Annotated in this window: 46 protein-coding genes and 2 tRNA genes (1 of these 48 running past the window's edge); 23 read left to right on the top strand and 25 right to left on the bottom strand. The window is 68.9% G+C overall.

Translation table 11 applies throughout. From position 1 onward, the window contains the following. Positions 1 to 48 precede the first annotated feature (48 nt). The 3 genes from ACTJJ4_RS16430 to ACTJJ4_RS16420 form a co-directional block, all read right to left on the bottom strand. Positions 49 to 4,932, bottom strand: coding sequence for a lamin tail domain-containing protein (locus ACTJJ4_RS16430; RefSeq protein ID WP_440944297.1), 4,884 nt, complete (start codon positions 4,930 to 4,932; stop codon positions 49 to 51). Positions 4,933 to 5,076: 144 nt separating this feature from the next. Continuing rightward, positions 5,077 to 5,613 (bottom strand): AAA family ATPase, encoded by a 537-nt coding sequence (locus ACTJJ4_RS16425; RefSeq protein ID WP_440944296.1) that lies wholly within the window; start codon positions 5,611 to 5,613, stop codon positions 5,077 to 5,079. Positions 5,614 to 5,644: 31 nt separating this feature from the next. Further along, positions 5,645 to 5,941, bottom strand: a complete 297-nt coding sequence (locus ACTJJ4_RS16420) for a hypothetical protein (protein ID WP_440944295.1) — start codon at positions 5,939 to 5,941, stop codon at positions 5,645 to 5,647. A 49-nt stretch (positions 5,942 to 5,990) separates the two neighbouring features. Here ACTJJ4_RS16420 and ACTJJ4_RS16415 point away from each other — a divergent pair, with 49 nt between their 5' ends. Continuing rightward, positions 5,991 to 7,766: an alkaline phosphatase family protein gene (locus tag ACTJJ4_RS16415; RefSeq protein ID WP_440944294.1), complete on the top strand. Its 1,776-nt coding sequence runs from the start codon at positions 5,991 to 5,993 to the stop codon at positions 7,764 to 7,766. Positions 7,767 to 7,892: 126 nt separating this feature from the next. Here the strand turns inward: ACTJJ4_RS16415 and ACTJJ4_RS16410 are convergent, their stop codons facing one another. From ACTJJ4_RS16410 to ACTJJ4_RS16400, 3 genes are all read right to left on the bottom strand, one after another. After that, complete coding sequence (locus tag ACTJJ4_RS16410; protein ID WP_440944293.1) at positions 7,893 to 8,951, bottom strand: LLM class flavin-dependent oxidoreductase; 1,059 nt, start codon at positions 8,949 to 8,951, stop codon at positions 7,893 to 7,895. A 45-nt stretch (positions 8,952 to 8,996) separates the two neighbouring features. After that, a complete protein-coding gene (locus tag ACTJJ4_RS16405; RefSeq protein WP_440944292.1) occupies positions 8,997 to 9,587 on the bottom strand; it encodes a hypothetical protein in 591 nt (196 codons plus the stop codon). A gap of 110 nt (positions 9,588 to 9,697) precedes the next feature. Next, positions 9,698 to 11,224, bottom strand: coding sequence for a class I SAM-dependent methyltransferase (locus tag ACTJJ4_RS16400; protein WP_440944291.1), 1,527 nt, complete (start codon positions 11,222 to 11,224; stop codon positions 9,698 to 9,700). Between the two features lie 88 nt (positions 11,225 to 11,312). Between ACTJJ4_RS16400 and ACTJJ4_RS16395 the strand changes: the two genes are divergently transcribed. The 4 genes from ACTJJ4_RS16395 to trxA all read left to right on the top strand — a co-directional run bounded on the left by ACTJJ4_RS16395 (position 11,313) and on the right by trxA (position 16,552). Next, complete coding sequence (locus ACTJJ4_RS16395; protein ID WP_440944290.1) at positions 11,313 to 13,445, top strand: DUF6049 family protein; 2,133 nt, start codon at positions 11,313 to 11,315, stop codon at positions 13,443 to 13,445. Next, positions 13,442 to 15,064, top strand: coding sequence for a murein biosynthesis integral membrane protein MurJ (gene murJ, locus ACTJJ4_RS16390; RefSeq protein ID WP_440944289.1), 1,623 nt, complete (start codon positions 13,442 to 13,444; stop codon positions 15,062 to 15,064). The genes ACTJJ4_RS16395 and murJ overlap by 4 nt, the downstream gene beginning before the upstream one ends. 127 nt (positions 15,065 to 15,191) lie before the next feature. After that, positions 15,192 to 16,148, top strand: a complete 957-nt coding sequence (gene trxB, locus ACTJJ4_RS16385; RefSeq protein ID WP_440944288.1) for a thioredoxin-disulfide reductase — start codon at positions 15,192 to 15,194, stop codon at positions 16,146 to 16,148. A gap of 80 nt (positions 16,149 to 16,228) precedes the next feature. Continuing rightward, positions 16,229 to 16,552, top strand: a complete 324-nt coding sequence (gene trxA / locus ACTJJ4_RS16380) for a thioredoxin (RefSeq protein ID WP_285630841.1) — start codon at positions 16,229 to 16,231, stop codon at positions 16,550 to 16,552. A gap of 42 nt (positions 16,553 to 16,594) precedes the next feature. Here the strand turns inward: trxA and ACTJJ4_RS16375 are convergent, their stop codons facing one another. The 12 genes from ACTJJ4_RS16375 to rpmH form a co-directional block, all read right to left on the bottom strand. Further along, on the bottom strand, positions 16,595 to 17,149 hold the full coding sequence (locus ACTJJ4_RS16375) for a GrpB family protein (RefSeq protein WP_440944287.1): 555 nt from the start codon (positions 17,147 to 17,149) through the stop codon (positions 16,595 to 16,597). Positions 17,150 to 17,209: 60 nt separating this feature from the next. Further along, positions 17,210 to 17,542 carry a tryptophan synthase subunit alpha gene (locus ACTJJ4_RS16370; RefSeq protein ID WP_292697289.1) on the bottom strand — a complete coding sequence of 111 codons (333 nt, stop codon included), beginning with the start codon at positions 17,540 to 17,542 and terminating at the stop codon, positions 17,210 to 17,212. 69 nt (positions 17,543 to 17,611) lie between these two features. Further along, entirely contained in the window at positions 17,612 to 18,688 is a 1,077-nt protein-coding gene (locus ACTJJ4_RS16365) for a ParB/Srx family N-terminal domain-containing protein (RefSeq protein ID WP_440944286.1), read from the bottom strand. Between the two features lie 265 nt (positions 18,689 to 18,953). Then, on the bottom strand, positions 18,954 to 19,922 hold the full coding sequence (locus ACTJJ4_RS16360; protein WP_440944285.1) for a ParB/RepB/Spo0J family partition protein: 969 nt from the start codon (positions 19,920 to 19,922) through the stop codon (positions 18,954 to 18,956). Then, positions 19,922 to 20,803, bottom strand: a complete 882-nt coding sequence (locus ACTJJ4_RS16355) for a ParA family protein (protein WP_440944284.1) — start codon at positions 20,801 to 20,803, stop codon at positions 19,922 to 19,924. The genes ACTJJ4_RS16360 and ACTJJ4_RS16355 overlap by 1 nt, the downstream gene beginning before the upstream one ends. A 212-nt stretch (positions 20,804 to 21,015) precedes the next feature. Next, positions 21,016 to 21,318 carry a GIY-YIG nuclease family protein gene (locus ACTJJ4_RS16350; protein WP_440944283.1) on the bottom strand — a complete coding sequence of 101 codons (303 nt, stop codon included), beginning with the start codon at positions 21,316 to 21,318 and terminating at the stop codon, positions 21,016 to 21,018. Between the two features lie 270 nt (positions 21,319 to 21,588). Continuing rightward, entirely contained in the window at positions 21,589 to 22,212 is a 624-nt protein-coding gene (gene rsmG, locus ACTJJ4_RS16345; protein ID WP_440944282.1) for a 16S rRNA (guanine(527)-N(7))-methyltransferase RsmG, read from the bottom strand. Between the two features lie 157 nt (positions 22,213 to 22,369). Next, complete coding sequence (locus ACTJJ4_RS16340) at positions 22,370 to 22,864, bottom strand: Jag family protein (protein WP_292697295.1); 495 nt, start codon at positions 22,862 to 22,864, stop codon at positions 22,370 to 22,372. Then, positions 22,864 to 23,940, bottom strand: coding sequence for a membrane protein insertase YidC (gene yidC / locus ACTJJ4_RS16335; protein WP_440944281.1), 1,077 nt, complete (start codon positions 23,938 to 23,940; stop codon positions 22,864 to 22,866). Before yidC ends, ACTJJ4_RS16340 begins: the two co-directional genes overlap by 1 nt. A gap of 3 nt (positions 23,941 to 23,943) precedes the next feature. Further along, positions 23,944 to 24,294, bottom strand: a complete 351-nt coding sequence (yidD, locus tag ACTJJ4_RS16330) for a membrane protein insertion efficiency factor YidD (protein WP_285630866.1) — start codon at positions 24,292 to 24,294, stop codon at positions 23,944 to 23,946. Next, complete coding sequence (gene rnpA, locus ACTJJ4_RS16325) at positions 24,291 to 24,641, bottom strand: ribonuclease P protein component (RefSeq protein WP_440944280.1); 351 nt, start codon at positions 24,639 to 24,641, stop codon at positions 24,291 to 24,293. Before rnpA ends, yidD begins: the two co-directional genes overlap by 4 nt. Before the next feature lie 21 nt (positions 24,642 to 24,662). After that, a complete protein-coding gene (rpmH, locus tag ACTJJ4_RS16320) occupies positions 24,663 to 24,800 on the bottom strand; it encodes a 50S ribosomal protein L34 (protein ID WP_045250217.1) in 138 nt (45 codons plus the stop codon). A gap of 318 nt (positions 24,801 to 25,118) precedes the next feature. Here rpmH and dnaA point away from each other — a divergent pair, with 318 nt between their 5' ends. The 10 genes from dnaA (at position 25,119) to ACTJJ4_RS16270 (ending at position 38,996) form a co-directional block, all read left to right on the top strand. After that, positions 25,119 to 26,510 carry a chromosomal replication initiator protein DnaA gene (dnaA, locus tag ACTJJ4_RS16315; RefSeq protein WP_292697309.1) on the top strand — a complete coding sequence of 464 codons (1,392 nt, stop codon included), beginning with the start codon at positions 25,119 to 25,121 and terminating at the stop codon, positions 26,508 to 26,510. Between the two features lie 419 nt (positions 26,511 to 26,929). Then, entirely contained in the window at positions 26,930 to 28,072 is a 1,143-nt protein-coding gene (dnaN, locus tag ACTJJ4_RS16310; RefSeq protein ID WP_285630888.1) for a DNA polymerase III subunit beta, read from the top strand. Beyond that, a complete protein-coding gene (locus tag ACTJJ4_RS16305) occupies positions 28,069 to 28,518 on the top strand; it encodes a GNAT family N-acetyltransferase (RefSeq protein ID WP_440944279.1) in 450 nt (149 codons plus the stop codon). Before dnaN ends, ACTJJ4_RS16305 begins: the two co-directional genes overlap by 4 nt. Positions 28,519 to 28,587: 69 nt before the next feature. Continuing rightward, positions 28,588 to 29,796 (top strand): DNA replication/repair protein RecF, encoded by a 1,209-nt coding sequence (recF, locus tag ACTJJ4_RS16300; protein WP_440944278.1) that lies wholly within the window; start codon positions 28,588 to 28,590, stop codon positions 29,794 to 29,796. Then, entirely contained in the window at positions 29,777 to 30,259 is a 483-nt protein-coding gene (locus tag ACTJJ4_RS16295) for a DUF721 domain-containing protein (protein WP_425561628.1), read from the top strand. Before recF ends, ACTJJ4_RS16295 begins: the two co-directional genes overlap by 20 nt. Before the next feature lie 117 nt (positions 30,260 to 30,376). Further along, complete coding sequence (gene gyrB, locus ACTJJ4_RS16290; RefSeq protein WP_440944277.1) at positions 30,377 to 32,440, top strand: DNA topoisomerase (ATP-hydrolyzing) subunit B; 2,064 nt, start codon at positions 30,377 to 30,379, stop codon at positions 32,438 to 32,440. 181 nt (positions 32,441 to 32,621) lie between these two features. Then, positions 32,622 to 35,198 (top strand): DNA gyrase subunit A, encoded by a 2,577-nt coding sequence (gene gyrA / locus ACTJJ4_RS16285; RefSeq protein ID WP_440944276.1) that lies wholly within the window; start codon positions 32,622 to 32,624, stop codon positions 35,196 to 35,198. An 18-nt stretch (positions 35,199 to 35,216) separates the two neighbouring features. Further along, a complete protein-coding gene (locus ACTJJ4_RS16280; RefSeq protein WP_285630905.1) occupies positions 35,217 to 35,621 on the top strand; it encodes a DUF3566 domain-containing protein in 405 nt (134 codons plus the stop codon). A gap of 278 nt (positions 35,622 to 35,899) precedes the next feature. Next, positions 35,900 to 38,353 carry a PEP/pyruvate-binding domain-containing protein gene (locus ACTJJ4_RS16275; protein WP_440944275.1) on the top strand — a complete coding sequence of 818 codons (2,454 nt, stop codon included), beginning with the start codon at positions 35,900 to 35,902 and terminating at the stop codon, positions 38,351 to 38,353. After that, positions 38,346 to 38,996: a TetR/AcrR family transcriptional regulator gene (locus ACTJJ4_RS16270; protein ID WP_440944274.1), complete on the top strand. Its 651-nt coding sequence runs from the start codon at positions 38,346 to 38,348 to the stop codon at positions 38,994 to 38,996. Before ACTJJ4_RS16275 ends, ACTJJ4_RS16270 begins: the two co-directional genes overlap by 8 nt. 49 nt (positions 38,997 to 39,045) lie before the next feature. On the opposite strand, the gene ACTJJ4_RS16265 is transcribed toward ACTJJ4_RS16270, so the two are convergent. Further along, on the bottom strand, positions 39,046 to 39,759 hold the full coding sequence (locus ACTJJ4_RS16265) for a VIT1/CCC1 transporter family protein (protein WP_440944273.1): 714 nt from the start codon (positions 39,757 to 39,759) through the stop codon (positions 39,046 to 39,048). Between the two features lie 83 nt (positions 39,760 to 39,842). On the opposite strand from ACTJJ4_RS16265, the gene ACTJJ4_RS16260 reads away from it, so the two are divergent. From ACTJJ4_RS16260 to ACTJJ4_RS16240, 5 genes are all read left to right on the top strand, one after another. After that, positions 39,843 to 41,237: a histidine kinase gene (locus ACTJJ4_RS16260; protein WP_440944272.1), complete on the top strand. Its 1,395-nt coding sequence runs from the start codon at positions 39,843 to 39,845 to the stop codon at positions 41,235 to 41,237. A 52-nt stretch (positions 41,238 to 41,289) separates the two neighbouring features. Continuing rightward, positions 41,290 to 41,991: a response regulator transcription factor gene (locus ACTJJ4_RS16255; protein WP_440944326.1), complete on the top strand. Its 702-nt coding sequence runs from the start codon at positions 41,290 to 41,292 to the stop codon at positions 41,989 to 41,991. Then, entirely contained in the window at positions 41,988 to 42,800 is an 813-nt protein-coding gene (locus tag ACTJJ4_RS16250) for a hypothetical protein (protein ID WP_440944271.1), read from the top strand. The genes ACTJJ4_RS16255 and ACTJJ4_RS16250 overlap by 4 nt, the downstream gene beginning before the upstream one ends. Before the next feature lie 81 nt (positions 42,801 to 42,881). Continuing rightward, positions 42,882 to 42,955: transfer RNA gene (locus ACTJJ4_RS16245), tRNA-Ile, on the top strand. A 26-nt stretch (positions 42,956 to 42,981) separates the two neighbouring features. Further along, positions 42,982 to 43,054: transfer RNA gene (locus ACTJJ4_RS16240), tRNA-Ala, on the top strand. A 47-nt stretch (positions 43,055 to 43,101) separates the two neighbouring features. Here the strand turns inward: ACTJJ4_RS16240 and ACTJJ4_RS16235 are convergent. After that, positions 43,102 to 44,040, bottom strand: coding sequence for an EamA family transporter (locus tag ACTJJ4_RS16235; protein WP_440944270.1), 939 nt, complete (start codon positions 44,038 to 44,040; stop codon positions 43,102 to 43,104). A 68-nt stretch (positions 44,041 to 44,108) separates the two neighbouring features. On the opposite strand from ACTJJ4_RS16235, the gene ACTJJ4_RS16230 reads away from it, so the two are divergent. Beyond that, entirely contained in the window at positions 44,109 to 44,963 is an 855-nt protein-coding gene (locus ACTJJ4_RS16230; protein WP_440944269.1) for a LysR family transcriptional regulator, read from the top strand. 5 nt (positions 44,964 to 44,968) lie between these two features. Here the strand turns inward: ACTJJ4_RS16230 and ACTJJ4_RS16225 are convergent, their stop codons facing one another. The 3 genes from ACTJJ4_RS16225 to ACTJJ4_RS16215 are packed head-to-tail and all read right to left on the bottom strand — an operon-like array spanning position 44,969 to position 46,320. Further along, positions 44,969 to 45,526, bottom strand: coding sequence for an NUDIX hydrolase (locus tag ACTJJ4_RS16225; RefSeq protein ID WP_440944268.1), 558 nt, complete (start codon positions 45,524 to 45,526; stop codon positions 44,969 to 44,971). 18 nt (positions 45,527 to 45,544) lie between these two features. Further along, entirely contained in the window at positions 45,545 to 45,742 is a 198-nt protein-coding gene (locus tag ACTJJ4_RS16220; RefSeq protein ID WP_440944267.1) for a DUF6186 family protein, read from the bottom strand. Next, positions 45,739 to 46,320 carry a hypothetical protein gene (locus ACTJJ4_RS16215; protein ID WP_440944266.1) on the bottom strand — a complete coding sequence of 194 codons (582 nt, stop codon included), beginning with the start codon at positions 46,318 to 46,320 and terminating at the stop codon, positions 45,739 to 45,741. Before ACTJJ4_RS16215 ends, ACTJJ4_RS16220 begins: the two co-directional genes overlap by 4 nt. A gap of 123 nt (positions 46,321 to 46,443) precedes the next feature. Between ACTJJ4_RS16215 and ACTJJ4_RS16210 the strand changes: the two genes are divergently transcribed. After that, positions 46,444 to 47,574, top strand: coding sequence for an aminotransferase class V-fold PLP-dependent enzyme (locus tag ACTJJ4_RS16210; RefSeq protein WP_440944265.1), 1,131 nt, complete (start codon positions 46,444 to 46,446; stop codon positions 47,572 to 47,574). An 81-nt stretch (positions 47,575 to 47,655) separates the two neighbouring features. Then, positions 47,656 to 48,501, top strand: a complete 846-nt coding sequence (locus tag ACTJJ4_RS16205; protein WP_440944264.1) for a universal stress protein — start codon at positions 47,656 to 47,658, stop codon at positions 48,499 to 48,501. Between the two features lie 59 nt (positions 48,502 to 48,560). On the opposite strand, the gene ACTJJ4_RS16200 is transcribed toward ACTJJ4_RS16205, so the two are convergent. Together ACTJJ4_RS16200 and ACTJJ4_RS16195 are read right to left on the bottom strand one after the other, a co-directional pair. Further along, entirely contained in the window at positions 48,561 to 49,682 is a 1,122-nt protein-coding gene (locus ACTJJ4_RS16200; protein ID WP_440944263.1) for a M24 family metallopeptidase, read from the bottom strand. Positions 49,683 to 49,722: 40 nt separating this feature from the next. Next, positions 49,723 to 50,170 carry the 3' portion of a hypothetical protein gene (locus ACTJJ4_RS16195; protein WP_440944262.1) on the bottom strand. Its footprint extends 8 nt past the window's final position, so the window shows 448 of its 456 coding nt (coding positions 9-456); its start codon lies beyond the right edge, outside the window; its stop codon occupies positions 49,723 to 49,725.

Below are 50,170 nucleotides of genomic sequence, written 5' to 3'. Positions count from 1 at the left end.
GGGGTGGTTTTTGCGGATCGGCTCGCAGCACCCGCCCCGGTCAACGGATCAGGCGTCTCGGCGGCCGCGGCGGAGCAGGATGCCGCCGACGGTCACCGCCAGCAGGGCGCCGGCCGCGAGCCCGATCGGCCACAGTGCGGAGCCGCCGGTGGTCGCCAGGTCGCCCGGGCGGGTGGCACCGGGACGGCCGTTGCCCTGCCCGCCGCCGCCTCCGGCGTTGCCGCCCTGACCGGGTCCGGTGCCGCCGTTCCCGCCACCGGGGGTGTTCCCGCCCTCACCCGGATCGGTCGGGCCGGTCGAGGCTCCGGTCGCCGTGAAGGTGCGCACCTCGGTGTACTCCACGCCGCCGTACGGACCCGTCGTGCGCACGTACCAGCCGCGCTTCGCCGGCGCCGCGGCAGCCAGCCGCGCCCGAGCGGATGCCTGCGCAGGCGCTGCGCCCGAGGTCAGCTCCTTCCAGGTGACCGAGGTCTTCTCGCCGCTCACGACATCCTGCACGCAGCCGATCCGGTTCGCGGTGAGCACGTCGGCGCGGAACGAGTCGGTCGACAGGGTCTTCTGCACCGGCCTGATGCCCCCGGCGGCGTAGGGGATCTCGAACTCCTGCATCCCCGCTGGGCTGTTCAGCGACGCCTCGTCGGAGTCGAAGTCGTCCAGCGAGGGCGAGTAGGTGCGCACGATGATGCGACCGTTCAGGTTGTCGAAGTGCAGCAGGCGCAGGTAGCCCTGTCCGCCCTCCGGCAGCGCCTGGTAGTCGAACAGCATCGAGGTCACGGTGCGGTCGGCGACGCCGTCGCCGTCGTCGTCGAACTCGTCCAGTCGCGTGTAGGCGTCGTGGTAGTGGCCGGATCCGACGGCGATGACGTTGGAGTTGGGTGCCACGACCTCGTCGTAGATCCGCTGCGGGAACGGCCCGAGACCGCCGGTGGTGAGCATGAACTCGTGCAGGTTGATCATCACCTTGCGCTCCGGGTACTGCCGGATCACCGAGTTCATCCAGGCGATGTCCTCGGAGTTCGACGCGGTGTCGTTGGGGTCGGGCCAGCCCATGTACAGCATGAGCAGGTCGACGCCCTCGGCGCTCACCAGGTCGAAGTGACCGCGGTTGTCCTTGTACGAGCCGCCGTACCAGGGGTTCCGCGCGAAGCGGTTCTCACCGAAGTACGAGCTGTACGGGCCGTAGTTCCCCTCGAAGTGACCGACGTCGTGGTTGCCTGCCAGCACGCCGTACGGCACGCCCGCCTCATCCAGCATCCGGTACGCGTCGTCGGCGTTGCGCCACTGGTAGTCCTGATCCTGGTTGTCGACGATGTCGCCGGTGTGGACCACGTACTGCAGGTTCAGCTCGTCGCGACGGTCGATCAGGAACCGGTTGATGTTCACCTGGTGCCGGTACCAGGCATCCGTCCCGCCGGTCCCGGCGCGCTTGCCCTCGTTGCTGTTGTAGTACTGCGTGTCCGACTCCCAGGCCAGCGTGAAGTCGTACTGGTCGCGCGGCGTGGCGCCGGGGCTGTACGGCGTCGTCTGCGAATCGCGCCCGCTGCGGCCGGTCGCCGCCCAGCCCTCGGAGTGCTGCACGAGGAAGGTGACCTTCCCGTCCTTGGCATTGCCGGTGACGGGGACCTGCGCATCGAGCGTGAACGACGTGGGGGCGCCGGCGGTGGTGACGTACCGGTCGACCTCGTTCCAGTCGCCCTTCGCGGTCTGCACGTACAGCAGCACCTTGGCTTCGGCGTTCGCGGAACCCTCCCAGGCCACGCGCACGTCGGAGCCGTCCTTCGCGTTCGCCGGGACCTCGACCGTGAACAGCTGGTACGGCAGCGCCGTCCCCGAGGTCTCAGCGACCTCGATGCCGTCCATCCGCGTGATCCGGGCCAGTTCGTCGGCGCTCAGGGCCCTGGCGTCGCCGCGGTCGGTGGACCGGCTGTCGGTCGTGGTGCCGGAGGCGACGTGCACCTGGGCATCCGTCGGCACGAAGCGGTACCCCTCTGCGAAGCAGAGCTCCAGCCGATCGTCGACGTTCGAGCCGGGGCTCGCGACGAGCTCCACCTGGTCGGCGTCGATCTTCGCGCCGTCGTCCGGGCTGATCAGCGTGGTGTGCGGCTTCTCGTCGGCCGTCGAGAACGCGACGGTGCTGGTGGAGATGTTGCCGACCCGGTCGCTCGCCGTGATGACCGCGGTGTGGTCGCCGGGGGTCAGCGTGAGCGAGGACGTCTGCAGCGGGAGGGTGATGTCCTGCTCGTCCAGCGTCGCGCTGACGCTCTTGAAGCCCGACCCCTCATCGGTGACGGAGGCGTCGATCGTGAAGTCGCCGCGGTACTGGCTGCCGTCGGTGACGGTGCTCTCGATGCGGGGGGCGGTGTTGTCGACGATCACGGTGCGCGTCGCCGTGCGATCGCCCTCGGATGCCGTGATCACGTGCTCGCCGTCGGCGACCGCCGTGGTGTCCCAGGTGGTGGACACCGAGTCGAACGCATCGTCCGGGAGTGTGAAGGTGAAGAGGATGTAGACGAGGTTGGCGTCGCTGAGGGCGATCCGCTCCGCGGCATCCGCCGGGCAGGCCCGCTCGACGAGCTCCTTGCCCTCACCCGCACCCGCGCACGTGGTCGGGCGCAGCACGCGGCCGTCCGGCAGTGCCAGGCGCGGGTTCATCATCGTGAAGTCGTCGTTGTTCTCGTCGAGGTTCGGCTCGGGCCAGGCCTTGGTGCCGGCGTACACGCCGAGCGTGAGCTTCTCCCCGCGCACGACCTCCTCGACCGGGACATCGGCGTCGACCGTCACGATGCGGTCGTAGTAGCCCTCGTCGAAGATCTTCAGCACGTTGTCGCCGAGCTTGATCCCGTTGCGGAAGAAGGAGTCCGTGCCGGTCGCGTCGATCGCGAACTTCGGCGCCCTCTCCAGGGACGGGACCGTCTCGCCTACGGGCTCTCCGTCGATGCCGACCCGCAGCGCGCCGGGGTCGCCGTCGGTGGTGCCGACGAGCGGGGTCTGCGCGTTGACGAACTGACCGTCGGCGACGTTGAGGCGAACGGGGTCGACGGGCGAGTCGTCCAGTGCGATGCGCACGGGGCCGAGGGTGGTGAGTTGGCTGCCGTCGCCCGCGGTGACCGTGTACTCGATCCAGCGCTTTCCGTAGACGTCGACCGCGGGGATCGCGTACTGGTACCGGTCGCCGGATCCGAAGGTCAGGTCGCGCACATCGGTCGCACCCAGGCTGTCCTTCAGGGTGAGAGTCACCCGACGCACGAGGACGTCGTCGGTGATGTCGAAGCCGAGCTCGACGTTCCCGGAGTCGGGCAGCTCGGATCCGCCGGTCAGGTCGACGATCTTCGGTGCGGAGCCGGGCGCCGGGTAGGCGACGGATGTCGGGGCGACCTGCGCCTCGGTGACCGTGCCGGGTGTGGGCGCGGCCAGGCCGAGCATGGTCTGCGTGACGCCGGACGGGTCGGCGGGCTTCCACGCGGCGGCGGGGTCGCCAGGGTTCCAGGCGTACTGGATGGCCGTGCTGGACGTGGTCTGGGCGTCATCGAAGTAGAAGGCGCGGGAGATCACGTGCCCCGACTTCGTCATCAGCTGCAGGCCGCGGGATCCGCCGTTGGCCATGCCTCCGGACTGGATCGTCAGGATGCTCTCGCCGAGCGTCAGGTCGCTGCCGAGCGCGGTGTTGAAGTCGGCGACGGTGAGACCGGCCGACACGACCGCCGGGTTCTGGATCCACAGCACCAGCGTCGCGCCGGGTTCGATCGTCGGCTCACCGGGACCGGCGGGCCACAGGGTGGACGAGAGCGCCTTCGGGTCCGTGAGGTCGTTGTCGGTGCTGAGATAGCTCAGCACGTAATCGCCGAAGTCGATCGGCGCATCGGAGGCGTTGTAGAGCTCGATGTACTCGTAGGCGTCGGATCCGGCCACGTTCGCGGTGTCGGGGGCGACCTCGGTGATCTGCAGCAGCGGCCCTACGGATGAGGGGTCGGTCGGCTTGATCAGCCGGCTGGTCACCTGCTCGGTCGTGATGACGCCGGGGGTGGGCGCCGCGGTCGCCCCGGTCACGTCGTGCGCGAGGATGCGGGCATCGACGCTGTCGGTCCGGTCCGGAACGCCGAACTGGGCGTTCCACGGCGTGGAGCCGTCGCCGTCGTCGGCGGGCACCCAGGCCCGCATGAGCGTCGCACCACCGGCATCCGTGATGCTGAAGCCGCGGTTGCCGCTGTTGGCGAAGCCGCCCTGCGGGCCGAAGCGGATGATCGGCACGTCGGGGTCCTGCATGCCGTAGAAGGCGCGGAACTGGTCCTTGGTCAGGCTGCGGCGCGCGTCTCCCTCGGCGTAGTTCATCCAGAGCACGGCCACGCCGCCGGCGGGGATGATGGCCGGCGCGTCGTCCTCGCCGTCGAGGTGGATGAGCGGCTGCACGGTGCCGGTGTTCCACTGCGACGTGTGGTACCGGAAGCCCATCCCGGCGGCGTCGAGGTCGATGGGCTGATCGGTGGTGTTGACGACCTCGAGGAACTCGTAGGTGTCGGCGCCGTCGTTGTCGCCGTTGATCTCGGAGATCGCGAGCGGCCAGTGCGCACCGGCGTTGCCGGAGGTGCCGGCGATCCGGGCGATCGCGGCATCGGGATCCGGCGTCTCCTGCGGCGTCTGCTCGGGGGCCGGCGTCTCGGCCGGCGACGTCTCCCCGGGCGTGGGAATGCCGGTGGGGGCGGGCTCCGGGTCCTGTGTCGGCTGCGGCGTCGGGGCATCCGGCGTCTCGGTGGGAGTCGGCGTCTCGGTGGGCGCCGGGGTCTCCGTCACGCCCGGCGTCGGGGCCGGCGTCGAGACGGCGTCCTGGGCGAACGCGGGCGAGGCTGCGAGCGGCAGTGCGGACGTGCACAGCACTGCGGTGATCACCGCGGCGACCGCGCCCGCGCCGATCCTTCTCAGGGGCGTATGGGGCATGACGGGAGAACCTGTTCCGTTGGGGGATGACGGCAGAGGAGCCGTCCCCTTTATAGGGATCTCAGGTGGCTCACAGGTTGCGGGATGAGGACCAACGCTCGTCCCAGGTGAACGTCTGCGGAAGACGGGGAGACGTGCGGCGTGTCACCGGATCGAGTGCTCGAGGAGCGCGAGCCGGGTGCGCGGATCTCCGGTGATCTCGATCGCCTCGACGTCCGCCCCGACGAGGTCGGGATCGTCGAGCAGCTCCAGCAGGACGTCGTTCATCGCATCGCGCAGTTCGGGATGCTCCTCCGCGCCGATGCGGATACCGTCGCCGGCGCTCAGCGGCAGCACCACGAGCAAGTCGACCCGCCTCATGGCATCCGCGGACATCGCGTAGGCGCGCTCGATCAGACGCTCATCAGCTGCAGTGCCCGACAGCTCGGCGAGCGCGAGGACGTACGCCAGGAAGTCGATCGGCCCGCGCTCCGCGATCAGATCGGCCGCGGTCTCCTCGCGCAGCCGTTCCGCGGTGATCCGCAGCTGCGCGATGAACATGGCCGCCCCGGGCGAATCGGATGCCTCGTCCAGGGAGTCGAACGGGTCGGCGAGCACGGTGTATCCCGGATGCCTCAGCGCGAAGTCCGAGATCAGCGTGCTCTTGCCACTGGCATGGGTGCCGCTGACGACGATGCGCATGCGGCGAGTGTATCCGCGCGTCGCGGGCGGCTCACCAGATCGAACCGGCCTCGCCGCGCGCCTGCGCGAGCGCCTGCTGCCTGGCCTTGATCATGCGCATCAGCAGGCCGGTCAGCACCATGCCGCTCAGCACGGCGATGCCGAGCAGGATGAGGACGCCGATCTCGACGTCGACGAGCTTCAGCACGAAGATCGCGATCACCGCAATGGCGAGCACGGCGGCTTCGGTGATCGCGAAGCGCGTGAACAGGCGCGCCTGACGCTTCTGGAAGTCGGTGTTCACCCGGGCCTCCCGGCCCGTGATCGAGGTGTCGTTGTCAGCATCCATGCCCAGAAGCATCCCATGGGGCCGGACGGGTGGAGCCTAAGCTCGCAGCATGGATGACTCCGAACAGGCCGGCGTCGGCGGATCCGCCAACAGGCCGGAGGATGCGCCCTCGAAGCGGACCACGCGTCGCGGGTTCCTGAAGTTGGGCGGCGCGACGCTCGCCGGGGCGGCCGTCGGCGGCACCGCAGGAGCCGCGATCACCGCTTCCGTGATGAGCCGAGACGAACGCTTCGAGACCGACCCGGAGTACGCCGCCCTCGCGCCGCGGCACGCACCCGGGTTCGATCACATCGTGGTGCTGATGGGCGAGAACCGATCCTTCGACAACCTGCTCGGCTACCTGTACACGAAGGACGATCTCCCGGCCGGTGAGACCTTCGCGGGCCTCGCCTTCGGCGAGCACGCCAACACCGCGCCGGACGGCACGCGCATCCCGGCGCACGTGTACACCGGTGAGACCGACCGGATCATGAGCTTTCCCGACCCCGACCCGGGCGAGGAGTACCCGCACGTCAACACGCAGCTGTTCGGCCGCTTCGACCCTCCCGAGAACGCCCGCCTGCAGGCATCCACGATGAGACCGCCGTTCAATGCCCCCGAGCCGGGCGCCGAGCCCACCATGGACGGATTCGTCGCCGACTACGCCGCGCACGTCGGCAAGCTCGCGGGCGACAGGCAGGTCTCGTCCGAGGAAGTCGCCCGGATCATGGGGTCGTTCTCTCCGGACATGCTTCCTGTGGTCTCCACACTCGCCCGCGAGTTCGCGGTGTTCGACCACTGGTTCGCGGGTGTGCCCTCCCAGACCTTCTGCAATCGCTCCTTCTTCCACGCGTCGACCTCGCACGGGTTCGTCACGAACCACTTCACGGGCGGGTTCGAGAAGTGGTTGAACGCCGATCCGAGCCCGACGATCTTCAACCGTCTGGAGGATGCCGGGAAGTCGTGGCGCATCTACTTCGACAAGCTGCAGCTGGTGTCGTTCACGGGTTTCCTGCATGCGCCGGTGCTGGAGAAGTTCTGGAGGACGAACCGCTTCGGCACGATGGAGGACTTCTACGCCGATGCCGCGGCAGGCAGGCTCCCGGCGTACGCGTTCATCGAACCGCGGATGATCTACAACCACAACGACTTCCATCCGCCGTTCGGTGCGCTGAGCGAGAGCACCGTGGACGGCACCAGCTTCGTCGACAGCGCGCAGTCCGATGTGCGCGCGGGAGACGCTCTCGTGCACGACGTGTATACGGCGATCCGCCGCAGTGCGTCGCCGAAGGGGTCGAATGCGGTCAACACCCTGCTGCTGATCACCTTCGACGAGCACGGCGGATGTTACGACCACATCCCCCCGCCTGCGGCAACGCCGCCCGACGGCACGGAAGCGGGCGAGATGGGGTTCGGCTTCGACCGGCTCGGATGCCGGGTGCCGGCGATCGCAGTGTCGGCGTACACCGCCCGGAACACGATCGTCCACGAGGAGATGCATCACGGCTCGGTGATCGCCACCCTCAACCGGCTGCACGGCCTCGAGCCACTGACGGACCGCGACGCCGGAGCGAACGACCTGCTGTCAGTCGTGAACCTCCGCAAGCCACGGCATCCGGCGGACTGGCCGGACACCACCCCGGCGTTCACCCCGCCGAATCCGGAGGCGACGCCCGTGCACCCCGCGCACGCCAACAGGGACAAGCCGCTCACTCCCCCGGCGCGGGGCGTACTCGGGCTGTTGCTGGCCAAGTCCGGGCTGCCGCCCGAGCGCATGCCGAAGACCTTCGCCGACGCCTACGAGCTGCTCGATGAGAAGGGCAAGGGGCTCTTCGGGCCGCCGTGAGCGACGCCCCGCCGCCCCGCTTCTGAAGGACCTTCGACGTTCTGAAGGATGCTGACGGCCGCAGCATCCTTCAGAAGCGGATTCGTCCTTCAGAGACGTGGGTCGCTGCGCGCTCCGGAGCGATGCTCAGGCGATCGGATCGCCCTGCACGGGTCCCTCGGTGTTCGGCTTCCAGCCCAGGGCGGGCGCGACGTGCTCGGCGAAGGCCTGCAGCACGTGCAGGTTGTACTCCGGGCCGAGCTGGTTCGGGATGGTGAGCATGAGCGTGTCCGCGGCCATCACCGCCTCGTCGGCCTTGAGCTGCTCGATCAGCACGTCCGGCTCGGCCGCGTAGGTCTTGCCGAACGTGGAGCGCATGCCGTCGATGATGCCGATCTGGTCGTCCGACTCCTCCGACCGCAGCCCGAAGTAGGCGCGGTCCCTGTCGCTGACCAGCGGGAAGACGCTGCGGCTGACCGAGACGCGGGGGCTGCCGGTGTGCCCGGCCTCCTTGTATGCAGCGCGGAAGAGGTCGATCTGCTCGCGCTGCAGCTCGTGGAACGGCTGGCCGGTCGCCTCGGTGAGCAGCGTGGAGCTCATCATGTTCAGTCCCATGCGTCCGGTGGTCTCGGCCGTCGCGCGGGAACCGGCGCCCCACCAGATGTGGTCGCGCAGGGTGGGCGAATGAGGCTCGATCGCCAGGTAGTGGCCGGCACCGACCATGCGCGGGTCGCCGGGGGCGATCAGCTCGCCGTCGATCGCGCGCAGGAACAGCTCGAACTTCTCGCGGGCCATCACACTGCCGCGCTCCGGGTCCTCCGGGTCGTGGAACCCGAACACCTCGTATCCGCGCATGGCGGTCTCGGGTGACCCGCGGCTCACGCCGAGTGCGATGCGGCCGTCGGCGATGTAGTCGAGCGCCGCAGCCTCCTCGGCGAACTGGAACGGGTTCTCGTACCGCATGTCGATCACGCCCGTGCCGACCTCGATGCGCTTGGTGCGCGCGGCCATGGCGGTGAGCAGGGGGATCGGGGATGCCGCCTGCCGGGCCCAGTGGTGCACGCGCACGTATGCGCCGTTCACACCGATCTCGTCGGCGCCCTCGGCGATCTCGATGGTCTGCTTGAGCATGTCGCCCGCGGTGCGCGTGACGGAGCCGGGCACGTCTGCGTAGTGCCCGAAGGAGAGGAACCCGAAAGCCTTCATGCTGCATGCAACCGCATATATCCTGCGGCTATTCCGTGTGCCGGGTCATCGTCGGTACATCGGGACGCTGTCGATGTACTGCGTGTCCTGCTGATGATTGGGCAGGATGATGAGCCGCTCTTTCTTCATGTCATGGGCGACCACCGTGTCGGCACGGCACGAGGTGAAGCCGCTCAGCCTGCCCTCCTCGGCGAACCTGGCGCAGTCCCACTTCAGGCCCTCGGGGAAGTACCTCAGGAACATCGACGCCGCCATGGTGCAGGTGTCCGCGCTCAGGTCAGGGGAGAGGCAGATCGAGAAGTCCGTCGCCCCCTTCACCGTGTAGGACGGGTCCGCCGACTGCAGGAAGGCCTGCGGATGCTCCGCGAGCAGCTCGCTCGCGCTGAAGCACACGCTGCCGTCGTCGGCGCACCACTTCCCCTGCAGTTCGTCGGGGAATCCGTCCACCACGGGCGCTGTCGAGGTCGGGGCGGCGCTCGGCGCCGGCGAGGTCCGGGACGGCGCCGCGGTTCCGGTGCTCTCGGATGCCGGTGCGCCCGGCGTGCACGCGGTGCCGCCCAGCATGATCATCGCGGCGACGACACCGGCGACGATCGGACGCCACTTCCCGCCGCGGCGAACGGAATTCAGCTTCATGACGCCCCCTGTCACGCGTGCGAGAACTCGCGAGCATCCAGAATATCGGCCGGAAGTCGCCGATCACAGGGCGAACCGGACGTGGTGCCCGTGATTCCCGGGGGCACGGGTCAGGAGGCTTCGGGCGCGGGCAGCAGCAGTCCGTCCTCGACCAGGCGGCGGATGCGGGGTTCGAGGTCGGCCCAGAGATCTGCGAGGGGCACTTCGAAGATGTCGGCCAGCGCCTGCACGATCTGCATCACGGTGAGATCGCCGTCGCAGGCGCCGACGAAGCCCGCGAGCGCCGGGTCGACGCTGATCGTGCGGGCGAATCCGCCGCCCTGCCGCAGCTCGATCACACTCGGATCGTCGTTGCCCGGCATGTGGTGGCGAGCCTCGGTGACGTCGGATGCCACGACCAGGCGATCCGGGATGCCGTCGGCGAGCACGTCATGCGCGGCGAGACCCGCGCCCAGAGCCCGGCCCAGGTTCGAGACCGGTTGCGTGACGGTCTCGAAGCGGCGGAGCGGCACGGCATCCGCACCCGCAGGACGCCGCACCAGGATGTAGCCGAATCCGATGGCGGTCACGCCGCGGGCCGCGAAGTCGTCGAGCCAGGCGGTGAGGAGCGGGGTGAACCCGGAATCGCGCGGCAGCGTCCCGCCGTCGCGGATCCACAGCTCGGCGTACGAGAGCGGGCTGAGCTGCTCGCGCTGGATCACCCAGGCATCCAGCTCCTCGCCGATCCAGGAGCGCACCCGGTCCAGGCCGTCCACGCCGTCGCGCGACTCCCAGTTGCCGAGCAGCTGCGCCACGCCACCCGGAGTGACGTGAGCGGGCGCGGTCTGCAGGAACTGCTGGACGAGCGCATCGCCGACCAGTCCGCCGTCGCGGTACTCGTACTCCGGCACCCCGGAGACGCGCGGGGTGATCACGAACGGCGGGTTGGAGACGATCAGGTCGAACGCCTCGCCCGCCACCGGCTCGAACATGCTGCCCAGGCGCAGCTCCACGTTGCGCACGCCGTTCAGCTGCGCGTTCAGCTCCGCATACGCCAGCGCTCGCGCCGAGATGTCGGTCGCGACCACGTGCTGCGCACGCCGCGACACCAGCAGCGCCTGGATGCCGCATCCGGTGCCCAGATCCAGCGCGCGCTCCACCGGCGCGGGAATGACGAGCTCAGCCAGCGTGCGGGATGCCCCGCCCACACCGAGCACATGGTCGGCGGGAAGCGAGGTGCCCAGGGCGATCTCGTCGAGGTCGCTCGCGATCCACCATTCACCGACCCCGTCGGCATCCACGAACGACTGCGGGCGGATGATCGCGAGCGGCCGCACATCGGCACCCTCGGCCACCGCCAGCCCCAGCGCCTCGAGGCCGTCGACGCCCACGCGCGGCACGGCCCATTCGACGGCGGCGTGAGGCTGCGGCATGCCGAGCACCCACAGCCTGCCCAGCGTCGCCAGCGGATCGTCGCGGCCTGCGATGGCGCGCAGGATCGGCTCGCGCAGTCCGCGCGCCAGCGCGTCATCCGCCTCCTCGCCCCACAGCGCTCGCAGGGGTTCGGAGCGGAAGTCGGCGGCGTCCAGATCGGCGGCGAGCGCCTGCGCGAGAACGAGGTCGGGGCGGGGGTGGGCACGATCCGGCACGGCCGTCACTCTACGCGCCTTCAGGGTTCACCGCGGCGCGCTGGCTAGAATCGGGGCGTCGCCTGCGCCGGTCTTCCGGCCCCGTCGACCCGACACCATGACCGCGAATTCCCCCCGCAACGGCTCCCGCCCGCGCGCGCGTAGGCTGCTGAGCCGACTCGCCGCGGTGCTCGTCGTCGCCGGGATCGCCTTGGGTGGCACCGCACCGGCATCCGCTGCCACCGGCGAGCCCAAGGCATCCGCCGATGACGTGGTCGAGCTGGGCGTCTCCACCGGCTCCGGGGCCCGGATGGAGCCGAACGGTCCCATGGTGAGCACGATCACGATCGCCAACAGCACCGACGACGCGCTGAGCGCCGGCTCTGTCGACCTCGAGGTCAACCCGACTCCCCTCGGAGACGCCGCGGCTCTGGACTCCTGGCTGGACGACGGCAGCGCCGCGGGCGACTTCCGCGCCGTGGCCACTGAGCCGTCGCCGCCCGTCGCGGCCGGCGAGAGCATCGACGTCAGCAGCGTCGCGGATGCCGCGGAGCTGGGCGCCCTGGCTCCCGGCGTCTACGCGGTGCGGGCGCGCCTCACCGGCGCGACCACGAACGATCCCGAGACCACGGCGTGGAACCTGACCGCGACGTCGGTGCTCGTCGTGGCCCCGGCGAGCACGCAGAGCGTCGGGATCATCGTGCCGATCACCGCCACGCCCGGCGACGACGTCCTGCTGAGCGCCGATGAGCTGGCGGCGCTCACCGCACCGAACGGGATGCTGACCGGTCAGCTGGACGCGGTCACCGACACCCCGGCGATCCTGGCCGTCGATCCCGCGATCCCGGCGGCGATCCGGATGCTGGGCACCAGCGCCCCGGCCTCCGCGACCGCCTGGCTGCAGCGGCTCGAGCGTCTCCCGAATGACAGGTTCGCGCTGCAGCTCGGCGACGCCGATCCCGCCACTCAGGCGCACGCCGGTCAGAAGTCGCTGCTCACGGCTCCGGACCTCGCACCGCTCCTGCAGACCACGGACTTCCCGGTCAGCACCCCAGCGCCGACCGCGCCGAGCACGGCCACCCCGACCCCGGTACTGCCCGACAACGATGCCCTGACGGCCGTCATGGGCTCGCAGTCCGGCATCCTGTGGCCACGAGGCGACCTCACCTCGACCGACCTCGCGACCTTCGACGGGTACCTGGGCGGCCCGGGGACCACGATCGTCCCGTCCTCCTCGTTCGAGGGGAACCCGGGCGCGCACGCGGCGGTGGACGGCCACAGCGTGCTGGTGACGGATGCTGCGGCCTCCGCCCGCCTGTCCACCGCCGTGACGAGCACCGACCCCATCGCGACGGACCGCGAGATCGCCGCCGCCGCCGGGCACCTCTTCTTCACGTCCCGCACCTCCCCGACCGTGCTCGTGGGCCTGGACCGCTCGCAGAAGCGCTCCCCCGTCGCACTGCGCGACGTGCTGAGCGCATTCGCGTCGCCCGGAGTGCGCCTCGCCGCGCTGCGCACCTCACCCCCGGCATCCGCCACTCTCCGGACGACGGCCGGAACCGTCCGCGCCGGCGCGCTCACCGCGATGCTGGCCGACGAGCAGCGGCTGCAGGCGTTCTCGTCGATCCTCGACGTGCCGGCGCTGATGCTGGTCCCCGAGCGGATCCGGATGCTCAGGACCATCGCGGTCGGCCTCTCCGACGCGGCATTCACGACCGCGACGACGGATCGCGCGAAGCACGTGCAGGACCTCCTGGGCGCGGTGAGCATCCAGCGCCCCAAGCCCGTGCAGCTGATCGCCGCATCCGCACCGCTGCCGGTGTGGGTGCGCAACGATCTGCCCTGGAACGTGAACGTCTCACTGCACAGCACGCCCTCCGATCCACGCCTGGACATCCAGGAGACCACCGAGATCGTGGCCGGTCGTGCCAGCAGCACGCGAGTGGACGTGCCCATCTCGGCCCGCGTCGCCAGCGGCGAGGTGCAGGTCGATTTCCGGCTCACCAGCCCCACGGGCGTCGCGATCGGTCCGGCCGAGACCGCCGACGTCACTCTGCGGGCCGACTGGGAGGCCATCGGGCTCGGCATCCTCGGCGGCGTCATCGGCCTGCTGCTCGTGTTCGGCCTGATCCGCACCGTGCGTCGCCGCCGGGCTCGGGCGAGCATCGACGGGACGGGCTCGGAAGAGCATCCGGCGGACGACGCCCGTGCCGACGAGGCACCCACCTCGCCGACGAAGGAGAACGAATGAGCAGTCTCGGCCGCGCCAGCGCGATCCTGGGGGCCGGCACGCTGATCTCGCGCGTCACCGGCCTGGTGCGCACGATCGTGCTGCTCGCCGCGATCGGCTCCGTCGGTCGCGCCAGCGACGCCTTCAGCACCGCGAACCAGCTGCCCAACAACGTCTTCACGATCATCCAGACCGGCATCCTGACCGCGGTCATCATCCCGCAGATCGTGAAGTCCGCCAGCCACAAGGACGGCGGACAGGCGTTCATCTCCAAGCTGTTCACGCTCGGTACCGTGGTCTTCCTCGCCGCGACCGGTGTGGCCATGGTGCTCGCGCCGTGGCTGGTGTTCATGTACTCGAGCCAGTTCACCCCCGACCAGCTGGCCCTCGGCACGGCGTTCGCGTACTGGTGCCTGCCGCAGATCTTCTTCTACGGTCTCTACGCGCTCATCGGCGAGACGCTCAACGCCAAGCGCGTGTTCGGCCCGTACACCTGGGCCCCGATCGCGAACAACGTCATCTCGATCATCGGCTTCATCGTCTTCATGATGCTGTTCGGCGACAACCGCAATCACGTCGAGATGTGGGATCCGACGATGATCGCCGTCATGGGCGGCACCGCCACCCTCGGCATCGCCGTGCAGGCGGCTCTGCTGCTTCTCGCCTGGCGCCGCACCGGGCTGCACCTGCGACCCGACTTCCGCTGGAAGGGCGTCGGACTCGGCGAGGTCGGCAAGCTCGCGAGCTGGACCTTCATGATGGTCATCGCCGGTCAGCTCGCCGGCCTGGCGCAGTCGAACATCGTCTCCCGGGCGTCGGGCGAGCACCCCGCGGGGACGATCATGATGGCCGCCTGGCTCGTGTTCATGCTCCCCTACTCGATCTTCGCGGTCTCGATCGGAACGCCCTACTTCACGCAGATCGCCGAGCACACGGCCGAGGACCGGCACGACCAGGTGCGCGGCGACGTCGCCCGCAGCATCCGCGCGATCAGCCTGTTCATCGTCATCTCCTCGGTGGCCCTGGCCGTGGCATCCGTGCCCGCGACGCGCATCTTCACCGAGAACGGCGCACAGGCCGAGCAGGCGGCGCCCGTGCTGATCTGCTACCTCGTCGGACTGCTCCCGCTGTCGCTGCTGTTCATCGTGCAGCGCACCTTCTACGCCTACGGCGACACCCGCACTCCGTTCTGGTTCACGATCATCCAGTGCTCGCTGATCGTCGTCTCGGCGCTGGTGGCTCCGCTGCTCGTCCCGCTCAGTCAGCTCGCCGCCGCGGTGGCGCTCGGCCAGTCCCTGGCAGGGCTCGTGCAGACGATCATCGCCGTGGTGCTGCTGCGCCGCCGTCTCGGCGGCCTGGAGCTCCCCCGCGTCGCGCTGTCGCTGGGCCGCTTCGTGCTGGCCGCCGCCCCTGCCGGCTTCGCCGGGTGGGGCGTCTACCTGCTGATCGGCGGTGCCGACGGATGGGCCGTGTCCGCGACCGGTATGACCGGCCGCTTGCTGGGGGCGATCGGCACCGGTGTCGTCGGCGGTGTGGCGTTCGCGGTCTACCTCGTCGTTCTCTTCGTGCTGCGCGCCCCGGAGCTCAGCGTGGTCTCCGGGCTGCTCAAGCGCTTCCTGCCGGCGCGCGCCTCGCGCTGATCGCCACGGCGCCTCCGCCGCTCCTGCCGCGCTCAGCGATGGGGAATGTCGCGCGGTTACCATGGGTTGAAGAGATCGTGGCGGTTTTCCCGCGTGTCACCGCGCGCCCGCCGACAGAGGAGAGCACATGCGTCAGGTCATCATCATCGGCTCGGGTCCGGCCGGGTTCAGCGCCGCCATCTACGCGGCGCGCGCCAACCTGGAGCCGCTGCTGATCGCCAGCTCCGTCGAGGTGGGCGGCGAACTGACCAAGACCACCGACGTCGAGAACTTCCCGGGCTTCCCGGAGGGCATCCAGGGCCCCGACCTCATGGTCAAGCTGCAGGAGCAGGCGGAGAAGTTCGGCACCGAGGTGCTCTACGACGACGTCGTCTCGCTCGAGCTCGACGGCCCGGTCAAGAAGGTCACCCTGGGCACGGGCGCCGTGCACGAGGCATCCGCCGTCATCTATGCGACCGGATCCGCCTACCGCAAGCTCGGCATCGAGGGCGAGGAGCGCCTCTCCGGTCACGGTGTGTCCTGGTGCGCCACGTGCGACGGATTCTTCTTCCGCGAGAAGGCGATCGCCGTCGTCGGCGGCGGCGACTCCGCCATGGAAGAGGCCACCTTCCTGACGCGCTTCGCGTCGAAGGTGTACGTCATCCACCGCAAGGACACGCTGCGCGCCTCGAAGATCATGCAGGAGCGCGCGTTCGCGAACGACAAGATCGAGTTCATCTGGAACAGCGAGGTCGCCGAGATCCTCGGCGAGTTCGAGACGACCGGCGTGCGCCTGCGCTCCACCGTCGACGGGACGCTCAGCGAGCTGGACCTGCAGGGCGTGTTCGTCGCGATCGGCAACGACCCGCGCACCCACCTCGTCCACGACAAGCTCGAGCTCACTCCGGAGGGCACCATCTGGGTCGACGGCCGCTCGTCGCGCACCTCGGTGCCCGGAGTGTTCGCGGCGGGAGACGTGATCGACCCCACCTACCGTCAGGCCGCGACCGCCGCCGGTTCGGGTGTCGTGGCCGCTCTGGACGTGGAGCACTTCCTCGCCGGCCTCGAAGACGCCTCTGTTCCGGCCGAAGCCGTCGCCGGCTGAGCATCCGGAACACTTTTCCCGCATCCGGTGTTGCATCGGGTGACATCCAAAATCATCGCCATCCAACTGCAGGGAGAATCATGACTGCCAAGGCAACCACCGAGGCGACCTGGGAGCAGGACGTGCTCCAGGCCGATGGCCCGGTCCTCGTCGACTTCTGGGCCGCGTGGTGCGGTCCGTGTCGCATGGTCGCGCCGGTGCTCGACGAGATCCAGGCCGAGCACCCCGAGAAGATCACCATCCTCAAGCTCAACGTCGACGAGAACCCCAACCTCGCGATGCAGTACCAGATCACCTCGATCCCCGCGATGAAGGTGTTCCAGGGCGGCGAGGTCAAGACCACGATCATCGGCGCCAAGCCGAAGTTCGCCCTCGAGCAGGATCTCGCCGCGTTCATCGGCTGATGCTTCCACCGGCTCAGCAGCCCATCTGCTGAAGTGAGCCCGTCACCCTTCGGGGTGGCGGGCTTCTTCGTGTCCGGATGTCTGCGTCCACTTGTCGTGGACGTTCACCGCGGGCAGACCACGGGCAGACCGCGCGCGGTCCATGATCTCCTGGATCACTGCGGTCTTCGCGTCGTTGTAGCTGCGTCGACTCGTGGCCCAGCGAGCAGCATCCTGTTTCGCCTGCTGATATCGGGCCGCGTCATCCGGGTGTATCCGGAGCCAGTCGCGCAGCACGCGCTGATGCGCGTTCTGCCACTGCTCCGACGTGAAGAAGTGGGCGATGCGGATGCGCACTCCGCCCTGTTCGAAGAGCATCACGCGGTGCGTCCGCACCCGGCTGCCCACACGCCAGCCGCCGCGCTCCAGCCCAGGACGGTGACGGTCGAAGTCGCCCTGATCCACGAGACGGACGGCGATGTCGATGACGGGCTTCGCCATCATCCCCGGGACGGCAGTCGACCCGATGTGCTCGATCGTCCACGTCGGGTCGCCCGCAGCACGCAACTCCGCAGCCGCGTCATCGAACTGACGCGACCAATCCGGGTCGTAGTCCACCAGCATTCAGCCTCCGGACACAGCGTAACCGGGGCCTGAGCGAGCACGAGCCTGCCGGTATCAGGAGGCGTCGGCGACCGTGGGGTCCCAGCGGCGGTGGCGCCGCTCCCCCAGCATCCCCCACACCGTCTTCGTCAGTTCCGGATACTCGAGTGCGATCTGGCGGAGCACCCGGTAATGACGCGCGGAGTTCGGCCGCACGCCGTCGTTCGCCTTGATGTTCTCGGCGCGCAGCAGGAAGACGACCAGCTCGTCGATGCTGGGCAGATCCTCCATGAACTCCCAGGGGTCCTCTCCCCCGCGCAGTCGCTCCTGGATGAGCACCGCGAGCTCATCCGATGCTTCGGCGCGCAGCACCTCGAGGCTCGCGCGGCGCGGGATGGACTCGGTCATGACTTCCAGCCTACGCACGAGAACGCGGCCGGAGGGCATCCGGCCGCGTTCTCGTGGACGCCGCGTGTGTCAGCGTGCGCCGACCGTCTCCGCACTCGTGATGCCGTGCAGCTGCTTGAACTCCAGCGCGTAGGCGAGCTTGCCGGGCTTGGCGTCCTCATAGGGCTTGGAGAGCTTGCCGAACTCTCCGCCCGTGGGCTTCTTGCCGTCGTTCCACTCCGTCAGGGCACCCAGCTCGGATGCGGTGAGGCCGTTCGCGACCACGGCATCCGGCGCGAGGGCGGTCTGCGCGCGAGTGAGGCGCTCCACCGTGTTCAGATAGCTGGCACGGTCGTCGCGGTTCCAGCCCGCGAGGTCGACCGCGCCGGAGGTGCGCACCCAGTCCGCCCAGTAGAACTCCTGGAACGGCACGGATCCGGCTGCGTAGCCGATGTCGCGACCGAAGTAGAGCAGGCTGCGCAGTTCGTCGTCCTCGAAGTTGTCGAGGCCGACCGAGGTCGGCAGCTGCTTGGGCGTGATCGCGACACCCTCAGCATCCTTCAGGTACGTCCAGCCGTTCTTCTGCATCGTGTCCCAGAACTGCTTCTGGCCCAGACCGGTGAGGTTGCCGAGCACGCGCAGACGCACATGCAGGTTCGGACCGCCGTCCGCCAGCTCGTAGAAGGACGTCAGAGTGTGGTGACCATCGGTGAGGTACAGCTTGCCGCCGGGCCCGATGACCACTGTCTTCATCGGTGCGATGCTCTCAGCGGTCTCCTGACCCACGGGGATCGTGCAGGTGAAGCTGGTGGGGTCGTCCAGGCGCGCGCTCGCGTCAGCGACCGCGGTCTCGCCCTGTCCGTTCGCCTCGCACCAGTCGTCGAACTTCTTGTTGATCTTGTCCTTGCCCAGCGTGTACCGGCCGAGCTTGTAGTAGACCTCGTCGTAGCCGAGGGAGGGCTGGGTGGGCAGGACGTCGCCGATGCGGACATCGAGCAGGTCACCAGGCTGCGCGCACATGTTGATCGCGGGGGTTCCCTTGGCGGGAGTCGGGCACTTCGGAGCTGCCTGCGCCGCAGGCGCAGCGAGCAGCGTCGCCGCGGTGAGCGTGACGATGGCTGCGACTCCAGCGGCGCGGCGCGTGGTCTTTCGGGAGTTGTCGGTCATGCGCCCACAGTGGCGGATCCCGGTGAACCCGCTGTGAACAAGGGGTGATCGACCTGCGATGTTTCACGTGAAACGGCGGGGCGGACGTTTCGTCCCGCTCCGCTCGCCGGACTCCCCGGTCATTGAGCGAGGAGCGCAGCGACGAGACGAAATGCCCACGCGCCGAGGCGGACGTTTCGTCTCGCTCCGCTCGCTCAACGACCGAGGCAACAAGAAGGGGCCCGCATTGTTTCACGTGAAACATTGCGGGCCCCTGGGACGGGTATCAGCGTGAGCCGTACTCCTGCTCGCCGAGCTCGCCGAGAATGCGATTCAGGTCCTGAATGGATGCGAATTCGATCTTGACCTGGCCCTTACGCGCTCCCAGCGCGATCTGGACACGGGTGTTCAACCGGTCTCCGAGCTTCGCGGAGACCTCGTCCAGGTAGGCGCGGCGCGCTCCCGCCTGCGGCTTCGACTTGCTGCCCGGCGCCGCGGGAAGGGCCTTCGCGGCCGCCTCCGTGGCGCGCACGGACAGGTCCTCGTTCACCACCTTGTCGGCCAGGCGCTGCATCCGCTCGGGGTCCTCCACCGAGAGGATCGCGCGCGCGTGACCAGCCGACAGCACACCGGCCGCGACGCGCTGCTGCACCGGAACCGGCAGGCGCAACAGACGGATCGTGTTGCTGATCTGCGGGCGGGAGCGACCGATCCGGGTGGCCAGTTCTTCCTGTGTGATGCCGAAGTCCTCGAGCAGCTGCTGGTAGGCGGATGCCTCTTCCAGGGGGTTCAGCTCTGACCTGTGCAGGTTCTCGAGCAGCGCGTCGCGCAGCAGGTCCTCGTCGGCGGTCTCGCGAACGATCGCGGGGATCTCGGTGAGGCCGGCCTCGCGCGCCGCGCGGGTACGGCGCTCCCCCATGATCAGTTCGTATTCGCCGTCGGCGTTCTTGCGCACGACGACAGGCTGCAGCACGCCGAACTCGCGCACGCTGTGCACGAGCTCCGCGAGGTGATCCTCGTCGAAGTGCGTGCGCGGCTGACGCGGGTTGGGCACGATGCTGTTGGGGTCCACCTGGATGAGGCGGATGCCGGGGATCTCCGGAAGGTCGGCCTCCGCCGCTGCGGGGGCCGGTTCAGCATCCGTCTTCGGCTTGGGAGCCCCGGGGAAGAACACGTCCACGGGGCGCTCGGCCTGATCCGCGGTGGGAATGAGGGCTCCGATCCCCCGACCGAGTCCGGTGCGCTTGGCGGCCATCAGTGCTCCTTGTTCTGCGAGGATCGTTCGCCTCGCTGTGCGATCTCGACTGCTGCTTCCCGGTAGGCGACGGCGCCGGCCGACGTCCCGTCATACGCGATCACGGTCTGACCGAAGCTCGGTGCCTCGGAGACGCGGACCGACCGTGGGATGACGGCGTCGAGGACCTGCTGCGGGAAGTGGTTGCGGACCTCGTCGGCGACCTGCTGCGACAGGCGCGTGCGCGCGTCGAACATCGTGAGCAGGATCGTGGAGAGGTGGAGTTCGGGGTTGAGGTGCTTCTGGATCATCTGGATGTTGCCGAGCAACTGACTCAGACCTTCCAGCGCGTAGTACTCGGCCTGAATCGGGATCAGAACCTCCGTCGCGGCCGTGAAGGCGTTGATCGTGAGCAGTCCCAGCGACGGCGGGCAGTCGATGATCACGACGTCCATGTGATTGTCGTCGAGATAGGTCTTCAGCGCGCGGCGCAGCCGGAACTCTCGTGCGACCTGCGAGACGAGTTCGATCTCGGCGCCGGCCAGGTGGATCGTACTGGGCGCGCAGAAGAGGTTCTCGGACTCCGGACTCGGCTGCACGATCTCCGCGAACGGCAGATCGTTGATCAGCACGTCGTAGATGCTCGAGGTGTCCGCCGTGTGCGGGATGCTGAGCGCCGTGGATGCGTTGCCCTGCGGATCGAGATCGATCACGAGGACCTTCGCTCCGAGTTCGGCGAGAGCGGATGCCAGGTTCACCGCCGACGTCGTCTTGCCGACGCCGCCCTTCTGGTTGGAGACCGTGAAGATGCGGGTCTCACCCGAGAAGGTGACATTGACCTCGCGCAGAGCCTTGCGGCGGCTGGACAGATCGGCGAGTTCCCGAGCGAGCGGGGTATCCATCCCGAAATCGTGGCTCGGCGATGCGTTGTCGGATGGTTTCACGTGAAACATCGACTCCTTTCGGGACCGTCTACCACTCTAATCGACGCCGCACACTCCACCCTTGCCGGTCGGCGTTTCGACTCGCTTCGCTCGCTCAACGACCGACGTATCTCCCCTGGTCATTGAGCGAGGAGCGCAGCGACGAGTCGAAATGCCCGTACCCTGCGCGCTCAACCCCTGGCCTTTCGTAGGGCACGCTCGCGCGTACTCCAGCCTTTGATCGCATCGAAGCCGCCCTCGATGAACGCCTGTCGCTTAGTGTGACTCCACCCTTGGATGCGCTTCTCCAACCCGAAAGCCTCATCGATTCGCTCGAACTCCGCGAACCAGACCAGATCCACGGGGAGTCTGGAGGACGTGTAGTCACTCCCCATTCCCTGCGCATGGGTCTCGAGACGGGTATCCAGATCGACAGTGCTGCCCGCATGGAACGTGCCGTCGGCGCATCTCAAGATGTAGGTGTATCCGGTCATTCGGCGACGGTAGCGCGTGCCCTCGACAGCGAAGAGTCTTGTCCCGGCGCCTGTGGATGTTTCACGTGAAACGTGCACGTGTGGAGAGCCGTGCGTTTCGACCGACCGCCTCCGGTCATTGAGCGAGGAGCGCTAGCGACGAGACGAAATGACGGACCGGAAAGGCGCGTTTCGACTCGCTGCGCTCGCTCAACGACCGGAGGCTGGCGTCAGCGTTTCACGTGAAACATCACGCGTCGTCCCGCTCGCTCGACGCCCGGGGAATCCCTCTCAGCGCACGCGCGCGCGGAAGACGCGCGTCGTCTCGGCGAGAACACCTTCGCCGAGCACCTCGACCGAGACGTCCGTCACCCTGTGCTTCTTCAGCACCTTCTGCGCAGCCGTGATCTCAGCATCCACGTTGTGTCCCTTGAGGAAGATCAGTTCGCCGGCATCCTTCGCCAGCGGAGCTGTGATCGGGATCAGCGTTCGCAACGCGCTGACCGCACGGGCAGTCACCACGTCGAACTCGAGACCGACGTCTTCAGCGCGGGCGCGCATGACCCGCACGTTCGACAGCTCGAGCGACTCCACCTGCTCATTGAGCCAGGTGACCCGGCGCTCCATCGGCTCGATGAGGGTCCACTCCACATCAGGGCGCGCGATGGCGAGGACCAGGCCCGGCAGGCCGGCACCGGAACCGACATCCGCGACCGACCCATGGAACAGCGGGGCAGCGATCGCCGAGTTCAGTACGTGCCTCGTCCAGAGTCGGGGCAGTTCCAGCGGACCGATCAGTCCGCGCAGCTCCCCCTCAGCGGCCAGCGATGCCGTGAACCGACGTGCGAGATCGATGCGATCGCCGAAGATCTTCGCTGCGGCTGCGGGCTCGGATTCGAGGTTCGACTCAGTCACGCTGTGGCTCCTTCGAGGGGATGGTGCATTTCGTCTCGCTTCGCTCGCTCAATGACCGGTGCCTGAACCCACGTTTCACGTGAAACGCGCATCTCGAACCGCTCGCTCGATGACCGCGTGCCCAGTGATGTTTCACGTGAAACATCACGAGGAGAGGTCAGCCGCGGGAGATCACCGTGTGGCGGTCAGCGCCCTCGCCGTACGACTCCGAGACCAGTCCACGCTCGGACACGATGTCGTGCACGAGCTTGCGCTCGTAGGAGGACATCGCGGGAAGGGATGCCTGCGACGCACCGTCGTCGAGCTTGGCGACCGCGGCGTTCACGAGCCCCTCGAGCTGCCGGCGACGCGTGTCTCGCGATCCGCCGATGTCGAGGATCATGCGTGAGAACGATCCGGTCTTGCTCTGCACGGCGAGTCGAGTGAGCTCCTGCAGGGCCTGCACGGTCTCGGGTGCCGACAGCAGCGACAGGGCATCGCCCTCCGCCTCGACCGACACATAGGCGCGGCCCTGACGCACATCGAGGTTCAGGTCGCCGTCGATGTCGGCGATGTCGAGCAGCTCCTCGAGGAAGTCGGCCGCGATGTCGCCTTCCTGCTCGAGCTCTTCGATCGTCGACTCGGCCGAGGACTTCAGTTCATCCGTCGTCATCAGTTCGACCCCTTCTTCTTCGCACGCTTCTTGCTCATGGGCTGCTCCCGCTTCGGAGCCTGCTCCTTGGCGCGCTCGGCCTCCTCGAGCAGACGCTGCTGCTCTGCCTCGTACACCGCGATCGGAACGATCTTGCCCTCTGCGTTGATCGCCTTGCCACGACGGGCCAGACGCTCCTCACGAGCACGGGCGGCATCCGAGCCGGGCGTCGGCATCTCACGGATGACCAGGAACTGCTGGCCCATGGTCCACAGGTTGGAGACGAACCAGTAGAGCACCACACCGAGCGGGAAGAAGACACCCGAGAAGATGAAGCCCAGCGGCAGCACGTAGAGCATGATCTTCTGCATCTGGTACGCCTGGCCGGTCTTGGCCTCGGGCGACAGGTTCTTCGAGATGATCTGCAGCTGCGTGTAGAACTGCGAGACGATCATGAGGATCACGAGCACCACGAGGATCGTGACCGTGACCTCCCAGCCGGCGGGCTTGGTCTCGAGCGCAGTACGGAGATCGATGTGCAGCGGGGCGACACCGAACAGCGTCGCGTCGTAGAACTGCTTGGTGAGGTCGGCGTGCAGCAGACCGACACCACCGATGCCGTGCTTGGCGTGGTCGCCGACATCGCGCAGCGTGTAGAACATGCCGAGCAGGAAGGGCATCTGCACGAGCATCGGAAGACACGACGACACCGGCGTAGTGCCGTGCTTCTTGTACAGCGCCATGGTCTCGCGGCTCATCGCCTCACGCGAGAGCTGATCGCGCTTGCCCTTGTACTTCTCCTGCACCTTCTTCAGCTGCGGAGCGATCTCCATCATCTTGCGCTGGCTCTTGATCTGCTTCACGAACAGCGGGAAGACCGCCGCACGGATCACGATCACGAGACCGACGATGGACAAGACCCAGGTCAGTCCAGCATTCGGAGCCATCCCGAATGCGGTGAAGAGCCAGTGCCAGGCGACCAGGATCGCCTCGACGATCCACTTGAACGGCCACAGCAGGAGGCTGAACAGATCGAAACCACCCCCGTTGCCGGCGGCCGGGCTGGGGGTGCTTGCGAGCAGAAGGTCAAGACCCACTGTTCAGTCCTTTCGAGCGGGTACGACGAATCCGTGCGGAGTCAGTTCGTAGTGGAAATGAGCATGAGGGCGCACGTCGTCGACGCCGCCCTTGCTCCACGGATTGCAGCGCAGGATGCGCCAGGCCGACAGGATCGTCCCCCACACCGCGCCGTGCTGCTGCACCGCACCTACAGCGTAAGCGGAACAGGACGGGTAGTACCTGCACACATCCCCGTACAGCGGTGAGATCACCGCTCGGTAGACGACGAGGAACGCGAGCACCGCGTTCCTCGGCAGGACGAGGATCCCGCGGATCAGATCGGATGCCCGGAACCGCGCCGTTCCGAAAGCGTAGGACGGAAGCGCGCTCATGCCCGCACCGGCCCGGCCAGGAGCCGATTGAGACAGCGCGCCACGTCGGTCCGCAGGTCGGCGAAGTCGGCGGATGCGGATGCGGGAAGGGCACGGATGACGACATCCGTGCCCTCGGGAACCGTGTCGAGGAACTCGGCGCACACCGCTTTCAGGCGGCGGCGAACGGTGTTCCGAACCACAGCGGTTCCTACCTGCTTGCTGATGATGAACCCGAACCGGGGTGCACGGTCATCGGACGCCGGCAGAACCGAGGTCACCAGACGCGGCCCACCGCATCGCGTGCCGCGGCGGACCACCTGTCGGTAGTCGACGCCACGCGTCAGGCGATTCGGCCGGGCGAGCACGGCAGGTCCGGGTGAGCGGGCTTACGCCGAGAGCTCAGCACGGCCCTTCGAGCGACGTGCCGAAAGGATGGCGCGGCCGGCGCGGGTGCGCATGCGGGCACGGAAGCCGTGCTTCTTGGCGCGACGGCGGTTGTTGGGCTGGAAGGTGCGCTTGCTCATGGAATCACTCCGGGAATGGTGTCACCGGGCTTTTTCATCCGGAGACAGGGGGTACTGCCAAAAGGCATAAGTCAACCGATTAAGGGTACGACCTGCCGCCGCGCAGGGCAAATCCACCGCCGGATGCCTCGATGCCGCCCGTCAGTTGCGCACACCCATTATCCACAACTGTGGAGACCGGGCCGGATCGCGACACACCCGCGTGTTTCCGCGGGCGGCTTGATGTTCTGGCGGGTGATGACTACCGTGGCATCCGACGTTATCCACAGGGGGAGACCACGCTTCGAGCGACCTTTCCACAACCTCGCCCGGAGCACCATGACCACTGCAGCCCACCCCGACGTGCCGATCTGGTCGACTCTGCGCGATCGTCTCGCCGAGGATGAGCGGGTGTCGCCGCAGCTGCACGGCTTCCTCAGCCTGGTGGTTCCGGCTGGCGTCATGGGCGGGGTGCTGTACCTGGACGTCCCGAACGATCTGACCGCCGCGCAGATCAACAAGAGACTGCGCATCCCGCTGATGGAGGCTCTGTCCCAGATCGGCGACGAGGTCACCTCGTATCGCACGGTGGTGAACCACGAGCTCGCCGACCAGCCGACGGCGCCCATCTCGGTCCCCGACTTCACGACTCCCGAGCCGGTGCGCAGCGAGCCCGCGGCGGAGACGCCCCAGGCTCTGCGCCACGAATCGCGCCTCAACCCGAAGTACACCTTCGACAACTTCGTGATCGGTCAGTCCAACCGCTTCGCGCATGCGGCCGCGGTCGCCGTGGCTGAGGCGCCGGCGAAGGCGTACAACCCGTTGTTCATCTACGGCGACTCCGGACTGGGCAAGACCCACCTCCTGCACGCGATCGGCGACTACGCGCAGTCGCTGTACGCCGGGGTTAAGGTTCGCTACGTCTCGAGCGAGGAGTTCACGAACGACTTCATCAACTCGATCGCGAACAACCGCGGCGCCGCCTTCCAGAGCCGGTACCGCGAGGTCGACATCCTGATGATCGACGACATCCAGTTCCTGCAGGGTCGCGCCGAGACGCAGGAGGCGTTCTTCCACACCTTCAACCAGCTGCACGACCACAACAAGCAGGTCGTGATCACCAGCGATGTGGCGCCGAAGCTGCTCACCGGCTTCGAGGACCGGATGCGCAGCCGCTTCGAGTGGGGCCTGATCACGGACGTGCAGGCGCCCGACCTGGAGACCCGCATCGCGATCCTGCGCAAGAAGGCGCAGAGCGAGTCGCTCCACATCCCCGATGAGGTGCTCGAGTACATCGCGACGGTGGTCTCCTCGAACATCCGCGAGCTGGAGGGGGCGCTGATCCGGGTCTCCGCGTTCGCGAGCCTCAACCGCTCGGCGCTCGACATCTCGCTTGCCCAGACCGTGCTGCGGGACATCGTCGACACCACCGAGGACAACGTCATCTCGCCGACGGACATCATCACGTCGACGGCCGCGTACTTCAAGCTCACGGTCGACGACCTGTACGGATCGAGCCGTTCGCAGCAGATCGCGATCGCCCGGCAGATCGCCATGTACCTGTGCCGCGAGCGCACGAACCTGTCGCTGCCGAAGATCGGTCAGCTGTTCGGAAACCGCGATCACACCACCGTGATGTACGCCTGCAAGAAGATCAGCGAGCTCATGAAGGAGCGCCGCTCGGTCTACAACCAGGTCACCGAGATCACCACCCAGATCAGCCGTCGCTGACGCCCCCGACACGCCTGAAGTCACGCGGAATCGGGACGGTTGTCCGCAGGGGTTGTGGATAACTTGTGGAAACTTCGGCTTCCGGATGCTGTCGAGCAGACCCACCTGTGGATAACGGGAACCGCCGTCTCGGGGTCGGAACCCTCCGAAAGCCCCGGAATCCTCAGGGTCTCCACAACTGACAAGCGTGTAGTTTCCTACTCTCCGCTGCTATCCACCGACTTATCCACAGAATCCACAGTTGTTAACACCGTTAAGAGATCAATCTCAGTGAAGGGTTCCCCGATCACCAGACGGATGTGGACGGACAGGCCGCCACAGCCCCATTCGGGGTAGCGGGGGCTTCGCCCGGTGCGACTAGCATGGGATCGCCTGCAGTGGGCCCACTGCGAAAGGTGAAGTACAACGAGGGAGCGCCCGTGAGGTTCCAGGTCAACCGCGATGTGTTCAGCGAGGCTGTGTCCTTCGTCGTCAAGCTGCTGCCACAGCGCAATCCACAGCCGATCCTTGCGGGTGTGCTCATCGAGGCATCCGCTGAGGGACTGACCCTCTCGGCCTTCGACTACGAGGCATCCGCCCGCACCACGATCGAGGCGACCGTCGACGAGCCGGGCACGATCCTCGTGCACGGCCGCCTGCTGTCGGACATCGCGAGCCGGCTTCCGAACGCGCCGATCGAGATCGCGGTGGAGGAGGACGGCGGGATCGCCGTCACCTGCGGTTCCGCACGGTTCACCCTCGCCGCCATGCCGGTCGAGGAATATCCCTCCATCCCCGAGGTGACCGGCTCGACGGGCGTCGTGCCGGCCGAGGAGTTCGGCACCGCGATCGCGCAGGTGGCCTTCGCCGCATCCCGCGACGATGTGACCCCGGTCCTCACCGGCGTGCAGCTCGAGGTCTCCGGCACAACCCTGAGCCTGGTCGCGACCGACCGCTACCGCGTCTCGCTCCGCGACGTGCCGTGGGACGGGGAGGGCGCAGAGCAGACCGCGCTGGTCCCGGCCCGAACGCTCACCGAGGTCGGGAAGACCTTCGCGCATGCCGGCAACATCGAGATCGCGTTCTCCGGAGCGGGTGACCGAGAGATCATCGCGTTCACCGCGGGCAACAAGACTGTGACTTCTCTCCTGATCAAGGGCAATTTCCCGCCCGTGCGCAGGCTGTTCCCCGAGCAGACCGACCACTACGCGGTCGTCAACACCGGCGACCTCATCGAGGCCGTGCGCCGCGTCGCCCTGGTGCTCGACCGCTCCGCTCCGCTGCGATTCACGTTCGGCGCCGACGGCGTGACGATGGATGCATCCGGCAGCGAGCAGGCCCGCGCCTCCGAGTCGGTCGACGCTCACCTGAACGGCGGCGACGAGGTGACCCTCGGCCTGAACCCGCAGTACCTGCTCGAGGCGCTCGGCGCGGTCAAGAGCGAGTTCACCCGCGTCACGTTCACGTCGAGCGACAACGCCAACAAGCTCAGCCCCGTGCTCGTGACCAGCCAGACCTCGGTGGACCAGGCCGGTCTGGACTCGTTCAAGTACCTGCTGCAGCCGAACCTGCTGCTTCGGTGACGCTCGAGCTCATCACACCGGAGCTCGCGCGGCGCATCGTCGTGCGGGATGAGCGGGACGGCGATCACTGGCATCCGGACTATCCGTTCGCGGACGAGCTGGTGCCGTTGCGGATGCTGGCGGACCAGGACGCCGCGGATGCTGTCTTCACGCTGTACATGATCCGAGAAGAAGGCCAGGCCGTGGGCGGTTTCGGCTTCTTCGGGCCACCGGACGAGTCGGGCACCGTCGAGTTCGGCTACGGCCTGATCGCCTCTGCTCGCGGCCGCGGACTGGCAACGGATGCCGTGGCCGAAGGGCTGCGGATCGCCGCGGATGCCGGCGCGAAGCGCGCGATCGCCGACACCGACCTCGACAACGCGCCCTCCATCCGTGTGCTCGAGAAGTCCGGTCTCGTCCAGACGCACCGCTCCGCCGACAAGGTCTTCTTCGCGCGCGAACTCTGACCGGCAGGGACCCGTCACCGGCGTTCAGCGCCGGACGGAGCGTCCGACCCCGAAGGTAGGCTGATCCTCGTGATTGTGGAGCACCTGAACCTGGGCGATTTCCGCAATTACGCGACCGCTGATCTCACGCTGCATCGCGGTCCGAACGTGCTCGTCGGCAGCAACGGGCAGGGGAAGACCAACCTCGCCGAGGCGATCGTCTTCCTCGCGACGCTGGGGTCGCATCGGGTGTCGTCGGATGCTCCGATGGTGCGGGACGGCAAGGAGTTCGCCGTGGTGCGAGCGCGTCTCGCGCACGGTGAGCGCAAGGTGCTCGTCGAGGTGCAGCTCAACAGGCAGGGCTCGAACAAGGCGCGGATCAACGGGTCTCCGTCGAAGACCAACGAGCTGCCGCGCTACGCGCATGTCGTGCTGTTCGCGCCCGAAGACCTGCAGATCGTCCGCGGCGATCCTTCGTCGCGCAGAAGATTCGCAGATCAGCTGCTGATTCAGCGCACGCCGCGGATGGCAGGGGTGATCGCCGACTACGAGCGCGTGCTGCGGCAGCGGACCGCTCTGCTGAAGTCCGCCCGTGCGCGCGGAGTGCGCGGCGAGGGCCTCTCGACGCTGGATGTGTGGGATGACAAGCTCATCTCGCTCGGCTCCGAGATCATCCATGCGCGCCTGCGGCTGGCATCCGATCTGCAGGGTCCGCTCGCCGAGGCGTACACGGCGATCGCGGGGGCCGACCACCGTCCGCAGCTGGAATGGGCGCTGTCCGTGCGCGGCGGAGATCCGGAGGAGGGCGACCCTTCGACGGACTCAGGGACCGAAGAAGGGCCGGTCCGCGGCGAGATCGAGGAGCAGTTCCGTGCCGCGCTGCAGGCGAAGCGCTCGAAGGAGATCGAGCGCGGGCTGACGCTGGTGGGGCCCCACCGCGACGACCTGATCCTGCGCGTCCGCGATCTTCCCGTGAAGGGGTACGCCTCGCATGGCGAGTCCTGGTCCGTGGCACTCGCGCTGCGCCTGGCATCCGCGGAACTGCTGCGCGCCGAGTCCCCGGCCGGTGATCCGGTGCTGATCCTGGACGACGTCTTCGCCGAGCTGGACGCCGACCGGCGGCAGCGCCTGGCGGCCATCACCTCCGGATACGAGCAGGTGATCGTCACGGCCGCCGTCGAGGGGGACATCCCCGAGCCGCTGCACCGTCATGTCGTGCGCATCCACGCGGGAACCATCAGCGATGAGCGTCCCGAAACCGGAGAGGAGACCGCCGATGATGGACCCGCAGCCTCCTGAGACGGTGGCGACCTACCTGCGGCTGCGCGGGCTGAAGCCCAGCTCGAAGAACTGGAAGCGTCGCAAGCGCATCGAGGTCGACGACGACAACGCGCCGTTCTCCAAGGGGCGCGATCCCGGCACGCTCGGTGACATCCTCGCCAAGCTCACCAGGGATTCCGGCTGGGAGAAGACGCTCGCGGCCGAGGACCTGGTGCGGCAATGGGCCGAGCTCGCCGGCGCCGACACCGCCAAGCACTCCGAGCCGGTGTCGCTGGAGCGAGGCGTGCTCACCGTGAAATGCGACTCCACGGCGTGGGCGAAGAACCTGCAGTTCATGCGCGCCGTGATCATGACCGAGATCGGCAACCGCTATCCGGATGCCGGTGTCGAGAACATCCGGTTCATCGGCCCGGACGTCCCGTCGTGGAAGTGGGGACCGCGCGTCGTGCCCGGAAGGGGTCCACGGGACACCTACGGGTAGGGCATCACGAACGGGCCCTCAAGCCCTCAGAAGCGCACACACGGCGTTTGAGCCGTATGTCGACCATCGAAACCCGCTAGAATGGAACGGTACTTTCGATGTGGAGAACCATTTCTGATGACGCCTGAAACACCTGCCGACGACGAGAACGCCCCCTCGACAGGGACGGAGCCGAACACACAGGAGTCGAAGAAGGTCCCCGGCGACTACGGCGCCGACCAGATCCAGATCCTCGAGGGCCTCGAGGCGGTCCGCAAGCGCCCCGGCATGTACATCGGCTCGACGGGTCCGCGCGGTCTGCACCACCTGGTGTACGAGATCGTCGACAACTCGGTCGATGAGGCCCTCGCCGGCTACGCCGACAACATCGACGTGACGATCCTCGCCGACGGCGCGGTCCGCGTCGTCGACAACGGCCGCGGCATCCCGGTCGATCCGCACTCCTCCGACCCGACCAAGTCGACCGTCGAGGTCGTGCTGACGATCCTGCACGCCGGCGGCAAGTTCGGCGGCGGAGCGTACGCCGTCTCGGGCGGTCTGCACGGCGTCGGCTCCTCGGTCGTGAACGCCCTCTCGACCCGATTCGAGGTGGCCGTCAAGCAGAAGGGCTACGTCTGGCGGCACGTCTTCGCCGACGGCGGCACCCCGCAGCAGCAGCTGGAGAAGGGCGAGGAGACCTCCGAGACCGGGACCAGCATCACGTTCTGGCCGGATGCGGAGATCTTCACGGAGACGATCGACTTCGACTACGAGACCCTGCGCACCCGCTTCCAGCAGATGGCGTTCCTGAACAAGGGGCTGCGCATCGCGCTGCACGATGAGCGCGAGGCATCCGCCTACGAGGTCGACGGACCCGACGGCACGAGCATCACGAAGCAGCCCTCCGACGTGTTCCTCTACGAGCGCGGTCTGGTCGACTACGTCGAGTACCTCAACAAGGTGCGCAAGGCCGAGGTCGTGAACGAGGAGATCATCGACTTCGACGCCGAGGACTCCGAGCGCAAGATCTCGCTCGAGGTCGCGATGCAGTGGACCACCTCGTACACCGAGAACGTGTTCACCTACGCCAACACGATCAACACGCACGAGGGCGGCACGCACGAGGAGGGCTTCCGCGCGGCGCTGACCAGCCTGGTCAACCGCTACGCGCGGGCGAACAACTTGCTCAAGGAGAAGGACGACAATCTCTCCGGCGACGACGTGCGCGAGGGCCTGACGGCGGTCATCTCGATCAAGCTCGGCGAGCCGCAGTTCGAGGGTCAGACCAAGACCAAGCTCGGCAACACCGAGGCGAAGGCGTTCGTGCAGAAGATCGTGAACGATCAGCTGGGCGACTGGTTCGATCGCAACCCGGTGCAGACGAAGAACATCATCCGCAAGGCGATCGATGCGGCCACCGCGCGCATCGCCGCGCGCAAGGCGCGCGAGACCGCGCGCCGCAAGAGCGTCTTCGAGTCCGCGGCGATGCCGGACAAGCTCAAGGACTGCACCAGCAAGGACCCGTCGATCAGCGAGATCTTCCTGGTGGAGGGTGACTCGGCCGGCGGTTCGGCGGTGCAGGGTCGCGACCCGCACACCCAGGCGATCCTGGCGCTGCGCGGCAAGATCCTCAACGTCGAGCGCGCTCGTCTGGACAAGGCCCTGGGCAACAAGGAGGTCCAGGCGATGATCCAGGCCTTCGGCACGGGCATCGGCGAGGACTTCGACATCGACAAGGCGCGGTACCACAAGATCGTGCTGATGGCGGATGCCGATGTCGACGGCCAGCACATCACGACACTGCTGCTGACGCTGCTGTTCCGCTACATGCGCGGGCTGATCGAGGCCGGTTTCGTGTACCTCGCGATGCCGCCGCTGTACCGCCTGAAGTGGACCAACGCCCCGCACGAGTACGTGTACACCGACGTCGAGCGGGATGCCCTGCTCAAGCACGGCAGCGAGAACGGCAAGCGCCTGCCCAAGGACGCCGGCATCCAGCGCTACAAGGGTCTCGGTGAGATGAACCCGAAGGAGCTGTGGGAGACCACGATGGATCACACCACGCGCACCCTTCGTCAGATCACCATCGACGACGCCGCGGCCGCGGATGAGATCTTCAGCGTGCTGATGGGTGAGGACGTCGAGTCCCGGCGCACCTTCATCCAGCGCAACGCCAAGGACGTCCGCTTCCTCGACATCTGACCCCCTGACTACTCCTCACACACCGCTGATCTCGGACAACCACACACGCACGAAGGACGGAGGAATGTTCTCGGAGTGAGCATCGGGGTGGCGCGCCAGCGCCGGGGCCCCCGTTCTGCGAACGAAGAGAACATTCCGGAGTCCGGCACCACCGGCAGCATCCGGAGAAGAAGAAAAAGACATGACTGACGAAGAACGCCCCGAGCCGGCCCACGAGCACGGCCGCATCGACCAGGTCGACCTGCAGTCCGAGATGCAGCGCAGCTACCTCGACTACGCCATGGCCGTCATCGTCGGCCGCGCGCTGCCCGATGTGCGCGACGGCCTCAAGCCCGTGCACCGCCGTGTCATCTACGGCATGTACGACGGCGGGTTCCGCCCCGACAAGTCGTTCTCGAAGTGCGCTCGCGTGGTCGGCGAGGTCATGGGTCAGTACCACCCGCATGGCGACTCGGCGATCTACGACACCCTGGTGCGCCTGGTGCAGCCGTGGTCGCTGCGCTATCCGCTGGCGCTCGGCCAGGGCAACTTCGGCTCGCCCGGCAACATGGGTGCCGCGGCTCCGCGATACACCGAGACCAAGATGGCTCCGCTCGCGCTCGAGATGGTGCGCGACATCGAAGAGGAGACCGTCGACTTCTCGCCGAACTACGACGGTCAGACCCAGGAGCCCGACGTCCTGCCGTCGCGGTTCCCGAACCTGCTGGTCAACGGGTCGATCGGCATCGCGGTCGGCATGGCCACGAACATCCCGCCGCACAACCTGCGCGAGGTCTCGGCCGCAGCCCTGTGGGCTCTGGAGAACCCGGGACTTCCCCGCGAGGAGCTGCTCGAGGGCCTGATCCAGCGCATCCCCGGGCCGGACTTCCCGACCGGCGCCCAGATCCTGGGCACCAAGGGGATCCAGGAGGCGTACCGCACCGGTCGTGGTTCGATCACGATGCGCGCGGTCGTCGAGGTCGAGGAGATCCAGGGCCGCACCTGCCTGGTCATTACCGAGCTGCCGTACCAGGTCAACCCCGACAACCTCGCGGTGAAGATCGGCGAGCTGGCGCGCGACGGCAAGATCACGGGCATCGCCGACATCCGCGACGAGTCCTCCGACCGCACCGGCCAGCGCCTGGTGGTCGTGCTCAAGCGCGACGCGGTCGCGAAGGTCGTGCTGAACAACCTGTACAAGCACACCCAGCTGCAGGACAACTTCGGCGCGAACATGCTCGCGATCGTCGACGGCGTCCCGCGCACGCTCGCTCTGGACGGCTTCATCACGAACTGGCTCGACCACCAGCTCGACGTGATCGTGCGCCGCACGGGCTTCCGTCTGCGCAAGGCGCAGGCGCGCATGCACATCCTGCAGGGATACCTGAAGGCACTGGATGCCCTGGACGAGGTCATCGCGCTGATCCGCCGCTCCCCCACCGTCGACGAGGCGCGTGAGGGACTCAAGGCGCTGCTCGACATCGACGACGACCAGGCTCAGGCCATCCTCGACATGCAGCTGCGTCGACTGGCCGCTCTGGAGCGCCAGAAGATCATCGACGAGGCCACCGAGCTCGAGGCGAAGATCGCCGACTACAAGGAGATCATCGCCACCGAGGCTCGCCAGCGCGAGATCGTCCGCACCGAGCTCACCGAGATCGTCGACCGCTTCGGCGACGAGCGCCGCACGCACATCCTGCACGGCTTCGACGGCGACATGTCGATGGAGGATCTGATCCCGGTCGAGGAGATGGTCGTCACCATCACCCGCGAGGGGTACATCAAGCGCACCCGCAGCGACAACTACCGGTCGCAGCACCGCGGAGGCAAGGGCGTGAAGGGCGCGCAGCTGCGCGCCGACGACCTCGTCGAGCACTTCTTCGTCACCACCACGCACCACTGGCTGCTGTTCTTCACGGACAAGGGTCGCGTGTACCGCACCAAGACGTACGAGGTGCCGGAGGCCGGCCGGGATGCCAAGGGTCAGCACGTCGCGAACCTGCTGGCGCTGCAGCCCGAGGAGAAGATCGCCCAGGTGCTCGCCATCAGCGACTACCAGGCGAAGGACTACCTGGTGCTGGCGACGCACGGCGGCCTCGTGAAGAAGACCCGCCTGGGCGACTACGACACCAACCGCCAGGGCGGTGTCATCGCCATCCGGATGCGAGAGGGCGACGAACTGGTCAGCGCCAAGCTCGTGAACGCCGACGAGGACATCCTGCTCATCAGCGCCAAGGGCATGTCGGTGCGCTTCCACGCCACCGACGACGCGCTGCGTCCGATGGGCCGGGCGACCGAGGGTGTGCGGGGCATGAAGTTCAAGGATGACGAGGACAGCCTGCTGTCGGCGTCCATCGTCGCCGAGGACTCGTACGTGTTCACCGTGACCGACGGCGGCTACGCCAAGCGCACCACGGTGGACGAGTACAAGGTGCAGAAGCGCGGTGGAACGGGCATCAAGGTGGCCAAGCTGAGCGACGAGCGCGGCGTTCTGGCGGGCGGTCTGATCGTCTCCGAGGACGACGAGGTCTTGGTGGTTCTGTCCAGCGGCAAGGTGGTACGCTCTGCCGTGGCCGAGGTGCCCGCCAAGGGCCGCGACACCATGGGAGTCGTGTTCGCCCGGATGACGGGCGATGACCGCATCCTCGCCGTGGCACGCAACAGTGAGCGTGGCATGGACGACGAGGACGAGGCGGATGCAGAGACCTCCGAGCCCCAGACCCCCGAAGCCCAGAACCTCGAACCCCAGTCCACTGAGGACGAGTCCCCCGAAGCCTGATCCGAAGAGAGCTGACCGATGAGCACAGTCGCAGACAAGCTGGCGAAGAAGTCCACCCGACGCACCGGTGGCAAGCAGGTGCGTCTGCGCCTGGTCTACGTCGACTTCTGGTCTGCGGTGAAGCTGTCGTTCCTGGGCGCCGTGGCACTGGCGATCGTCACGATGGTGTCGTTCTTCCTGGTGTTCATGGTGCTGCAGGCGACCGGCGTGCTCACCCAGACCAGCGACTTCCTCGACAAGATCACCGACGGCTCCATCGACCTCACCAGCCTGGTCGGACTGCCGCAGGTGATGGCGTTCGGCGCGGTCGTTGCGATCCTGAACCTGATCGTCTTCACGGTGCTCGGCGCCGTGATCGCGGGCATCTACAACCTGGCGGTGAAGGTGACGGGCGGTCTGCTCGTCGGGTTCATGTCGAACTGACGACTGGGTCGCTGAGCCTGTCGAAGCGCCCTTCCTCTTCGGAGGAGGGGCGCTTCGCTGTATCTGGGGCCGGGGGCGGAGAGGTTCCCTTCGTTCGCAGAGCGGGTGCCCCTCCCGCTTCGCGGGTCCCTCCCCGATGCTCACTCCGGGAACCTCTCCGCCCCCTCTTCGCGCGTCGTCGCGCCCGGTCCCTGAGCGAGCGCAGCGAGACGAAGGGTTGCGCCGGCGAGCGAGCGGGGGGAGGATTTAGTGAACGGAACGTTCACTAAGGAGTGCGGATGCGCGCGGTGGTGGGGCTGGACGAGCTGGGGCGGGATGACCTGGAGATCGCCGGCGGCAAGGGGGCGAACCTCGGGGAGCTGATCCGGGCCGGGCTGCCGGTGCCGGGCGGGTTCGTCGTCACGACGGATGCCTATGTGCAGGCTGCCGACGCCGTGGGCCTCGCCGCCATGGTCGAGGATGCAGAGCCGGCGGCGCTGCGCGAGAAGCTGGCATCCGCCCCTATCGGCGCGGACCTGCGGGTGCAGGTGACCGAGGCCTACCGCGCCCTCGGCGACGACGTCCCGGTCGCGGTGCGCTCCAGCGCGACGGCAGAAGACCTGCCGGGAGCCGCCTTCGCCGGCCAACAGGACACATACCTCAACGTCGTGGGCGCGGATGCCGTGATCGACGCGGTCCGCGACTGCTGGGCCTCGCTGTGGACGGACCGCGCCGTGTCGTACCGGCGCGAGCGTCGCGTCGACCCGCACACCGTGCGCATCGCGGTCGTGGTGCAGGTGCTGGTGGACGCCGAGCTCGCCGGCGTGATGTTCAGCGCCGACCCGGTCAGCGGGAGGCGCGACCGGATCGTCGTCGACGGCGCGGCAGGACTCGGCGAGGCGCTGGTGTCCGGCATCGTCACCCCCGACCACTATCTGCTCGACGACGACGGCCAGCAGCTCGAGTACCGTCCGGGCCGCGCCGAGGTCGTCATCCGCCGGGACGCCGGCGGCGGGGTGCGCGAGGAGGAGGCGAGAGCATCCGGTGCTCCCCTGCTCTCCCGCGACCGGCTGAAGACGCTCGCGCGACTCGCCCGCGCAGCCGAGGCGCATTTCGGGCGCCCGCAGGACATGGAGTGGGCGATCGCTGGCGGCACGGTCCACGTGCTGCAGGCGCGCCCGATGACCGCGCTGCCGCCCGAGCCGATGAAGCTGAACGGCCGGCAGCGCGTGCAGAGCATGATCTTCAGCGAGTACCTGCCGGTGCGGCCGTACCCGATGGACGTCACCACGTGGCTGGGACGGGGTCCCGCCGAGATGATGCGTCAGATCACCGAGTACTACGGGTTGCGCGGGGCGTTCACCGACTACCTGCGCGAGGAGGACGGGGTGGTCACCCGCTTCGTGCCGCCGAATCCGCATCCGGGCCCCGGCATTCTGCGGGCCCCGCTCCGGCTCATCCGCAAGGCCGCACGATTCCATCCCGAGCGCTGGCAGGACGACCCGCGGCTGGCGCGTCTGCTGAGCGTCGCCGATGAGCTCGACGCCCTGCCGCTGCGGGAGCTGTCGTGGCGCGCGCTGCTCGACGTGCCGGAGCGCGCGCTCAGGGCGATGGACCTCAGCCGCGACCTGCGCATCGACTACCTGCCCGGCACGGCCCTTGCGGTGGCGCGGCTCGCCGCGGTCACGTTCCTGCTCGGCCGGATCGGCCTCCTCGGCGAGCTCACCGGCGGCGCTCCGACCCGCACCGCCGCATCGGAGCGAGCGCTGGTCGAGATGGCGGCGACGGTGCGGGCGGATGCCGATCTTCGCCGCCTCTTCGCCGACAGCAGCCCCGACCAGATCCTGACCGCGCTGGATGCCGGCCGCTTCCCCGGCTTCGCCGCAGCGCTGGACACGTTCCGGCACGACTTCGGGCGCAAGGAGACGGCGTCTCCGCTGCTGGTGAGCCCGCCGACGCTCACCGAGTCGCCCGAGGTGATCATCGGCATGGTGCGCGGCTTCATCGACAGCCCGCCGGCGGACGATCGCGGCTCGCGATCGAAGCAGGCCCTCGCCCGGCTGCTCGCGCACCCGCTGCTGCGACCGCGGTGGATGCGCGCCGCCGCCGAGCGCTGGGTGCGCGCAGCGCAGGCGGGCGTCGGATTCCGCGAGGACAGCCACTTCTTCTTCACGGCGACGCTGCCCGCGCTGCGTCGGTCCCTGCTCGAGATCGGGCGGCGGCTGCAGGATGCCGGCGTGCTGGACACCGCCTTCGACGTGTTCCACCTGCGATGGGAGGAGGTCATGGCGATCCCCGACGTCGAGAAGCTGCGGCCCGAGTACATCGGTCGGCTGCGTGCGCTGGTCACCAGGCGCAGCGCGCGCCGTGCGGAACTGGCCGGCATCCCCGTGGTCGACGTGCGCGGGGTGTTCCGGCCCGCTGCCGGAGGAGACGCGGTGGTCAGCGGTTCCCCTGCGGGCGGCGGCACCGCGACCGGGCCCGCGCGGATCATCCGCGAGGCGGGCGACTTCCATCGCCTGCAGCAGGGCGACGTGCTGGTGTGCCCGTACACGAACCCCGCCTGGACCCCGCTGTTCCTGCGGGCATCCGCCGTGGTCGTCGACACCGGGTCGATCGCCTCGCACGCCGCCATCGTCGCGCGCGAGTACGGGCTTCCCGCCGTCATGGGCACGGGCGACGGCACCCGGGTGCTGGTCGACGGCGAGCGGATCACGGTCGACGGCACGACGGGGACGGTGACCCGTGCCTGATCCGATCGGCGGCGTCGCATCGTCCGAGGCGGCGGATGCCCCGCCCGGATCCCCTCGGTCGGGCGCCGGTGCACCGCGACCGCGCCGCCGAGGTGACGCGCTGATCGGGGCGATCCATGCGGCCGTGCTCGCGGAGCTGGCCGAGGGCGGATACGCCTCTCTCACCATGGAGCGGGTCGCCGAGCGCGCGGGTGCGGGCAAGGCGTCCCTCTACCGGCGCTGGAACTCACGCGCCGAGCTGGTGCGCGACACGGCCTATCACTCGCTGCGCGATGCCGACGGCGCTCCCGACACCGGGACGCTGCGCGGAGACCTGGTCGAGGCGCTCTCCCAGACCGCGGCGCTGCTCTCCGGTCCTCTCGGGGCGGCACTGCGGGCGGTGCTGTCCGAGACGCTCGCCGACGACCAGGCGGAGATGGGCGAGCTGTCGCTCGGACGGGGACGCCGCCTGATGCGCGAGATCGTGCAGCGCGCCGTCGCCCGGGGAGAGGTGCGGGCGGATGCCGTCACCGACCTGCGCCTCGACGTCGGACAGGCGCTGCTGCGCGACCGGTTCCTGTTCCGTGACAGCGCGATCGACGCCGGCACCGCCGTGCGGATCGTCGACGAGGTGCTGATCCCCCTGTTCACGGACGTCCGCTGAACGGCATCCGCTCCGGGGAGTCATCGGAAGACGGAGCGGATGCCGAGGGTCAGACGACCCCGGTCGTGCCCAGCAGCGTGCCGATCAGCCAGGTCGCGAGCAGCGCGAGCGCGCCGCCGATCACGAGGCGCAGCGAGGCCCGGACCGGGCTCGCGCCGCCGACCTTCGCCGAGACGTAGCCCGTGAGGGCCAGGGCGACCAGCACGGCCAGGAACGTGATCGGCACCCGCACCGCCGGGGGCGGGAGCAGGATGGCCAGCAGCGGCAGCAGCGCGCCGATCGTGAAGGAGATGGCCGACGAGATCGCGGCGTGCCACGGGTTGACCAGGTCGTCCTGATCGATGCCGAGCTCCACCTCGAGGTGCGCCGCGAGGGCGTCGTGCTCGGTGAGCTCGACCGCCACCTGCCGTGCGGTCTCCTCGCTCAGTCCGCGGTCGCGGTAGAGCCGGGTGAGCTCGTCGAGCTCCTCCTCCGGCATGGTGCGCAGCTCTTCGCGCTCCTTGTGGATCAGTGCCTGCTCGCTGTCGCGCTGGCTGCTCACCGACACGTACTCGCCGAGCGCCATCGAGATCGCGCCGCCGACCAGGCCGGCGAGACCCGCGATCAGCAGCGCGGCGTTGTCGGTCGTCGCGCCGGCCACGCCCACGACCAGCGAAGCCACCGACACGATCCCGTCATTGGCGCCGAGCACGCCCGCGCGCAGCCAGTTCAGGCGCTGGCTGAGGCCGGATCCGTGCGGTTCGTCCGGGTGAGCATCCGTCATGGTGCCAGTGTAGGGAAAACCCGAATCGGGGTCTCCGGTCAGCCCCGTGTCAATGAATTCCTCATGACCGTAGCGTGGATGCCATGACCACGAATCCGACTTCCCCGGCACCGGGCCAGGGCACTGCGCCCACCGCCCCGGCAGCGCCGGTGCCGCCCGCGGCGCAGGTCCCGCCGACCGCGCCCGTACCGCCGACGGCGCCCGTCGCGCCTGCGGCCGCTCCTGCGAAGGATGCCGACCGCCCGCCGCTGCGCATCTTCCTCACCGTGCTCGAACTCGCCGCCCTCGGCGCCGTGGGCACGGCCGTCTTCGCGGTGCTCACCGCGACCCTCGGCATCGGCCTCGGGATGCTGTTCGTGTTCGGTCTCGGCATCTTCGTGCTGCTCGCACTGGTCTACGGTCTCTACGGCCTCGCCTGGTTCGAGGTGCGCCGCGTGGACGGCCTGTACGGCGGGAACCTCCCCGACCTGCAGTGGCGGCCGCGCACCCACCCGGGCTTCGGCGGATGGATCCGCAACGTCCTGCGGCAGTCCGTCGACGGCCGCATGTGGCGCGCACTGCTCAACTTCGTGCTCGGATGCATAGCCGGCACGCTCGTGCTGCGCCTGTTCTGGGGCGTGATCTGGTCGGCCTTCACCGCGTTCGCTCCGCTGTCAGGGCGCACCACGGTCGAGGGGCCGTTCGGCTCGATGGTCGCCGCGGCCTGGGCGCCGCTGGTGGGCATCCTCGGCGTGCTCGCCGCCGCTGCCGGCATCCTCGGTCTGGCCCTGCTGCACCGCCTGCTCAGCCGCGCCCTGGTCATGCCGAACCGGGAGGCCGAGCTGACCGCGCAGGTGCGCACCACCTCCGCTCAGCGCGAGGGCGCCGTCCGGGCCGCCGAGCTCGAGCGCACCCGCATCGAGCGGGACCTGCACGACGGCGTCCAGCCGCGACTGGTGTCGGTGGGCATGACCCTGGGTCTGGCTCAGCAGAAGATCGACACCGACCCTGCCGCCGCGAAGGCCCTGATCGACGAGGCGCACACCTCCACCAAGGCCGCCATCACCGAACTGCGCCAGCTGGCGCGCGGCATCCACACCTCCGTGCTGGACGACCGCGGCCTGGACGCCGCGCTCTCCGCTCTGGCGAGCCGCTCGCACATCCCGGTGCAGCTCGACGTGCGGATCGACGCCGGGATGACCGGTTCCGGCGCCGGATGCCGGGATGCCGAGGCCGCGATCTACTTCGCCATCGCCGAATCGCTGACCAACGCCGCCAAGCACTCCAGGGCCAGCGAATGCCGCGTGGTCGTGCGCAGCCGAGACGGCGGCCTGTGGGCCCGCGTCGAGGACAACGGCATGGGCGGCGCCCAGGTGCAGCCCGGTGGCGGGCTCGACGGCATCACCAACCGCATCCTCGCCGCCGGCGGCACGTTCCGCCTGGACAGCCCCGCGGGCGGCCCCACCAGCCTGGAGGTGACGGTGCCATGCGCATCCTGATCTGCCCGCCTGTGAACCAGCACCGGTGGCCTGAGAACGAGGAGGTGGCGTGATGCGGATACTCATCTGCGAGGACTCGGTCCTCCTCCGCGAAGGGCTCGTCCGCCTGCTCGAGGACGCCGGCCACGAGGTGGTCGCCGCCCTCCCCGACACCGACGGCCTCCTGGATGCCGTGGTCGAGAAGGATCCCGAGCTGTGCATCCTGGATGTCAGGCTCCCGCCGACGTTCACAGACGAGGGCATCCGGGCGGCCCTGTCGATCCGCGCCGGGCATCCGTCCCTCCCCCTCCTCGTGCTGTCCCAGTACGTGGAGGAGCGCTACGCGAGCGACCTCATCGCCGCGCAGAGCGGATCGACTCAGGGCGGGGCGCTGGGATATCTGCTGAAGGATCGCGTCGCCGACGTCGCCGAGTTCATCGAGTCGGTGCAGCGCATCGCATCCGGTGCCACCGTGCTCGACCCCGAGGTGGTCGCGCAGCTGCTGACGCGCCGCAATCGCGACGAGCGGATGCTGCGCCTGACCGATCGCGAGCGCACCGTGCTCGCGCTGATCGCCGAGGGCAAGTCCAACGGCGCCATCGCCGGCCTGCTGTTCCTCAGCGAGGCCAGCATCGAGAAGCACATCACCGCCATCTTCCAGAAGCTCGGGCTCGAGCCGGAGGACGGCAACCGGCGGGTGCTGGCAGCACTCGCGCACATCGAGAACACCGGCGTCGCGGACGCCGGCAACGACTACCAGGGAGGCGTCCGATGAACGGCGCGACGAAGAAGACCGCAGGAGCACTCACCGTGGTGCTGGCGGTGTGCGGCGGCGTGGTGCTGCTGGGCACCGGGGCAGGGGCGGCGTTCGCCGGCGTGCAGCAGGTGTCGTCGCAGGAGGGCGGCTCGACGCGGCTCGACGTGCAGGGCGTCACCTCGCTCGATCTCGAGGTCGGCGCCGCCGACATGACCGTCGAGTTCCGAGAGGGGGTCACCGAGGCGCGGCTGGAGATCGAGCAGGGCTCGGAGCAGGACTGGTCGCTGCAGCGCGATGACGACGAGCTCAAGGTGCGCGGACCGGGGAGCGGGTTCGACTGGTTCCGGCCGGACTGGCTGCGCGGTGAGCAGCAGGCCACGCTCGTGCTGCCCGAGTCACTGCTCGGCATCGACGCGGATCTCACCCTTCAGGCCGGTTCGCTGAGCGTGGACGGCGAGTTCGGCGAGCTGGATCTGGACATCAACGCTGGGGCCCTGACCGTGCAGGGCGCGGCGAGGGAACTGGATGCCCAGGTGAACGCGGGCCGCGCGGACATCGACCTGCGCGACGTGCGCACGGCGGAGTACACGGTGAACGCGGGGCGCGTGACCGCCCAGCTGCAGTCGGTTCCCGATGAGGTCTCGATCGACCTCACCGCGGGCCGCCTCGACCTCACCGTGCCGGACGGCTCGTACGCTCTGCGTCACCAGGCCACGGCCGGAACTCTGGAGAGCGACCTGGTCCAGGACCCCTCCAGCACCCACCGGATCCAGGCCGACGTGTCCGCCGGAACGGTCACCCTGAGCCCCGGGGGCGCCGCGGAGTGAATCGGAAACGCCCGGCCTGCACGCAGGCCGGGCTCGATTCGCTTTTCACCCTCGGCATCGGGTAAAGTCTTGGAGGTTGACGGGGCTATAGCTCAGGCGGTTAGAGCGCTTCACTGATAATGAAGAGGTCCCAGGTTCAAGTCCTGGTAGCCCCACACATTCCCTCGAGGAATCCCCGTTCGGGGCCTTAGCTCAGTTGGTAGAGCGCCTGCTTTGCAAGCAGGATGTCAGGAGTTCGAATCTCCTAGGCTCCACAGATCAAGACCCTGGCTGCTGCCGGGGTCTTTCTGGTTTCCGGGCCTCACCCCGTCTGCGCAGCTATGGGCGTCGTCGACGAACGGGATGCCGCACGCGCCGACACCACCGCATTGCTGAGGATGATCAGGGCGATGCCGATCCATTCGTTGAGCTGCAGCTCCTGGCTCAGCAGCAGCCAGCCCGCCAGGGCCGCCCACACCAGGTTCAGGCTGGTGAACGTGCCGAACATCTCGGCGGGGATCCACCGCAGTGCGATCATGTCGGAGGCATAGGGGATCAGCGATGACCCCAGTCCGCACGCCGCGGCGAGGATCAGGCTCGTGACCGTCGGGGTGTGCAGCAGCAGCCACACCAGCGCGATGGGAGTCCAGACCGCGCCGGTCAGCAGGCTCGCGATCGCCGTTCCCTGAATGCCGGGGAGGCGTCGCCCGAGCGTGCGGTTCAGCAGGATGTAGCTCGCCCACGCCGTGGCCGCCAGCAGGCCGAGGGCGATGCCGACCACATCGCTGGACGGCCCGGGAGCGGTGAGCACGACCACGCCGACGCCGGCCAGCAGCGCGCAGCCCAGATCGATCCGGCGGCGCGAGTGCGCGATGGCGACGGTCAGCGGGCCGAGGAACTCCAGCGTCACGGCCAGAGCGAGACCGATCCGGTCGATCGCCATGTACAGGCTCAGGTTCATGACGCTGAACACGACCACCAGGCCCAGGACGGGCATCCACTGGTCGCGGCGCAACCCGCGCATCCGCGGCCTGACGAGCGGGGTCAGGACGAGCGCCGTGACGATCTGACGGACGGCGACGACGCCGACGGTGCCGATCACGGGAAAGGCGGTGGCGCCGAGCGCAGCGCCCACCTGGTTGGACGCTGAGCTCGTCAGCATCATGGCGATGCCGACCGCGCGCTGTCGGGGCCTCGCGGTCTGCGGGGACACCGGCGTGTCCCGCTCCGAGATCGTGGTGCTCCCTGGCATCTGCTCCATGTGCACACGCTAGGTCTGCGCTCGGTATCCATCTAATGCACCTTGTGCTCATGCCATACGCTGAGCGTATGGATTGGAGTCTGCGCGAGCTGCGCTTCTTCATCGCCGCTGTCGAGTCCGGGTCGTTCACCGACGCGGCGATATCGCTGCGCGTCTCGCAGGCGTCGGTGTCGCGCACGATCGCCGCGCTCGAGCAGCGGGTCGGCGAGCCCCTGCTGCGCCGGGTGCCGAGCGGCTGCGAGCCCACCGCGACCGGACGCCAGCTTCTGCCGGACGTACGGCGACTGCTCGCCGAGGTGAACCGCTTCACGGATGCCGTGCGATCCCGCCACGGCGTGCTCCGCCTCGGCTACGCGTGGGCCGCCCTCGGAGCGCACACGCCGGTGCTGCAGCGGACGTGGGCCGCGGAGCATCCGGAGCGCGAACTGCACCTGATCCGGCACAACTCCCCCACCGGCGGACTGCAGGAGGGCGTCTGCGACGTGGCGATCGTCCGACGCCCCGTGGACGAGCGCCGATTCGGGTCGATCGTCGTGGGCCTCGAACGACGGCTCGTCGCGTTCTCGGCCGACGACCCCGCCTGGTCCCGACGCCGCCAGCTGAGCATGGCCGAGGTCGCGGAGCGCGTGATCGTCATCGACTCCCGCACCGGCACCACCAGCACCGACCTCTGGGCGGATGCCGAGCATCGACCGCGGGTGACCGAGTCATCGGACGTGGACGAGTGGCTGGACACCATCGCTGCGGGAACGGGCGTGGGCACCACGGCCGAGGCGACGGCGCACCATCATGCCCGCCGCGGCATCGCGTTCCGCCCGATCAAGGACGGCCCGCGCATTCCCGTGATGCTCGCCTGGTGGAAGGACAACCCGCCCGGCGGCCTGGCCGAGCTGATCGACGCGGTCACGGCCCTGTACTCCTGAGGCTCCTAGAGTCCCGTCCGCCGCAGCACCTCGACCGCCCGGCCGACTCGCCTCGCCAGCCCCTCGACGCTGCCCTCGGGCAGGTCGTCGATGGGCCACCACGCCACGCTCTCGCTCTCGTCGCTGGCGACGGGCATGGCATCCGGCTCCGCGCGGAACGCGTAGCCGACGTCCCAATGCACCCGACAGGTCCCGAACCGAGACGAGAGGGCGTGCCGGTCGAGGTCGACGGGTGCGGCGAGCAGGGGCGTGAGCTCGACGAGACCGCTCTCCTCGCGCGCCTCGCGCAGCGCGGCATCCGCCAGCGACGCATCGGACCGCTCGAGGTGGCCGCCGAGCTGCACCCAGAAGCGTCCCTTCCCGTGGAAGCAGAGCAGCACGTGCTCCAGCGCCGCGTCGAAGACCAGCGCGCTCGCCGTCAGGTGCTCGGCCGTCGACGTCTCGCGGTGCGCGTGCGCGGGATCGTCGGCGAAGTCCACGTACTCCCGCCACAGGGCCAGATCGCTCTCCCGGGGCGGCGTCCATGAGCGGAGGGCGGCGGCGGAATCCTCGGCGACGGTCACCTCCTCAGCGTAGGCGGCTCACAGGGTCTCGCCCGCGAGGAAGTGCCAGCCCAGCCACCACCACACCACGATCACGGCGATCCGCACCGATCTGTCCTCGAGCAGGCGGTCGAACAGCTCCGTGACGGTCGCACCGGCATCCTGCAGCCGGATGCGCCAGGATGCCAGGATCAGCCCTGCCGCGCAGAGCAGGAAGAACGCGGTGCTGAAGATCATCCGCCGCGCCGTCCCCGCAGCACCAGGAACGCGCCGCAGCTGAGCCAGGCGCCGGCGAAGACCGCCTTGCCGAGCTCCGTGTCCAGCAGCGGATCGACGAGGTCGCTCAGCGCGAAGCTCGGCTGCGTCGGCGCGACCCGCCCGGCGATGAACTGCGCCAGTTCCCACAGGCATCCGGCCACCAGGATCACCGCCCATGCCACGGCGAGACGCCGCAGCCCGGGAGTCCAGGCCCGGCGAGCGGATGCCGCGCCCGGCCAGCCCGCCACGAGCGCGACAACCCCCGTGACCAGCACCGCGACGATCATTCCGGTGCCGTGCCGGGGCAGCAGCGCGACCGCGGCGGCGAGCGTCGTCGCCGCGAACACGACGAGGTCCGGTCGCGGCGGATGCGTGCCGTGCGGCGGGAGCAGGATGCTGCAGCAGACGAGCGCGATCGCGACCAGGAACACCGCGGCGTCGAACCACTCCCCGCGCACGAGCTGGGCGACTCCGATCAGCGCCAGGATCGCGAGCCAGCACACCACGGGCCAGCGCAAGGGCGCGCTCCGCCCCGCGGCATCCGATCCCTGCTCCATGTCAGCTCCACCCGCATGCTAGCCACCTCGGCGACGCGGCACGAGTCCCGGCTTCCTCCGGCCGAGACTTCCGCCAGGTGGAAGGGCCTTTCCGGGACCTGCGAGCGGTGCGAACCTGGACGCATGAGCCTCCCCCACGACGACATCGATCCCGACGGCCTGCTGGAGTACTCGGTGGTCTTCACCGATCGCTCCCTCAACCACATGTCGGCCCGCTTCGTCGACGTCATGCAGCAGACGCTCGCCATCCTGCGCGAGACGTACGGCGCCGACAGCGCGGTGGTCATCAACGGCGGAGGCAGCTACGCCATGGAGTCCGTCGCCCGTCACCTCGCCACCGGGAGGAAGGCGCTCGTCGTGCGCAACGGCCTGTTCTCCTACCGCTGGTCGCAGATCCTCGACGCCGGATCCATCGCATCCGCCGTCACCGTCTGCCAGGCGCGACCTGACAGCGACGACCCGCAGGCGGCCTGGAGACCCGCCCCGATCGACGAGGTCGTCGCGGCGATCCGCGCCGGGCGCCCCGACGTCGTCTTCGCCCCGCACGTCGAGACGGCCGCGGGCATCCTGCTTCCCGACGACTACGTGAGCGCGCTCGCCGAGGCCGCGCACGAGGTGGGCGGCGTGCTGGTGCTGGACTGCATCGCCTCCGGTGCGATCTGGGTGGACATGCGCGCGCTCGGCGTCGACGTGCTGCTGAGCGCCCCGCAGAAGGGCTGGAGCGGCTCGCCCGGTGTCGGTTTCGTCATGCTCAGCGAGAAGGGCCGGGATGCTGTCGCATCCGGCACTCCGACCAGCTTCGCCCTCGACCTGAACCGGTGGCTGGCGATCTCGGACGGCTACCGCGACGGCAGGGCCGGCTACCACGCGACCATGCCCACCGACACCATCGCCCGCAACCTCGCGCAGATGATCGAGACCCGCGACCGCGGGCCGGAGGACCTCCGCGCGGCGCAGATCGAGCTCGGCACGCGCGTGCGCGCCCTGCTGGCCGAGCGCGGGCTCCCGTCCGTCGCGGCATCCGCCTTCGCCGCGCCCAGCGTGGTGGTCGTGCACACGACCGACGAGGGCCTGCGCACCGGCGCCAGGTTCAAGGAGCAGGGCCTGCAGATCGCCGCCGGCGTGCCGCTGCACTGCGACGAGCCGGAGTCGTTCTCCACCTTCCGCATGGGCCTGTTCGGGCTCGACAAGCTCGGCGACGTCGACGGCACCGTCGCACGTCTGGAGGCGGCACTCGACGCGATGCGGATCTGACGCGTTTTCCACGGCCCCGGCCCGCGCGAAATCGCCCGGGGGTCAATAGAGTGGAGGCTCCGTCACTGATGGGAGCCGGAGATGTCGGAGAAGATCGTCGTCGGTGTGACCGACGCGCAGGCAAGCCGCCGAGCCGTCGACTGGGCGGTGTCCCGCGCCACCGCGCGCGGGCAGTCCATCGAGCTGCTGGGCGTCGTGGGCGGCGCCATCGGGATGGTCGGCGAGGGCATCGTCATCCAGGCGGCGACCGAAGCCTCCGATCAGCTGCTCGCTGAGGTCGCGGACCGGATCCGGGCCGATGGGCTCACCGTCACGACTCGGACGGCGCTCGGCGACCCCGTCTCGACGCTCATCGAGGCATCGGAGCACGCGGCTCTGCTCGTGATCGGCAGCGACTACAGGGGTCCGGGACAGGGACCCGCACGCGGATCGCACGGCATCCGCATCGCCGCCGGCTCGCACTGCCCTGTCGTGGTGGTGCCCGACTTCGACCTGGAGGACGGGCGCCGCGGAGTGGTCGTCGGCGTGGACGGATCGCCGGTCTCCGAGGACGCGATCGCCTTCGCCGCGGCCGAGGCGGACCGCCTCGGGGAGCCGCTGACCGCCGTGATCGTCTGGACCCCGATCTCCGCTCCCCGCAACGCCCTGATGACCACATCCGCCGGGTATCGCCAGGGGATGGAGCAGGCCTCCCGCGAGGCTCTCTCGCTGTCGCTGGCGGGTCTGCGCAGCCAGTACCCGGGGCTCGAGATCGTGGAGGCCGTCGCCGAGGGATTCCCCTCCACGGTCATCAACGACCTCGCCGAGGAGGCCCGGCTCACGGTCATCGGCAGCCGGGGCCACGGCGTCGTGCGCCGCTTTCTGCTCGGGTCGATCAGCCACGAGGTGCTGCAGCGGCTGGCATCCGTCACGGCCGTGGTCCGCTGACGGGCCCTGGAGCGTTGACAGCCGCGGTGCGCTGACGGCCTTGGCGCTGACGGCCGCGCTCAGCCGACGGATGCCAGGGCGTGCGGCGCGTTGTTGAGCCGCACGCACCCGTCGGCGGTCACCACCACGATGTCCTCGATGCGGGCGCCCCAGCTGCCGGGGAAGTAGATGCCGGGCTCGATGCTGAAGGCCATGCCCTCGCGCAGGGGAAGGTCGTTGCCCGGCGCGATGTAGGGCTCCTCGTGCACGGATACGCCGATGCCGTGGCCGGTGCGATGCAGGAACGCCTCGCCGAGCCCGGCATCCTTCAGCACCTGTCGCGCCGCCGCGTCCACCTCGTGCGCGGTCACGCCGGGGCGCACCGCGTCCACCGCGGCCTGCTGCGCACGGACGAGCACCGCGATGCGCTCGGCCTGCTCCGTGGTGGGCGACCCGACCACGTACGTGCGCGTGCTGTCGGAGTTGTAGCCGCTCGGCACCGCCCCGCCGATGTCGACGACGACCACGTCGCCGTCCTCGATCACCCGATCCGAGACCTCGTGGTGCGGATCGGCGCCGTTCGGGCCTGAGCCGACGATCACGAACTCCACGGTCTTGTGCCCCTCGGCCACGATCGCGTCGGCGATGTCGGCCGCCACCTCGCGCTCGGTGCGCCCCGCGCGCAGCCAGTCCGCGACACGACGGTGCACCGCGTCGATGGCATCGCCGGCCCGGCGCAGCTCCGCGACCTCGTCGGCGTCCTTGATCATGCGACCCTCGCGCAGCACGGGCGTCGCCAGCTCCAGCCGGGCATCCACCCGATCCCCGATCGGGATCACGTGCAGTGCGGGGAGGGCATCCGACACCGCGATCCTCCCGCCAGGGGCGGGCAGCGCGTCGATGACCAGCGCATAGGGGTCCTCGCCGTCCACCCAGTCGGCGATCCGCACGCCCAGCTCGCCCGCCGCGGTGTCGCGCACCTTGGCGAGCTCCATGCGCGGCACGACGATCGTCGGCTCGAACCCGGGGCCCAGCACCAGCGCCGTGAGGCGCTCGATCGTGTCGCCCTCCACACCCAGCAGGTAGCGCAGGTCGGGGCCGGGCCCGACGATCACGGCGTCGATACCGGCGTCGGCGGCCAGGGCTCCGGCCCGCTCGAGGCGGGCGGCGTAGACGGATGCGGGGAAGGGAAGCGAGCTCACGCGCTCCACGCTACCGCCGCATCCGCACGCGGGACAGGTGTCAGGATGCGGCGATCCGCACGCGCTCGGCCAGGAAGGCGAGCTGCTCCGTTCCCAGCGCGGTGACCGCGTACGCGGTGGGCCAGATCGCCCCGTCGTCGAGGTTGGCGGCCTGATCGAACTCGAACGTCGAGTAGCGCACCTTGAACTTGGAACGCGGCTTGTAGAAGCACACCACCTTGCCGGCCTCGTTCGCGTACGCCGGCATGCCGTAGTACGTGCGCGGCACCAGCTGCGGCGCAGCCTCCCCGACCATCGCGTGCAGCGCCTCGCCGAGCGCGCGGTCGTCGTCGGGCATGTCGGCCAGCTTCGCGCGCACCTCGGCCTCGCCCTCACGGCGCACCTCGTCCGGGTCCTTCTTCGCCCGCGAACGGGCCGTGCGGCGCTCACTCGACGCCGCCTTCATCGCCGCGCGCTCCTCGTCCGAGAACACCACGGTCTTCTCCTGC

This window comes from Microbacterium sp. 22195 (assembly GCF_052056515.1).
Lineage (GTDB): Bacteria > Actinomycetota > Actinomycetes > Actinomycetales > Microbacteriaceae > Microbacterium.
This window is presented reverse-complemented; position numbering and strand designations above follow the sequence as displayed.

Bases quoted from the DNA above. Each gene is read 5' to 3' on its own strand.
- ACTJJ4_RS16430 (WP_440944297.1), bottom strand. From the start codon at position 4,932: ATGCCCCATACGCCCCTGAGAAGGATCGGCGCGGGCGCGGTCGCCGCG.
- ACTJJ4_RS16425 (WP_440944296.1), bottom strand. From the start codon at position 5,613: ATGCGCATCGTCGTCAGCGGCACCCATGCCAGTGGCAAGAGCACGCTG.
- ACTJJ4_RS16420 (WP_440944295.1), bottom strand. From the start codon at position 5,941: ATGGATGCTGACAACGACACCTCGATCACGGGCCGGGAGGCCCGGGTG.
- ACTJJ4_RS16415 (WP_440944294.1), top strand. From the start codon at position 5,991: ATGGATGACTCCGAACAGGCCGGCGTCGGCGGATCCGCCAACAGGCCG.
- ACTJJ4_RS16410 (WP_440944293.1), bottom strand. From the start codon at position 8,951: ATGAAGGCTTTCGGGTTCCTCTCCTTCGGGCACTACGCAGACGTGCCC.
- ACTJJ4_RS16405 (WP_440944292.1), bottom strand. From the start codon at position 9,587: ATGAAGCTGAATTCCGTTCGCCGCGGCGGGAAGTGGCGTCCGATCGTC.
- ACTJJ4_RS16395 (WP_440944290.1), top strand. From the start codon at position 11,313: ATGACCGCGAATTCCCCCCGCAACGGCTCCCGCCCGCGCGCGCGTAGG.
- murJ (WP_440944289.1), top strand. From the start codon at position 13,442: ATGAGCAGTCTCGGCCGCGCCAGCGCGATCCTGGGGGCCGGCACGCTG.
- trxB (WP_440944288.1), top strand. From the start codon at position 15,192: ATGCGTCAGGTCATCATCATCGGCTCGGGTCCGGCCGGGTTCAGCGCC.
- trxA (WP_285630841.1), top strand. From the start codon at position 16,229: ATGACTGCCAAGGCAACCACCGAGGCGACCTGGGAGCAGGACGTGCTC.
- ACTJJ4_RS16370 (WP_292697289.1), bottom strand. From the start codon at position 17,542: ATGACCGAGTCCATCCCGCGCCGCGCGAGCCTCGAGGTGCTGCGCGCC.
- ACTJJ4_RS16365 (WP_440944286.1), bottom strand. From the start codon at position 18,688: ATGACCGACAACTCCCGAAAGACCACGCGCCGCGCCGCTGGAGTCGCA.
- ACTJJ4_RS16360 (WP_440944285.1), bottom strand. From the start codon at position 19,922: ATGGCCGCCAAGCGCACCGGACTCGGTCGGGGGATCGGAGCCCTCATT.
- ACTJJ4_RS16355 (WP_440944284.1), bottom strand. From the start codon at position 20,803: ATGGATACCCCGCTCGCTCGGGAACTCGCCGATCTGTCCAGCCGCCGC.
- ACTJJ4_RS16350 (WP_440944283.1), bottom strand. From the start codon at position 21,318: ATGACCGGATACACCTACATCTTGAGATGCGCCGACGGCACGTTCCAT.
- ACTJJ4_RS16340 (WP_292697295.1), bottom strand. From the start codon at position 22,864: ATGACGACGGATGAACTGAAGTCCTCGGCCGAGTCGACGATCGAAGAG.
- yidD (WP_285630866.1), bottom strand. From the start codon at position 24,294: ATGAGCGCGCTTCCGTCCTACGCTTTCGGAACGGCGCGGTTCCGGGCA.
- rpmH (WP_045250217.1), bottom strand. From the start codon at position 24,800: ATGAGCAAGCGCACCTTCCAGCCCAACAACCGCCGTCGCGCCAAGAAG.
- dnaA (WP_292697309.1), top strand. From the start codon at position 25,119: ATGACCACTGCAGCCCACCCCGACGTGCCGATCTGGTCGACTCTGCGC.
- ACTJJ4_RS16295 (WP_425561628.1), top strand. From the start codon at position 29,777: ATGGACCCGCAGCCTCCTGAGACGGTGGCGACCTACCTGCGGCTGCGC.
- gyrB (WP_440944277.1), top strand. From the start codon at position 30,377: ATGACGCCTGAAACACCTGCCGACGACGAGAACGCCCCCTCGACAGGG.
- gyrA (WP_440944276.1), top strand. From the start codon at position 32,622: ATGACTGACGAAGAACGCCCCGAGCCGGCCCACGAGCACGGCCGCATC.
- ACTJJ4_RS16280 (WP_285630905.1), top strand. From the start codon at position 35,217: ATGAGCACAGTCGCAGACAAGCTGGCGAAGAAGTCCACCCGACGCACC.
- ACTJJ4_RS16275 (WP_440944275.1), top strand. From the start codon at position 35,900: ATGCGCGCGGTGGTGGGGCTGGACGAGCTGGGGCGGGATGACCTGGAG.
- ACTJJ4_RS16265 (WP_440944273.1), bottom strand. From the start codon at position 39,759: ATGACGGATGCTCACCCGGACGAACCGCACGGATCCGGCCTCAGCCAG.
- ACTJJ4_RS16260 (WP_440944272.1), top strand. From the start codon at position 39,843: ATGACCACGAATCCGACTTCCCCGGCACCGGGCCAGGGCACTGCGCCC.
- ACTJJ4_RS16255 (WP_440944326.1), top strand. From the start codon at position 41,290: ATGCGGATACTCATCTGCGAGGACTCGGTCCTCCTCCGCGAAGGGCTC.
- ACTJJ4_RS16250 (WP_440944271.1), top strand. From the start codon at position 41,988: ATGAACGGCGCGACGAAGAAGACCGCAGGAGCACTCACCGTGGTGCTG.
- ACTJJ4_RS16235 (WP_440944270.1), bottom strand. From the start codon at position 44,040: ATGGAGCAGATGCCAGGGAGCACCACGATCTCGGAGCGGGACACGCCG.
- ACTJJ4_RS16230 (WP_440944269.1), top strand. From the start codon at position 44,109: ATGGATTGGAGTCTGCGCGAGCTGCGCTTCTTCATCGCCGCTGTCGAG.
- ACTJJ4_RS16220 (WP_440944267.1), bottom strand. From the start codon at position 45,742: ATGATCTTCAGCACCGCGTTCTTCCTGCTCTGCGCGGCAGGGCTGATC.
- ACTJJ4_RS16215 (WP_440944266.1), bottom strand. From the start codon at position 46,320: ATGGAGCAGGGATCGGATGCCGCGGGGCGGAGCGCGCCCTTGCGCTGG.
- ACTJJ4_RS16210 (WP_440944265.1), top strand. From the start codon at position 46,444: ATGAGCCTCCCCCACGACGACATCGATCCCGACGGCCTGCTGGAGTAC.
- ACTJJ4_RS16205 (WP_440944264.1), top strand. From the start codon at position 47,656: ATGTCGGAGAAGATCGTCGTCGGTGTGACCGACGCGCAGGCAAGCCGC.